This window comes from Pseudoalteromonas phenolica (genome assembly GCF_005876835.1).
Taxonomy (GTDB): domain Bacteria; phylum Pseudomonadota; class Gammaproteobacteria; order Enterobacterales; family Alteromonadaceae; genus Pseudoalteromonas; species Pseudoalteromonas phenolica_B.
This window is the reverse complement of record NZ_PPSW01000030.1, coordinates 57672-115342: the sequence shown is the minus strand read 5'-3', so window position 1 is coordinate 115342 and position 57671 is coordinate 57672. Positions and strand designations below refer to the sequence as shown.

Below are 57671 nucleotides of genomic sequence, written 5' to 3'. Positions count from 1 at the left end.
GCGAGCCAGCTGTACGTGGTTCATCACCCAGTGATAATATTTTCGAAGTGGACTTTATGCCTGCAGGCTACATATTCCATGACTTTGGTAGCTCTATCTTTAATCGTCATATTATTCAAGATTTCCAGCTTTATTCAGCAGGCTATGGCGCAGGTTACAGCAACGCCACTGGCGCCGTGTTTGACGTAACATTACGCAACCCTAAATATCAACCTATAACCACTACCCTAGATTTTTCGATGTTTAATGCCGGTGTATTTGTTGAAGGTCAAGCCACAGAGAATACCGCATTTTACTTTTCAGCCCGCAAAAGTACTTTGCCGCTATTTTTCTCGGAAGGAGAAGAACTTGAAGATGATGATGGCGAATTAACAGGAGTGATCATAAACGATGCACCGGACGATCACGATTATCAAGGGAAATGGCTTTGGGATATCAATGCCAATAATACTCTAACGTTTAATTTCACTGGTGCAGAAGACTCAGCCGCTGCAGGCTTTAATGAACGTGCTGAACTTGCACAAAAGACACCTGAATTTCAGGGCGATGCACGATTTATCCGCGAGTTCACAAGCCAAAATATCTTATGGGATCACTACAACAAAAATTATCACTTTAGAGTAGGACTAGGGGTGCTAGACCATTCTGGTCGACTTGAATATGGCAAACGTGCAACTTTAACGAATGGCTACTTTGAAGAAGAGTCAGAAAAGCAAACCACCCTAAAAGCGCAGTTGAATTACCGTTTAAATAACCAACACAGACTCGTGACCGACATTGGTTTTTACGACAACGAAACCACTTATATATATGACTCATTCCAATATCTGTGCACTGAGCTTGACCCTGATTGTGACCTTAAAAAAGGAGAACGTATTTCAGGTAAACAAACTGCTGGCGCTGATAGTGCTTTTGTAGGTGTCACCCATGTTTGGCAAATCAACGACAAGCTACAAACAGAAACTGGCGTGCAATTCCAACATAACAAACTCACCGATGAAAACTTTGTGCAGCCTCGCCTTGCTTTAAACTACTATTTGTCAGATTCAAGTACCATCACAGCCAAGTTTGGACAATATAATCGTCAGCAAGACATTGATTATATTTTGCCTGAAGTCGGCAATCCGAATTTAAAATCACAATCGGCAAATCATACAACGCTAGGGTTCGCACAAGAACTTGAAAATGAATGGTCATGGTCTGTTGAAGCCTATTACAAAACCATGGACGACTTACCACTTGCCATTGCGGAAGACGCACCTGATGCGCAAAACCTATATGCCAATGATGTGGAAGGCCGAGCCTATGGTGTTGACTTTCTGATCAATAAAAACAAAACCGATAACTGGTATGGGTGGTTAGCATTCAGTTATGCCAAGAGTGAACGTACGGATTTAAGAAATAATGTCACGCGTGACTACTACGCAGATACCCCATTTGTATTCAATGCGGTATTTAACTACGAAATCAATGAACTTTGGCAAGGCGGCTTTAATTTTACGGCACGCAGCGGCCAAGCTTACACACCAATTGTTGGCGTGAGAGAAAACCCAGACTTCGATAATCGCTTTTTACCTGTCTATGGCGAACCATTCTCAGAGCGTCACGATCTGTATCACAGGCTCGACATACGTTTTGAACGTAAAACACGTGTATTTGGTCTAGATGGTAAGCTTATTCTGGAACTAATGAACGCATACGGCCAAGACAATGTCAGCAGCATCGACCTTGATTACAAAAAAGTGAAGTCAGTAAATGACTTATATATAGAAGAAGAAAGCGATGACTTTGAAATGCGCCCATCTATTGGGTTTAGCGTGACTTTCTAATATCACTTTTTAAATTAGTTTTCGACCCATCTAGGGTTTGCCATATCTTGGTAAGCCCTCTATTTGGGAATCATCATTTTTATTGATGATTTCGATTCAATTAATCAACTTTTACTTCTTATAAATTCCTCTAAACTTAGTTGCAGTTAAACAAAATCATCAACGAGGAATTCAATATGTTTACAGTTATTTTTGGTCGTGAAGGGTGCCCTTTCTGTGTTCGTGCAAAAGAACTTGCTGAGCGTTTAAAAACAGAGCGTGAAGATTTTAACTATCGCTACGTAGACATCATCAAAGAAGGTGTGAGTAAAGCAGATTTAGAAAAGTCAGCAGGGAAACCTTGTCCGACTGTGCCACAGATTTTCTTAGATCAAACGCATATTGGTGGATTTACCGATTTTGAAGCCTATGCAAAAGCAAATTTAGGTTTGTATAGTAATTAAACAAGGCTTCTTTGCAGAAAAGTAAAAAGCCCTAAAAGCCTTGAAATTGTTACTTTGCTGTAAATTTACACAAAACACACTGATTAAATTTCGTACAACATCAGTCACATATAAATTAGTTCTAATTTATACAAGCAATTGCTGGGCTTTTCCTATACAATGCGCGCCTCTTTAAATTCGTTGAGGCGCATTAATGTCAGAACCAGTCACGTTTGAATCTTTAGATCTTTCACCTGCAATTTTAAAAGCAGTCGAAGAGCAAGGATATAAGACACCATCTGAGATCCAAGCTCAATGTATACCGTTATTGCTAGAAAGAAAGGACGTACTGGGACTAGCGCAGACGGGTACAGGTAAAACAGCAGCATTTGCATTACCACTATTAAACAATATTGACCCGGCTACGAAGCAGCCACAAATTTTGGTGTTAACACCAACACGCGAACTTGCTATTCAGGTAGCAGAAGCATTTGAACAATATGCTAAATACACTAAAGGCGTTGAAGTACTAGCGCTTTACGGTGGTCAAAGCTACGGCATTCAGCTTAGTGCTTTACGCCGCGGTGCACAAATTATTGTTGCGACACCGGGTCGTCTTATCGACCACATCAACCGTAAAACGATTGATTTATCGCAACTGAAAGCACTTGTGCTAGATGAAGCTGACGAAATGCTTCGCATGGGCTTCATTGAAGATGTTGAAAACATCATGGAAAAAACGCCTGAAAACAAGCAAACTTGTTTGTTCTCAGCAACTATGCCTAAGCAAATTCAGTCTATCTGTAACAAGTACTTAGACAACCCAGAGCAAGTGCATATTTCTGCACGTAACTCGACAGTATCAACTGTTGAGCAAGTGTTCTGGCGCTCTACTGTTCATAAAAACAAAGCTATCGTTCGCTTCTTAGAGGCTGAAGATTACGATGGCGCAATCGTATTCGTACGTACTCGTAATGATACTGTTCAACTTGCTGAACTACTTGAGCGTGAAGGCTTCTCAGCAGCACCATTAAATGGTGACATGAACCAGCAGGCACGTGAACGCACAGTTGACCGTTTAAAAAGCGGCTTAGTAGACATCGTAATCGCAACAGACGTTGCAGCGCGTGGTCTTGATGTAGAGCGCTTAAGCCTAGTTATCAACTACGATATCCCGCAAGACAGCGAAGCATACGTTCACCGTATTGGTCGTACGGGTCGTGCTGGTCGTACTGGTAAAGCAATCCTATTCGTGAAAGGCAATGAGCGTTACTTACTACGTAACATCATGCGTCACACTAAGTCTGAAATTGCTGAAGTCGAATTACCAGATGCGAAAACTGTTGAACAAAAACGCATCGCAGCATTACAAGCTAAGCTTACTAATGCACTAGAGCACAAAGACATTACTTTCTTTAATGAAGTTGCTGTAGATCTTGCTCAAAAGCTTGAACTAAGCCCTGAAGACTTAGCGGGTGCGCTACTAGCACTTGCACAAGAATCTTCACCGTTAAAAGTTGAAGAAATTAAGCGCGAACGTCGTGAACGTGATGACCGTAAAGGTCGTGATGGTCGTGATGGTCAGCGCAATGAACGTGGTGGTGAACGTCGTGGTCGTGAGCGTGGTGAACGCGGTGACCGTGGCAATCGCAACAGCAGCCAAACACCAATGGATACATACCGTATTGATGTTGGTCGTGATCACGGTGTGCAAGTTAAGAACATCGTTGGTGCAATTGCGAATGAAGCGGATATCTCAAGCAAGTTCATCGGTGACATTCGTTTATTCAACGAGCACAGTACCGTTCAGCTTCCGAAAGATATGCCAGCTGACGTACTTGGCCATTTCAAGAACGTATTCATCTGTAAGCGTCCTATGAACATGGTTAAGAGCACACACCCAGCTGATCAAGCTGGTGGTGGTCAAGAGCGTGGCTTCCGTGGCGAACGTAACGATCGTGGTAACCGTGGTGAAGGTAAGCGTAGCTTCCGTGATAACCGTGGTGGCGACCGTAAGCCTCGTCGTGATGGAGAGCGTGGTGAACGCAAAGAGCGTCGTCCAGTAAGCTTCACTGCTTAATAGCACAGATATAAAAAAACCCGCACATGTTGCGGGTTTTTTATTTCCCAAACCAGCCCTTTAACTCAGCAATCTATTTTGAGTATTCTCAAGAATTGGTCCTAAGCTAACTCATTAAAAGTGAAAGGAAAAATTAGCACCAAAAGCACTCTCTGTATGACTGTTGCCATACCACTTAGCATTACCATGCACAAACTCCAACATCACCGACGACCAAGTATTGAATTGATATTCAAACCCAACATTCACACCATAGTTTGTGCCATCTGTCTGAAAATCATTTAAAAAGCAGCGTTGTGAGTTACTATCCCAATCGCAGCCTAACTCAAAATTAAATTTATAGTTTTCACCTGTCGCCTCACCGCGCTGATAAAACACACCACCATAAATAAGTTTATCTGCCGCAACACGATAGCCGGTGACCCAAGCTAAATCTAAATAATCATAGCGCTGTGACCACCTGCGATCTTTTTTTCTGCCTGACTGCTCAGGTGACTTCACATAACCAATAGAGACAGCCTGAGAAACATTACCCACTTTCAATTGCTCTTTCGGTGCACCATAGAATTGATACTTTAATGCAACCTTAGTATCCGTAGAATAAAGGTAAGAAACCTCAACACCTTTGCCTAGCGTGACGGCAACATCGGCCCTCAGTGAATGATTATTGCTTTCACTTAAACCATCTTCAGAAACAATGTTCTTACCTTCGAACCCTAAACTTGCGCGCACGTTAAATGCCTCAGAATGAACTTCAGGACTATCGAATCTTGATAAACCAGGCTCAACTGTCGGCGTTGACTCACAACCTGTTATGCCTACAACAGCAACCAAAACTCCAATTTTCTTTATCACCCACACTTCCTTAATTGAATTTTCCTAAATAAGAAACATGGATATTACCATATGAAAAGCTGATAAAAAGACCATTTTTAAAGCAAAATTACTTGAGAACATTTAGTTTTTCTAGCAATTTTTCTACTTCAAACTCAGCACCACAGATCAAACCACTTGCTCGATTATGTTGCCAAGGTTGCCCTATTTTAAAAACTCCCAACTTTTCAGCTGCACTTATATCGAACTCATTACTGTCTTGATATAACTTCGGAATATCAATAAAGCTAAAGTCATCTTTATAGCCAATCGCGCTAATCATGATGTCTGGTGCGAGCTTTTCTCCATTATCAAAAGTAACACAATCATCACCAACTGAAACAACTCTAGATTTTAAATCAACTCCCAAAGCTATAAGTGCTTCGTTATTAATATCCGTATCAGGGAAAGGGTCTCTACTTTTTAAAAACTGAGCGATGTTGAAGTTTTTAGGAAGCTTTAAAAGACCAGACCATTTCAGCAATGAAAAAGTTTTAATTCCCAGAATATGCTCTGGAAACAGATTGCGCTTTTTACCTTGCGCCAAGTAAACCTTGTTTTTATCACTCAGCTTTTTCGCAATTTGTCGACCTGAAGCACCATCACCCACAACTAAGATTTGCTGGTTTTTGAAGTTCATACTCTGTAATTGCTCTAAACCTAGCTGTAAAAACTCAGTATCTCCATTAAAGAGTTTTACAGGCACATTAAAGGCGCCGGTGGCTAAAACAATTTGCTTCGCTTTAATCACTCCATGCTCGGTAAAAACAGAAAACCCATTTATTCCATCATGAGTTACCCTTAATACATGACAGTTTGTTTTAATTGCCAGCTGATGATGCAAGGCAAACTCTGATAAATAATCAGCAAACTCATCTTTAGTTAAATAATCTCCTTGAGAGTGAGGGATATAAAAACCAGGGAGCCGATTTAACTTATTAGGGGTGAATAGGGTTAAGCCCTGATAACGTTTCCTCCACTGGTCGCCAACATGCTTGTGTTTATCAAGGATCAAATAATCAATGTTTAAGACTTTTAAACGGCTTCCAAGCACCAGACCCATATGGCCTGCACCGATAATTAACACACTCGTTTGTAAATTCATAACCACTCCAGAATAAGAAGTGATTATCTTAAGAGGTCTACATCGTTAAAGATTGAATAAACTGGCTATCGATTAACTAAGCTGTGAAAAGACTATCTATGAAGATTTTGACTTCGAGGCAGTTAACTTAGAGAGTCTCTTATAGGTTTCATGATAACCCTGAGAGAGATCACTAAAGTTTATTCTTGGCATAAGCTGAGTCAATTTATCAAGCTCATTGAGTTGTTCATATACTTCAGCGGTTCGTATAAGTATTACCGCTAAAAACCTAGGATTATTTTGCACTAATAATAACTCTTCTGTCCGTTTAAAATGCTCAAGCGCCAACTCATGTTTATTCATCAATTGATAAGTTCTGGCAACATTAGAGTAAGCCACTACTTTTTTTGCATCATGCTCTGTGTTTTTAATCCAATCTAAAGCGAGCTTGTAAAATTTCGCAGCACGCTCATAGTTTTGCCAAGTAAAGAAGATATGTCCTTTGTTAGTATGTAATTCAAGGTGAAATACAGGATCGCCTCGTTTACCAAACTTGTTTTCGGCCAATAACAATAATTGATACGCTTTTTGCCTATCACCAAACACATATTCAAGATTAGCAATTTCTACCATACGCATAGGATCTTCAAAAATATGATAAATTTTTTCTAGTTTAGAAATTGCTTTTTGCGCATATTGCCTAGCTTGTTCTTTCTTACCAAAATAAGCCAATGTTTTTGAGTAGTAATAATTAAGCTGTAGCTCGAAAACATCAGGCATATTTTCAATTGCAAAAAGCGGAATAATCATTTGTTCTAATTTCTTAAATTCACGCTTGTCGTAATAATAATCTAGCTTATAAGAGATAAGCTTAAACCAAGCTTTAGAATAAAGGGGTACAGCGTCACTCTGCTTTTTCAGCAAAGCTAAACAAGCTTGCTCCTCTTTTTGTAGGCAATAAGACTCGTGATCACTAAAGTGCTCTGAAGCATTTGCAGTAATGGAGGTAAAAAAGAGAAAAAGTAACAACAAAACAATCATAAATTTAGCATATCAGCTAACACAACAGCATTAGTCTAGACTAAGCAAACTATAAAAATGATAAGAAAAAACTATTAAATTCCCTTCTCATTTACACGTCATTACAATAAACAAACCCAAAAGAACTAGCCTAAAAAAATAAACCAACCCTTTATAACCAGCCCAAAAGTCAAATTCATCAATTAAGCCAAAGTTAATTTGCTAGCCAACAATTTCATTTATTGCCAATAAGAAAAGTAAACAACTGTAAACAAGCACCTGCTTTTATTCCAAAAAAGTGCTTAAATAGCCGCCCTCTAAATACAGAGGCTATTGTTAATAAAAGGAAAATAACAATGTTTAATTATTCTAAAGTTGCGTTAGGTATCGCAGCATGTTTCGCACTGTCTGGTTGTCTAGAAGTTGAAGATAACAATAACAACAATAACGATGCGCTAGTAAAACAACTAGAGCAACAAAATCAAATCTTACAAAATCAACTAGACTACAATAAACAACAGTCTGAGGCTTGGAAAACAGCCATCACGCTAGTAGGCTCAGTAGAGCTTGCAACTGAAGGAGATACACTTCCTAGTGATTTATCTGTTACTTTTTACCACAACGGCCAATGGCACGATGCAGTTTCTCTTGCTGCAGACGGTTCGTTTGAAGTATCTGAACTTCCAGCAAACACTGACTTTATTGCAAAGGTAAGCAGTGCGTCAAATGCGATTGTTAAGCGTCATTTTTTCTTCAGAACACCATATAAAACAGATAAATTTGTCCAAAATCTAGTCGCTTTTGAAGTAGGTCTGCCAAAGACTATTGAGTTCACTGTTTTAGATGAAAAAACCAACTTACCTTTCACAGATCTGCACCTAGAAGCTGATCTAGATGCAGATAGCAACGCTTTAAATGCCCTTAAACAAGTTGCTGGAGACAACTTATCAAAGGCAACTCTCAATTCTGAAACAGGTATGTATGAACTAGTGGTGCCTAAAGGCATTACCCTATTTTTACAGCAAGACCGTGATCTAGATAACGATGGCACGAATGACGTAACTTCTTTTGATGCTAGGTACAGCAATCAGTTAGAAAATAACCAATTGTTTTATTTAGATAAGCAAAAGGCTGAAGAGTTTGAGCTAGTGCTTAATTTTATCAATGCAAATGGTGAAGCGATAAAGCCTGAGCATGTCTTTGCAACGAACAATGATTTTGGTTCATCTGACTTTACCTATGATGACACATTAAAAACTCACTCTGTTGATGCTAACTATCTTGGTTCACTAAGAGTTTATATACCAGAGTTCAGAATCAATGACACTCAGTATAAGTCAAGAAGTCTAACTGTTCGTAACTACAATGAGCAAACAGAATCTTATCAAGTTGAAGGCGCTTTAAACAGCTGGCGTGACCATAACATTGCTGTTGAAAACAATGTACTTAGCGTTGTTGTTGTACTTGAGGAAAATACAGAACAGAATCTTTCTCTTCAAGTTGTAACGAGAACTGAAGAGCTAAATCAAGAGCAAGCATTCACTTACTTCTTTAATGCCCCTATTGCTATCAATGAAGAAACGGTAGTCACAGTAGAAAAAGAAAATGCACTAATCGCTACTCCTGGAAATGCATCTAAGGATGATTCAATCGAGCCAGGTACAACTTACTTTGAATATAAGAATGTTGAAGTTGAGTCAAGCAGCATTCTGAGCTTCAATGACACAGCATTAACTTTAAAGCCAAATGCAAAATTAGAAGAAGGGTATAGCTATCGCTTCAATATAGAAAAAATCGTTAACAAGAAGACTGATGAGTTAGAAGAAATTAACTACTCTAATACGGTAACTATCGAAAACACCGAAGCATTCACTGACAATGCGTTTGTTGCTGATAACTTAAACTACCGTAAAGAGGGTGAGTTAATTATAAGTAAAAATACTGCAAATGTAGCTGCTGGTAGCAACAGCGATGTTCGCGGTCAAGTATGTATCTTAGTTCCATCTAAGTTCGGCGTTAGGTTCTACGACGTGACCCCTAAGAAAGCGGTTGTAAATGGCGTTGAAACAAAGATTAACAATTCTTGGTCTAACGGCCATTCGGCACAAAATTTTTATCAACTAGCAGACAATGAGAATGTTTCAGGTTCATATCCAATCCGTTCTAGCGCTCAGAAAAATGGCACCTACTCAACAACTTGTTTAGAGATGTATGATGCGAATTATAATTCCATCTCATCTATGGAAGATAATACTCCTGCCAACGAAAATAGCGTAACTGTAGAGATCGAGTATTTCATCGACGCAAATGGTGAAAGAGAATACAAAACAGTTGAGAAGAAACTTTACATCGACTAATTGACTCTTTTATTTAGAATTTAAGCCGCGTAAATCGCGGCTTTTTTAATGGTACTATCTACTTTTTAAAATAATACAACTGCCCTTAGCTGAAGAGTCAACAGCTAAGCTCAAGCCATTCACCCCACATAAGCGCTCAACCAAAGACAAACCAATGCCAAAGCCGCTGCTGTTCTTCGCTTTTACACCTTGTTGCTTAGCGTGTTGAAAATCAAAGCCACAACCACTGTCTTTTATTTCAAACACACCGTTTCGAGCACGAATTTTTATCCCGCCTTGCTCGGTATAACGCACTGCATTTTGCACCAAATTTTCAATGATGATCTGCACGCTTTGCGCGTCTGCATTTAATGTTGACCCCGGCTCTATCTCACACTCAATTTCAAGTTGCTTAGCACTGATCTGCTCAGCGTAATTTAAAATACTTTGCTCAATGAGCGGCTCAATAAGTACAGGCTGTTTGCTGAGCTGTGTTTCGCCCCGTGCAACGAGTAATAGATTCTCTACTGTCTTTTGCATATTCTCAGCTGCATGATGAATACGCTTAAATACACCCCGCTGTTGCGCTGTCAATTGCTTGTCAGCTTGTAATAATTCGCATGCCCCTAAAATACTGGTGATCGGGGTTCTCAGCTCATGACTGGCATCGCGGGTAAATTGCAATTCACGCTCGACAAATTCTGACACTTCAATAAGGGCTTTTTCTAAGCTATTTGCAAACGCACCGAGTTCATTATTTGCAAACGGTGCAGCAAAGCCTTTTGGAAGGTGCTCAGGATCGCATGAATTAAGTAACTCACTGAGCTCGGTTAAGGGTTTTAAAGCGCGTTTTGAGAAGAAATAAGCCAATAAGGCACTCAACAACAACATGATTGCCGCCATAATACCTAACACAATAAGTGCTGGCTGCGTAAAGCCTCTCACAACCAATAACTGACTCACTTCTGACACCAATAAAGCATCATCAAACTTTAATCGCTCAATATGATAGTGCAGGCCATTATCTCCAAAGATCTCTTTCTCTTTTGGATACTGCTCAAGAGAGCGCTGGATCTTTTCGGGCAGTGCTCCTTGATTCTTATAAACCCTAAAATATCTTTTGCTGGGTGAACCGTACTGCCCTGTTGCCTCGTGGCTTTGCTCTAGACGCTGTCGCTCTTCCATAACTTCACGGTGAATAAATACATCTTCTACGGTGAACATAAAAATAAAGCTCATACCAACAAACAGACCTGAATTGATCAGGGTAAATAGCCCAAAATAGGCAACAAAGCGGCTTTTTATGGTGCGAAACATTAACTTTCTACCTTAAAAGCAAAGCCAACACCGTGTAAAGTCGCCAACATATCATAAGCAAACGGTTTATCGAGTTGCTTCCGAATTTGATAAATATGCGAGCGAAGCGCGTCTGATTCTGGCGGCTCAGCCCCCCATACTTTTGTCATTAGGTCGCTTCGACTTAAAGGTTTGGGATGAGATTCAGCAATGGCTAATAAGATTTGATAATGTAAGTTCGATAATGGGATAACACTTTGCGCACGTTCAACAGTTTGAGTCTGGCGGTTAATCTTCAGCTCGCCAATTTCGAGTACATGTTCTGTCGCAACCCGATGGCGTATTGATAAAACCTCAATGCGTACCAATAGCTCTGCCAGTGCGAAAGGTTTTGTCAGATAATCATCAGCACCTTGCTTAAAGCCACTGAGCTTATCATCTAGCGTGTCGCGTGCGGTTAGCATAATAATGGGAATATGGCGGGTACTTTGTGTCCTTAACTGCTGACAAACCTGTAAGCCGTCGAGGCCGGGTAACATGACATCTAATACGATGACATCAAAATAATTATTCAGCGCCAGTTCGAGCCCTTGCGTGCCACTATAAGCAAAATCAACTTCATGACCTTGTGCCATCAAGTAATCCCCTATATTGGCAGCAATATCGGCTTCATCCTCGACCACTAAAATTGATAATGCAGATGTCATATCTAATCCATTCTTATTCTTTTCAACCTAATGCAATACCTCGAGTATGCCATGTCACACCGTGAAGGTAATGTGAAATTCACTTTCACATCGCTTTCACACCTAAGCCTCTAAGCTCATTGCATCTCATTAAAGGAGCAATTGATATGGTTAAGAAAATACTTTTAAGTTTACTGGCTGTGGTTTTAGTTCTTGTCGCAGCCGGATACTGGGCGTACAACCTAATAGACAGAGACGCTTTTAAGCATGATTTCAAAAATACTCAAAGAGCAGACCTGCCTTACATTACAGAGAATGTGCCTGAGCACAGAGGCAAAATATTAGCGGTGGTTACCAGCCACAGTGAACTTGGTAATACAGGCAAAACCGTAGGCTATGAATTGACTGAGTTGTCACGAGCATATTATGTGTTTGAAGCCAATGGCTTTAGTGTCGATATCGCCAGCCCGCAGGGAGGAAAGCCACCGCAAGTGCTGGATGGCGACGATATGAATCAATACGACTATGCGTTTTTAAACGATGCAGCGGCAAGTAAAAAGCTTGAGCACACCTTTAAGCTAAGTGAAGTAAACCCAGATGACTATCAAGCAGTGTATTTTGTCGGCGGTAAAGGCACCATGTTCGACTTTATTGATAACCCTGATATCACTCGTCTTGTTGAGCATTTTTACAATAATAACAAGGCCATTGCCGCAGTTTGCCATGGACCTGCAGCCCTGATTGGTGCTAAGAACGCCCAAGGCGATTATATTGTTGCCAATAAAGCCATCACTGCCTTTACCAATGATGAAGAATTACTGCTTATTCCAAATGCCCCAGAAGTCTTTGGCCAGTTGCTACAAGATACACTGACCGAGCAAGGCGCAAAATTCAGTGAAGGCGCAATGTACCTTGATAATGTTGAAGTCGATGGCAACTTAATTACAGGGCAAAACCCTTGGTCTGTATGGACCATGGCAGAAGCCACGATTAAGCAGTTAGGCTACACGCCAAAAGCACGTGAGATCACACCTGAAGAACACGCCGTAACCATAATGAACACTTATCACCTGCAAGGCTCTGAACAAGCCCTTGCCGTTGCAAAGTCTTTATTAGAAAAACAACAGCCTTACATGCGTAACCTAGTGTTTATTCACTCACTGATGGCATTTATGCAGTTTGATGTGATTGAAGGAGTAAGCCTATTAGTCTTCGTACAGCAGTTGAAGAACTTAACCTGAACTCAGATTAACTAAAGTTTTTTGGCCGTACAGACTGCTTTTTAATGCAATAGTTTGTACACTTGCAGCATCAAAATAATCGATAAAAGAGAATTCTCATGACAATTGAGCGCAAGCACACAAAACAACGTATGAGCCGTATTGTGGTTCACAACAACACTGTTTATCTATGCGGCCAAGTGTGTGCTGATGCCACACAAGGTATTAAAGAGCAAACGCAAACCATGCTAGACAAGGTTGATGCCCTACTTCTAGAAGCAGGCTCTGATCGCGAACATATGTTAAGTGCTACGGTATACATTAAAGACATGCAATATTTCGCCGAAATGAATGAAGTGTGGGATGCATGGGTACCTGAAGGCCATGCTCCTGCTCGCGCATGTGTTGAAGCTGCAATGGCACGTCCTGAGTTACTTGTTGAAGTCTCAGTGGTTGCTGCGGTTAAAAACACTTAACCTGTTAATCATTCAAATGAGCAAAAATCTTTGTTTTTGCTCATTTATCGTTTCTAAATTCTCTTAAATCACAATATTTGACGGACGTTTCAGCTGTTCAAACACCTCATCAACACGTTTGACGCCCAAATCGAATTCAGCACGACTACTTGGTCCGCCGATGGTAAAGCGTAAACCATTTAAAGTATTATCTGATGGCTGTTTAGGGTTTTCAAACACATCGAGTGTACGCACTTCGACTTTGTTGGCTTTTAACTGCCCTGCCAAAGCATGCATATTCAATTCACTTGCTAACGGAATAAATACATTGAGCCCAGCAAATACCGCCGTCATTTGATGCTTTTCGAAAACCGCTTTGAGCGCAGCGATACGATAGCGAATTTCTTCTGCCAGTTTATCTTGGTTATATGCAAACTCTTTGCTTTTTAACGATCGCATCAAAAGTTCGAAGTTCATCATAGACACCGCCCAGCATTGACTGTGAATTTGTTTTAATAACGTTTGCTGCCACAGCACAGGCGCTAACACATAGCCGGCTCGCAAGCCGCCTGCAAAATACTTCGAAAAACTCGCAATATAAAACACTCTATCAGGTGCTTGCTGCCAAAGTGGTAAACGCCAATTACCCGGCAAGCAGTAATTCACATCATCTTCTAAAATAAAAAAATTGTAGCGGCGACTCAGTGCTAGCAGTTGCTGTAACTTCTCATCGCTATATCTTACATTCGTCGGGTTTTGGCAGTTTGGGGTAATGTAAATGGCTTTCACCGAATGAGTTTTACACGCTTGCTCGAGTGCTTCTAAATCTAAGCCGTTCTCTTTTACAGCAATACCCAAGGTATTTAAATTAAGCGCGTCACAGGCATGATAAAAACCGGGATAACAAAGGCTTTCATGCACCACAAAATCATTGGGCTGACACACAGACGCCAAACTTGCGTAGATACCCTGCTGCGCACCTTGGCAAAAAATCACCTCATGTTGCTCACATTCAAGTCCTTTTTGCTGTAGCCAACTCTTAAAAAAACGTTGATGATGTGGCAAACCGTTGAGTTTATAAGTCATTAGCTGCTCTAACTCTACTGGCTCATTAGCAAGAGATTGCATGGCTTTAGCCAGTACTTGCTGCTGCCCCATCATGGGCTGCATGCTTGAAGCAAAATCTGTTTCAGAGGCAAATTCACTTACTTGCTCTTTGACCGCAACAAAAGTACCCGCCCCTAACCGAGCAGTCACCACCGCCCTTTGCTCCAACAAAGCATAGGCCCGTGTCACCGTACCATGGGTGATCGATAGAAAATCAGCGAGCTGTCGTTGTGGCGGTAATTTTTCACCAAAGACCAGTGCTTCTTCAGTGATCGCCTGTTCAATTAACTCAGCCAAAGCGCGGTACTTGGGGTGAGCTTGTGAAAGTGTATTAAACCTATCTAGATCTGGCTGCCAAATTGTATTCATAACAATAAAATCATTGCTGCTTTTTAAGCATTATGACAATTAATAAGGCAAGTACAAAATAATTAATTGTATCAATACAATTCTTAGGAGTGTTTTACCATGAGTGCCGAGTTGCTTACTTTAATACCCGCCCTTATTTTATTTTGTTTCGCCGCTGCTTTTACGCCGGGGCCTAACAACATTCTACTGACTTATTCTGGCGCTAACTTTGGTGTTAAACGTTCACTTAATCATGTCATTGGTATTCGCGTAGGCATGACCGCAATCCATATCATTATGCTGTTTGGTTTAGGAAGTTTGTTCTTAGCTCTGCCTGTACTTCATGCCGCTTTGCAAGTTTTGGCATCGCTGTATATCGTTTATCTTGCGGTAAAAATTGCTCGCACCAGCACACTTAAAAAACAAGATTCGCTGCTTGTCGAGCCGATGAGTATTAAACAAGCGGCACTGTTTCAAATCGTTAATCCTAAATCACTCACCATGATCATCTCAGTCTGTAGTGCACTGACCTTACCTGGTGACTTGTATTGGCACTCAGCCATTATGGGCTTAATCATTTTTAATATTGTCGGGATCTGCTGTGCATTATTTTGGGTGACGACAGGTAAGTACATTAGCAAGTACTTACAATCACCTCAGAGTCTAAAGCGATTTAACCTGATCATGGCGGTTTTATTACTTGGCTGTTTACCCCTAATCTTTATTTCATAGGAGGCGATGATGCAATTAGTTCACCAATTGACCCCATTACAATTTAAAGAAATGTTTTGTTATTTGTCGGAGCGTAGTTATTGGAGTAAAGGCATAGACGAAGCGCGGCTAAAAAAGGCGCTCGAGCATTCTCTATGCTTTGCGTTAGTTGATGGCAAACAACTACTGGCTTTTTGCCGTGTAGTCACAGATCACGCTACCTTTGCCAATTTGTTGGATGTGTTTGTACTTGAGCCCTATCGCGGTCAAGGATTAGGTAAGAAGCTGATCGATGCGGTGATGACTCACCCTGAGCTGCAAGGGTTAAGACGTTTTACGTTAGCCACCAAAGACGCCCATAGCCTATATCAGCAGTTTGGCTTTAGCGAGCTAGCAAACCCAGAAATTGCCATGGAGAAGTATGTAACAAACATCTATAGCCACTCACTTTAAATCATAAAATGAGTGGCTTAGTATAAGTAGTTATTGCACTTTAAAACTGCCGACAAGGGTGTATAGACCTTTACTCGAATTTGCGAGCTGAGTTTGGCAGCTTGCAATCTCAGTACTGCCCTTTATTTGTTGCTCGACGGTTTGCTCTAATGAATGTAACACCTGATCGAGCTCTGCACTGGTTTGCGCCTGAGCGCTCACCTGTTCAGTGATCTCACCATTGGCGCTAACACATAAACCCACCTGCTGGGATATATCTGCAAAAGCAGAGTTCAATTTATCAGAGTGTGATTCAAAAGCATGCAACTGCTCGGTTGCATGCTGCATCATAGTCGATGCGGTTTCTGAGCTAGTTTGCAATTGTTCAATAATGGCTTGAATTTGATTGGTCGATGACTCACTGCGCGCAGCCAATTGTCTTACTTCATCAGCAACCACGGCAAAACCACGACCATTTTCGCCCGCTCTGGCCGCCTCAATCGCTGCATTTAATGCCAGTAAATTAGTTTGCTCTGCCACCGATTTAATCACGTTTAGCACTTCACTGATGTTATCCGACTCGTCTCTCAATTGACGCATCACACTATTGGCTTGCGAGAATTGCTCAGCAACAACAGCCAACTCTTGTTGATTATCTTTGATCATCAACTGCCCTTGTGCAGCCATGTCATTGGCAGCACTGACCGCCTGCTGGGCATTATTAGCTTGCGACTGAATACTTTGTGCTGATGTAGCGAGTTCACTCACTGCGCTGGCTGTAGTTTGCATGCTCTGTAACATAGTACGATTCATTTTGTCTGACTCTTGCGTTAAACCATCAACATAGTTGATAGCCGCATCTAACTCTTGAGTCGAGACCACTATTTGCTGCACCATCTCTTGTAAATGTTCAATGATTTGATTCACCGCCAAACCGACTCGAGCCGTTTCATCTTGCCCTTTCACTTCAATACGCTTGGTTAAGTCACCGTTGCCTGCAGCTATTTGCTCTAAGGCAAGTTGCACTAAAGTCAAAGGCTGACACAGTTTTTTGGTGATCACGCCGACTAACACACTTAGTATCACCATCAATAAAACTGACAGAACAATTAACTGATAAACCGCTTGATTAACAGGTTCATTCACCACTTGCTTTGGTACCAATAATGCCAAGTGCCAACCTAAGTCAAACGCATCACTTTGTACTTTTAAAGTCGCGGCATAGTATTCGGTATCATTGTAAAGTAGTGTCTGCAAAGTATCTAAACGGGTATTGAAAAGATTTCTAAAGCCAGAATTAAGCGTGCTGTTATCAAATTCCGCTATAGATTGACTCAGCTTAAAGTTATGATCCCCAGAGAAGTGGATCAAGCGCCCTTCAGCATCGGCTAATAGCGCAACCCCTTCACCTTGAAAGTTAAGCTTATCAATAAATTGACTAATGCTCGGCAGTAAAATATCCGCCCCGCCGACGCCTAAAAACTCCCCCTGATGCAATACAGGAAAATTGATTGCCGCATAATTCTGTTTAAATTCAGGATGTAATAATACTTCTGAGATCACGGTGTTTTGAGTACGCTTTATATCTTCCCACCAAGGGCGACCAAATACCGAATAACCGTCTTTAGTGTATATGCCTTTTTCAAACATATATTCGCCAGTGAATGTAGAGCCAAAGAAAATCGATAACACCTCTTTGTCTGCCGAAGACTGCGCTGTCAATGCCGCGTTTAAATGCACTACATTGCTGTCTAGCTCTCCTTGCATTTGCCTTGCTTTGATTGCAGCAAGATTACTAGGGGCGCGAAATAAAGTGTGCAATGCGGTGATTTTGTTTTCAAAGAATTGTTCTATTTGCTCAGCACTGGCCTGCATTTGCGTATTAATTTGAGACTGCACCTGTGCACTTCTTTGCTCAGCTAAATAATTAGCAAGCGCAATCGTAACGAGCAAAAAGATCGCAAATATAGTGATAAAAATAGCAATAACGAGCTTTCGACTTATCGAAGTAGCAGAATTAAATGACAGCATAATGACAAAAGATAATAACCTGTTAAAAATTGTATAATATATACATTTAAAATAATTAAAACAGGCTAAAAAAGGAACATATGATATCTATCTATTTTTAAATAAGATCTTTTTGAAAAAATTGCTTTTCAGATGATTTGAAGTGTATGCAAAGAATAGAAAGTGAGCAGGCCTGTGTTACTTTTAACGAAACTGATAGCCTGCTCTAATACGCTCTACCTAACTATGCTAATACCTCAGCTCGCTTAGCCTGCTTCTTTGCGAAGCTTGCCAAATACGCTTTTCGCCATAAGGCTTCAAGCGGGCCTTGCTTGAATTGGCGAAGATACCAATTGGCAAAAGCAAGCTGGAAAAGGATCATTCCCACAGCCATTGCTAAATAATCGGTCATCGACGCAGTTAAGTGAACCTCAGGGAAAACCCAACGAAGTAGAATTGCTAAAACGACCGATTGCATAATGTAAAGCGTAAACGCCATACGCCCTGGCGCTTTGAAGACTTCTATCCAACGGTGGTTGTTTTTAAGTAAGTAGATCACACCATGAATATAAAGAATTGACATAAAAATAGCTGAGATGCTCGCCAGCAAAGAGCTCACTTCACTGCCTACACTAAAGTAGCTCAAACGCATAAAAATATCTAAACCAGTTAAAGCAGCTGCAGCCAATGCAAAGGTTTTAAATTGTCTTGCTGTTAAACCTCGCTTGAAAAAGCCGCTGCGATAGAAATAAATACCCAAAAGCATTAAACCAGCGACTTGCCAAAACACCCATAATGGAGAGCTAATCACTAAGAATGCTGCAAATATGGCTTGTATTGTCACTTGATAACCATAATTACCCATCCAGCTGTTATATTCTTCCAAGAACGCCTCAGAACCACGCACCATCTCAGGCTCTAAACCTAAACCTGCGGCTAAAGAGGCCAATATACTAAATAGTACATTTATAACGGTCCCGATAATCAACCACTTCTTAGCTTTACGAAACAGATCACGGGTAGGTAATGTGAGCTTTTTAATGATAAACAATGCACACACTGCATACAGAAATAAAATGTCACCACCAAAAATAAATACGCCGTGAATAATGCCGAAAATCATCAGCCAATTAAGACGAGACTTTAAGAAATCTTGATAATTAAACCCTTTCTTTTCACAGCTTTTCATTTGAATGGCGAGACCTGCACCAAATAAGATACAGAACAGTGTTCTAAAGCGTCCATCAGCAAAAATAGCATTGAAGGTATCGACCCAAATGTCGCTTTGAGGTGTGATGTCAAAAGGCACATAGCCCATACTCATAATGCCATGAAAGTAAATATTCATAAGCAATATGCCTAATATGGCAATGCCACGTAAAACATCAATAGATTGAATTCGCATGTTTTCCCTTACAAATTAGATATACCTAGTACCATCATATCGCTTAGCGCCTAAAATGGCACAGCTAAGTTGTAAAGATTTGTCAAAGATATAGAAACAAAAAAACGCCCGAATCTTAATGATCCGGGCGTTTTCTAACTTTTCTATATATGCCTTTTAACTTTCTTGTTTATCATTACTCTTGTTATCAAGAATAGCGACTAAAAATGCCGGTAAAAAGCTAATGCTGAGTAAGGTCGACACCAAAATACCGCTTAATACTATGATACCCACACCACGATATAGCTCAGTACCTTCACCCGGGATCAACACCAAAGGCGCTAAGCCAAAGATAGTGGTCGCCGTAGACATTAAGATGGGCTTAATACGCTTTTCGACTGCTTTTCTAACTGCATCAACCACAGGTAGGCCATTATCGACAATAAAACGACGCGTTTGGTCGACAATTAAAATCGGGTTGTTCACCACGGTTCCAAGCAAAATTAAGAAGCCTAACATGGTGATCATATCAAACGGTTGATGAAAGGCTTGCATACCTAAACTCGCAAGCCCTGAGTTTAAGCCATTCACCATCACAAGACCCAGTAAACCACCCGCCATACCTAGCGGCACAGTCGCTAAAATGAATAGCGGATAACGCCAATGGGTGAAAATAGCCACTAAGAGTAAATAGCTCAGCACCAATGCAATCATAAAGTTGCCAGATAAAGATGCTTTGGTTGCTTCGAGCTGATCGGCTGCACCGCTAATACTTACTTTAATGCCTTGAGCTATTTTGCCCTGCTGCCAAAGTGTTGGCAGTAGCTCGGTGCGTACCTTTTCTTCTGCGACTTCTAAAGCAACTTCTCTAGGCGGAATAATGTAAACCGTCACAGTTCGGTTACCGTCAACACGCCTTACAGAGTTACTGTTTTTGCTTTCAACCAAGTCAGCCAGTGCATTCAGCGGTAAAACTTCATCTTGTGGCGTCACAATTGGCATGCTTTCAAGCTGCTCTAGTGTTTGTTTAGCACCTGCGCCACTGAATAAGAAAATATCCACTTTGTCGTCGTTTAAAATAAACTCATCAACAAATGCACCATCACTCATGGCTGCTACGGCATAACCGAAATCTCGGCTACTGATCCCAAGCTCCGCCAAACGGTGCCAGCGAGGCTGTATTTCTATCAATGGTTGATCAAGGGTTAACGAGCCCGGGTTAGAATTGATCTGTGGGTTATCAAACACTTGATTTGCTTGCTCATAGACAGCTTCTGCAGCGCGATACAAATCTTCAATGTCATTACCTGCAATGTCTACCGCGACGGCACGCGTACCACCATCATTACTAGAAATAATCGAACCGCGCGCCGAGAATGCCCGCATGCCTTCATAGCTTCTAAACTTAGTGGTGATGGCATCCATCATTTCATTGATATGAGCAGGATCGACTGGCGCACTTAAAAACCAAATGCGACCAATTGATACCGACATCGAATAGTAAGCAAGTGGTGGCATATCTGTTTCACCATTAGCAAAAGCGGCACCATCTGCCTTTACGTAATCAGCAAAATAGGTTCTTAGCTCACTGCCAATGCGCTCCATTTCAGAAAGGTTGTAATTGGGTGGGGCTATCATCATAGAGAAGGCTTTCGGCTCTTCCCCTTCAGGTAGATATTCAGCTGCTGGCATCAAGGTATAAGCAGCTCCTAAAATCACCACAATGAATGACGCAGAGGCAATGCGCGCTCGTTGTTTTGATTGAGTAAAGAATCTCGCACATTTTAGCCAAACTTGACCGTAAACCTTGCTTTGCTTATTACTTTCACTGGTGACTTCATTCTTATCAAGACGCGCAAGAGCCACCGGAACCACAAAAATGGCCACCAGCATGGAGGCGATAATTGCCCCACAAATCGCAATGGCAATGTCTGAATACAGCTGCCCGGCTTCTTGTTGCACAAATAAGATTGGCGCAAATACCAGTACGGTTGTCGCAGTCGAGGCCAATACTGCGGGCCATACTTCTTTTACACCGCTAATGGCGGCTTGGCGCTTTCCTTGGCCTTGTTTTTTGGCTTGGAATATCGATTCAAGCACGACGATGGTGTTATCGACCGTCATACCAATGGCAAAGGCCACACCCGCTAAAGAGATCACATTAATGGTGCGACCAAAACTCATTAAAGCTAAAAACGCAGCAATGGTACAAATCGGAATACCCAACACACCAATTAAGGTAGCGCGTCCCGAACGCAAGAAGAAATACATGACTAAGGTTGCCAGCAAGCCACCGAGAATAAGGTTGAACCATACGTTCTCAAGAGAGCTTCGGACATACTGCACGTCATCACTCATGAGCGTCAGGCTCAAGCCGTTTTGTTTAAGTAACTGCTGATTTAATTCTTCAACGATTGGCAGCATGTCGTCTTTAATCGCCAATACATTGGAACCACTTTCACGGCGCACCGACAAGCTGAGTGTACGCTCACCCACATTATAAGACAGACTCCGTGTTTCAAAGTGATCTAGAGTTACCGTTGCCACATCTTTGAGGTAAATATTGGCGTTGTTTTCACTGCGAATAATCAGGTTTTCAAGTTCTGTAAGTTGCTCAAAGCGCCCAACTACGCGCAATAAATATCGGCTAGTGCCACTTTCAATATCACCTGCTGAGGCATCTCGGTTACGATTACGAATGGCATTACGAAGTTCACTTAAACTGATACCACGTTGAGCAAGTTGCTCAGCATCGACCTTTATTTGAATTTGTCTTTGTGCACCACCGCCCACTCTCACTTCAGACACACCAGAAACGCTTTCCATGCGCGGTCGAATAAAGTCTTCAGCAAAGTCTCTTAATAAGTCGACATCCAGATTAAGCGGATTGCCCGGCAATGGCTTGAGTACAAAATACATAAACGCATTGCCCGAGAAAGAACTCGAAAATAACCTTGGTTGGTCAACATTTTCGGGGTAACTGGGCATCTGACTTAAAGCATTGTTTACCCGAATAAGCGCATCATTGGCATCAACCCCAAACGGAAATTCCAGCTCAATTTCAGCACTGCCCATTCGCGCATAAGACACCATACGTTTTAAATTTGGTAAGCTTCTTAGATAGCGCTCTTGCTCAATTAAGATTTCTTTCTCAACATCTTGAGGGGTTGCGCCCGCCCAGCCTGTTTGCACAGTAATAGTACGCACTTCTAAATCAGGGATCATCTGCACGGGAATATTTAACGCGCCCACCAACCCCAGAATACAGCTAATTAATACAACTACGGTGACAAGTACCCCGCGTTTGACTGCACCTTCAATCATAGGGCGTTACCTGCAACGCTTTTCACCGACACTTTTGCACCGCTTTGCAATAACTCTACCCCGGCTTTGATATATTGCTGTGAGGCTGATGCCCCTTTTACTGCCACTCGTTCAGCGTGCTGCTGCGTCACTTCAACAAATACGCGCTCAGCAGTATTGTTATTGATTGCAAAAATACTATAACCACCATCAGGGTGGCGCTTTAAAGCTGACTTAGGTAACCACACCTGCGCATTTTCAGCAGCGGGTAATTGAATGGTCACTTGAGCCGAGCTGCCCATTACAAGACCACTGTTTTCAGGCACCGTCACAAATACCTTAAAAGTACGATTTGCCTTGTTTACTGAGGCAATAACACGCTCAACTTGGCTATTAATGACTGCGTTTTTATTTTGCTGACTGTGGATATTTACTTGGATTGTGCTTGCTTGTGAAAACTCAGCAAAATATTGCTGAGGCGCGGCAAGCTCAATACGTAATTTATCACTTGAGATGAGGCTAAATACTTTGTCTTGCGTGCCAATCCATTCACCCACATCCACCATGCGATCGGTCACCACACCCGCAAATGGCGCTTTGATATGGTGACGAGTTAATAACTCTTGTTGTAGTGCAAGCTTGGCTTTGGCATTTTTTAGCTCGGCGTGTGCTTTACTGATATTAGCTTGGCGCTCAGCCAGTAAAGTTTGTGCAACTAATTGGCGCTTCGATAATGCTTTTAACTCCTGATGTAAACGCTGTGCTTCTTTTAATGCCACCTCAGCAATATTAAGCTCGGCACTGGCTTGCTCAAATTGCAACTGCGCCAAGGTATCATCTAATGAAAGTAGCAGTTGACCTTGTGTGACCACATCACCCGCTTCAACATGAATGCTAGCCACAACACCTGATTGTTGACTCGCCAATTGCGCATTATGCACTGCACTGACCGACCCTGTAAATGTTAACCCAGCATCTACTGCTCGCTCGGGATAAACCACATCTACTTCAATAGACTCAGCTTTTACTGAATCACTATAAAAACCGACTGCCACCATGGTTACAAACCAAAGCACCGACAACTGCACACAACGCATAGCAAACCTCAAATGATAATTATTAGCAGTAATGTAATTCATTCTTATCCAATACTCAGCAATTTTGCGATAAGACTCTATTTATTATCTATTAACCTACAACCAGTTATGTCAAATTAATGTCTAAACGACTGAGCTTTGATTTAATACTATTAAAGGGTTAACACTAGACGATGGATCACTTTAAAGCACATGCATATTTAATCTCAAAGCCCGAGACTACCGTTAGCCAGCCTTTCGGTGAGGGAGTCGATGTTTATAAAGTGAAAGGAAAAATGTTCGCAACTTTGGCGCTGGGAAAAATGGGCAAAGGCACTGAAGAAACCCCACATTGGTGGATGAATTTAGGGCGTGTTTACCTTTGAGGTATGAATTTTGTTCAAATCAAAGGCTTTCAATACGCGAAATGAGCTGCGCAGCATAATGGGTTATGTAAGTGGCGAATGACAAAGTAGTGGAAGCCTTTGGTTGAACTCTTCGAGCAGCGCGAGTTGGATATTTATTCGGCGTTATCGGCTGACTTACATAGAATAACTATGCTACGCAGCCTCTGCCTTGCCTAAATACCCAACTCACTGCTGCAAAAACACACAGCAAAGGTAAACACGCCCTTGAGTGCGATCCTGATGAAGCACACATTTTGAGGGATATTTTCGATGCCGTGATCCCCGGCTATCACATGAATAAACGACTTTGGAACACAATTATACTCGATAGCTCTATTCCACAAGGCGAAATAGAGCGCATGATAGATAACTCGTTTATGTTAGTGGTCGAGAAAATGCCAAAGAAAGCGCAAACTTCAATTTTATTGCAACTGTCGCTTTGATTAAAACGCATGTTCCATTATGGTAACAAGCTCCATACACTTTAAAGTGCTTATTGTGCAGTATCTAACATCAAACTACATTATTGACAGCAAAGCATTAAACGTTAAAACCTGCAAAGGTGAAACGTTGATAATACGCCCTAAAACTTGTCAGCTTTTACTTTTATTAATTCGTAATTCAGGTCAACCGGTAAATAAGCAAACTATTTTAGATGAGGTATGGGGCGACTCAGTTGTTGCTGAGCAAGTTGTTTTCCAGTCAATCAATGAACTTCGACAGCTCTTTCAAAATGAAGATGTAATTAAGACCATTCCAAAACAAGGCTATGTTTGGCTACCTGCTGTGACTAAAAAGGCCCCAAAGCAATCCTCAGCCAATAGAAAAGTGGTTTTCTTAACGGTTGCCTTATGTGCTTTTCTTTCCTCTTTGTTCTTTGCGCTCTCCTCATTAAATCAAACACCCAATGAACAGAGCAAGGTGCAAGGCTCTGTTGTTATCTTACCAACACACAATCAAATTGAAGGGAACGATCACAGCTGGATTCGTTTAGGGTTAATGGACCAGGTCATACAGCGTTTACCCAATAATCAAGAGCATGGTGTATTACAGACCGATTATGTGCTGGAAGTGCTAGAGCGAGCAGGGGCGCCTTTGAACAATGTTCAACCAGAGCATATCAAACAGATATTTACCGTATCTGGTGCTGAATTGGTTGTCTCTTCAAAACTGTCTGGCTCACCTCACGACTATCAACTAAGTTATATCCTGCACTATAGAAATACTCAACAAAAAGGTGTGTTGTTTGGTCGTAACATTCAAGGTGTGATTGATGAATTTAGCGATAAACTGGCAGAACAACTAGGCGAAGAAAGCTCCCTACAAGCCAACAACTATCATGCCGATTTTAATCATGAGATGTTGGGGGTTGCCATTGACCTAAAGCTTGAAGACAACCACCTAGCAGCAAAACCTTTGCTTGAGAGTATTATTGCACATGATCCTGAGAATCTGACTGCCCAACGGCTCTTAATCAACACACTCTTTGAGTTAAAAGATTACCCTGCAGTAAAAAAACACCTTATGTTGGCTATTCCACTCGCTCAAAAGCTTAATGACAAAAATGAATTAAGTCGCTTGCATTATCTCAATGCCATTCACGCCATTATTGAGGGTGATGACGAATTAGCTAAACCAAGAGTTGAGCAAGCTTTGCAAGTAGCCCAAAGCAATAATGATTGGCTATTTATGGCCTATTCGAAAGATTTGTTGGCACGAATTGCACAACACCAAGGTGAATACGAATTAGCTAAAACGTATTACCTTGAAGCAAAAAAACATCACCAAGTTTTACGCTGCCCGGTTGGTGAAAGCAGTGTTTGGGCCAGTCTTGCTTTACTTGCTAAGGAACAAAACAAACTCGATGAGTTCAACACCGCATTAAACACAGCCAAGCAAATAGCTAAAAGTCGAGCGTTAACAAAGCAGCTCAAATATTTAAACACTCTAAATTATTAACAATAAAATCAATAACCTTAGATAATTTTAGAAAGCTTTAGTGGCTTTTATTACCCCCCTTAAGCGATAAGGGGGTAATTCAAAAGGAGTCACTATGTCATTTTTTAATGCCCGAGTATTTATCGGCACTCTACTGTTTTTAGCCTTCATTGTTATGTTGGTTACCTCTGTATTGTTATACAGCCAACAACATGATGTTGTCGTTGCGCTTATTCACACTTTAATTGGTGCGGCCATGATTTTGGTCGTCGTATGGCACTTGTTTAAAAATTCAAAACCCCTGTTCGCCTATTTAAACCCATTAAAGAAACATATGGGCAAAGTCAGCTTAGCTATGCCGCTGGCCGCTTTATTGATAGGTTATTTGTTGGCATCACCATTTTTCTTTCTACCACCTGCAATGCAGGTTTACACTTGGGGCCAAACCCTAAAAGCCGCAGATAAAGCCGACCAAGATAAAGAGCTAAAATATATCGAGCGTGTAATTACCCCAGCAGAAGCCAGCGGACAAACGATTACCTTAGAGTTGAAAAAAGGCCCTTACTTTATGTGGCCACAATATGCATTTTGGTTAGAAACCTTGGAAGGTGAGTTTGTTCAGCCGCTCTATGTCACAGAGAAAATCGCCACCAATAATTTCACCAACAAAGTTTCTAAAGTAGACCCTGAACAAGTATTCAATGAGCATTTACTGATCGGCGAAAATGCAATTGGTAGAGAGGCATTAACCGGTGGTGAAGATGCAAAATCAAAAGATACCCGCATGCGCCCAGAATCGCTGCCTGTGTTTTTACATCAACTTGGTGTGCAAGCCAGTAATGGCTTCTACCTGCCAACCGATAATAAACTGGTTGTCGACGGCTTTAGTGGTGCAACTATGACAGACAATTTCATTTACTCAATTCAGCTACCGACCTCTCTTACTGGCCAATACCGTATACGTTTTGAGATAAACCATTCATTCGATTACAACACTTACTACAGTAGTGACCGATTCCCAGACGATCCCGTGTATTCTGGAGATGGTTTTACAGCTCAGCCATCACTAATTTATCAAGCCATCGTCGATTTTGACCAGCCAAATAAACTACAGCAAATGCAGCTTATCGGTCACGGTCACCATTCAGGTAAAGATGGCGATGTTCGTGCTGATCTCAGTAACTTCACCACCGCACTAGAATTAGTTGACAGGATCTTAATCTCTCATTCCCTATAGCAAAAAAGCGCAGCCAACTGGCTGCGCTATCCGTTTTAAATGAAAAGTTTGATTAATTGAAGTGTTAAAAAATAAATGCCAAATAACTTATCATAAATACATTACTGCTGTGCTTTTAAAGCGCGCATATCTGTGATTAATTCTTCCAGCTTTTTAAATTGTCTACCGTAAATGATGTCTAAGTCTAAACGGTATAAAGCTTCTGAATATCGCACGACCAACAAAAACAGTACTGTGATAACCGCCCAAACATAACCTGGAATATCTAAAAATACATACTCTGTCGGATAATGCTTCAAAAGCAAAGCCATCACTTTACCACCTGCATTACTCGCTAGCCCTTGTGTTACCATACCGATATAAAACAGCGGATAAAAAAATCGGTAGTATTTCGAATATGTATCCATTGAATTTTTAAGCCAAGTATCAAAGCTTTCTAAATACTCTAGACTGCTCTGTCCTTTCGATAAGTTATGCGATTTAATGAGCTCTTTTCTCGCTATCAGCACAAGCGGTGCTAGCAATACACAGATATACAAGCCTAGCCAAGGTGCACCGATTAAACTCATCACCACCAACATGACTAAAGCACCAATCACAATGGCTTTAATATTCACTGCAAACATATTTTGCAGTTTATCTACAATATTCTGCGACTTCCTATTATATAAGTCGTTCACTTTTGGTGCTGATAGCTCACCTTCACTCACAAAACCTTGTTTCCACATTGCTTCAATAGACTTACTCATGTGTTCACTCCTGCGCTTGTATAAACTTGTTTAATCTTTCTTTAATACGCGTAATGCGCACCCCAATACTGTTTGTGTTTGCACCAATAATTTCGCCAATTTCAGCGTACGATTTCTCTTCTAAATAAAGCAGGATCACTGCTCTATCTATCTCTGACAAATGCTTAATGGCGTTATAAAGCAGGTTAATATCATCAGAGCCAAATGCCTTGGCGTCGTCATGTACTTCATCAGGTAAAGCATCAGACACAAACTGCTGCTCGCCTTTTTTACGCTGTTTTAAATGGGTCAAACAAACATTTAAAGCCACCTTATAAATCCATGTTGACCATTTAGACTCAGCATTAAAATTGTCTCTACTTCGCCAAATTTGTAGGCACACCTCTTGATAGTAGTCTTCAAAATCTTCTTGGCTATGGGTGTATGCCCGACAAATTTTGATGATGATCCCCGCAAAAGGCAGTATTGATTGCTGATAAAAATCGCTTCCCATTCACCTCGTTCCATTTTGTATTTTTCTAGTTAGTAGATATCAGATGGAATTTATTACAGCTTATGGGAATTTTTTTTTCGAAGGAAAGGTTTTGTCGAACTAATAAGTCGCCAAGCCACCTTAATCTAACAAATGGCTTGGCTATAACAGAACTAGAGTGATAATAATGTCGGTGAATTAGTCTGCGCTTGCTGTAAGCGCTGTTTGTAATCTTTTAATTCAGGAAAACGCTCAACTAAATCAAAGCTCAACATTCTATCCCACCCTAATATCACCGCGAGGTAATAATCAGCCAATGTTGGTAAGCTGCCCGATAAGAATGACTGTTGCTGAAGTTGCTGTTCAATCAAAGTGAATAATTTAACTAATTCCTCTTCGGCATTGGCTTTCACCACCTTATGTTCATTGGCAATACGCTCTGGCTGAAACACACGCGAAAAATGCCCATGCACCGTTGAGGCCACAAAGTTTAACCATTTGAGTGCGTCAGCGCCCTCAGTGGTTGCTAAGTCTGGCATCAAAGCAGCCTCAGGGTGTTTTTGCGATAGGTGGATTAATATCGCTTCACCTTGCGTCAAAATATACTCTTTAGTTTTTAATACAGGCACTTTGCCGAGTGGGTTAATTGCTAAGAAATGTTCACTAAATTGTTCATTTTGAAACAGGTCGATAATTTCAACTTTATGCGCCTCACCAATAATCTCTAAAGTAATTAACACGGCTGTAGAACACGTAATTGGGCAATGATAGAGGGTATACATAATTCATCCTTTTAATAAGTCGTTTAGCTTTAGGTTTATTTAGGATTAATTTACGACTTTTTTTGAGGAAAAAAATTACTACTTCTTGCATATCTTTTGTGCAAAAATGCACAGATGAACTTAGATGACGATTATCAATATATTCTTGCACTGGCTACTCACGGCAGTTTGTCAGCCGCAGCTAAGCAGCTCAATGTAACCCACACAACGGTTGCCAGGCGAATTCAAGCATTTGAAACCCGTTTCAATGTCGCCCTATTTGAGCGTGTCCCAAAAGGTTACCAGTTAACTAAAATTGGCCGAGAAGTGCTGCCTGACATTGAAAGTTTGAAAAGCTTGCAAGGTCATATTGAACGACGACTCGATGGTCAAAACCAAAGCTTACAAGGAGAGGTAAACATCGCCTTGACCCCCGAACTGGCGCATGATTATGTGCTGCCTTTACTTGATGAATTTTATCACTGCTTTCCACATATTCAGCTCAATTTAATGATGGGCACCAGTCAAAAAGATCTCAATGCCAGAGAAGCGGATATCGCGCTCAGGTTTACACCTGAGCCAACCCAAGCTGATTTAGTTGGCAAAAAACTGTTTGCATCTAATTGGGGCGTCTATGCCAGCAAAAGCTACTTAAAGCAGTCAAAAGAAGTCGATAACCTATTACTATGGCAATTGGAGTTCGATCAAGATTGGTATCAAGGCCACTTTGACAAAACTCAAATCATCGCTCGATTTGATAACTTAGCAGCATTGATAAGTGCAACAGATCAAGGTCTAGGTATTGCCAAATTACCTTGTGGCTTAGCTGACCAACCTAAATACAAAAACCTCAGACGCCTCAATATCACGCCATCCCCTTCAATATGGAGTTTATGGCTGCTTTATCACTATGATTTAAAAGAAACCGCCAAAATCATGGCAATTAAATCTTTTTTAATTGAACAATTTTCACAATTTGAACGAAGATTTTCAGGCGAAACAAGTCGTTATTATTAACGGCTTGAGCGATTAAAATTCTCCGCTCCAAACTAAAAGTCAATCCGTTCGCCTTGCCAGACCCAGAAATTGGTCAATACTTAGGAATACTATTGCGCTATCCGACCCAAAGTTATGTGGCTAATCTCAAAAAAGACAATCCTCTTCGCTTCTCTTTTCTTTCTCATATCTTGCAAAAACGACCCACCACAAACGTTACGTATCGCCATAAACCCTTGGCCGGGTTATGAAGTACTTCATCTAGCAAAAGAAAAAGGTTTTTTTGAACAAACAGGGCTTAATATTGAGCTTGTTAGAGTTGCCTCTTTAGCCGATACGCAAAGAGTTTATTTGAATAACAAGGTAGATGGCCTCACCAGCACCTTAATTGAAGCTATTCAGATTCAATCTTTTGCAGTAAGGCCGCTTACCATTGCGTTAATTACTGATTACTCGTTAGGTGGAGATGCAATTATTGCTCACAAATCAATTACAGGTATTACAGATTTAAAAGGGAAAACTGTTGGTACTGAGGTCTCTTCACTCGGTATTTACGTGCTACAAAGGGGGCTACAAAAACATAACCTAAGTTTAGATGACGTCACAATTAAAAATGTTGAGCAGATGTCTGGTATCAAGGAAATGAACAAAGGAGATATTTCCGCGTTTGTTACCTACCCTCCCATTTCAACAGAGTTATTAAAGAATCCTGATTACCATGTCGTTTTTGACAGTGCCAAGATCCCACAAGAAGTGGTTGATATTGTCAGCATCTCACAAAGTTACCTAAAACAGCACCCTGAAACATTAGAAAAGCTCTGGCAAGTTTGGCAGTTGTCTTATGAATTTATTCAAACTCATCCAGATGAAGCTATGACAAAAATGGCTAAATTAGAAGGCTTAGAGGTTGCTGATTTCTCTGATGCCTTCAATAACCTTGAGATGCAAACAGGTGATACACAAGCAGAGTTAATTTCTCATGACTTTCTTAAAAGTGTCACAGAGCAAGTCTGCGGGACTTTATGGCGCATTAAATCAATCGATAAGCCATGTGGTTTTGTGCCAAGCATGTTTCATAAGCCACTAGAACAAAGTAAATGATTAAAAACTCGCTTTATCTTAAATCGACCATTCCTTTGCTTTTGCTTGGTATAAGCTCCTTTTTGCTTTTCACACGCTTTATTGCTGACGAATATCGATTACAACACGAGCGCTTTATTGATTCTTTGGTGGATAACGTGATCACCAGCATGAGTATCTCTGCAGAAGTCGACGCCTCTAGAGAAAATTTACAGCGCGTGCTTGCTGCGTTATCGAGCAATAGCGCCATTCAAGATATTATGATCATTGCCCCTGAGTCTCTTGATATTGTGGCATCTAAAAGGCTTTTTATTCAAAAAAGAAGCTTACTTGACTCAGAAACACTAGGAAAAAAAGAACTAGACGAGTTATTGCATTATAAGTCACAGTTAAGTGACAAAGTTAGGGTGATTTATCACCATGATGAAAACTGGTATGCATTGTCTTGGTTATACCTCGTTGACCCCGAAATAAGGAGATTACGCGCTTATTACTTTTGGATACATATAGATTCCACTCAACATGAAGAAAAGCTGAACCAACAATTAGGCAGCTTCACGTATAACTTTTTAATCATTATTTCTATTATGGTTGGCCTGTCATTTTGGCTACTCAATTACTTTGTAACCAGCCCCCTCACTAAAATTGGTGCTACCATTCGAAAAGGTCTACCAATCCCTAAAGATATAATCAAACAACAAGGTGGGGATGTCATTGCCAGGGTTGCAATATCTTATAATAAAGCCATTAAGCAATCGCAAGAAAGAGCTGAGCAATTAGAAAAAACGCGTCACTACATTGATGGGATTACACAGCATGTTCCCGTACTCCTGACCTATGTCGATCGCGAACAAAAATACCGTTTTGCGAATAAACTCTACTGCCAGTTATTTAAGTTAAATGAACACGAAATCGTAGGAAACACCGTCAAATCGATTCTGCCCGTTGATATTTTTGACCGAATTCAAGATCACCTATTTAATGCTTTACAAGGCAATGAAACTGCATTTGAAATTGATGTCACAATAGGCGGCGTTAGAAAGTACCTGATCACCACCTACACTCCTGATTTTGCACTTAACGGAGATGTTGAGGGGGTATTTGCCTGTATTGAAGATGTCACTGAGCTCAAAAACTCAGAAGAGCAATTAGCTAAATACGCCTCAGATATGGAGTTTAATAACTGGGCACTTGAAGAAGCCAAAGAACAAGCCGAAAATGCTTCAAAAGCCAAAGCTGACTTTTTAGCGACTATGAGTCATGAAATAAGAACGCCCATGAACGGTGTACTTGGTATGTTAGATTCTTTAAAAAATACTCCATTAGACAACGAACAAACTGAACAAGTTGATATCGCCAGCCGAAGTGCGCTTTCTTTAATGCGAATTATTAACGATATCTTAGACTTTTCTAAAATTGAATCTGGCAAATTAGAAATTGATATCAATGAATTTGATGTCGTGAAATTAATCAAAGAGACTGCAACTTCATTTGCAAAGCAAACCCACGAAAAGAATATCGCACTTATTTTAGATATTGATGAGATCACTCTGCCTAAGATCTCTTCTGATTCTGTCAGAATAAAGCAAATACTCACTAATTTAATCGGGAATGCTGTCAAATTTACAGAATCTGGTGAAATTATTGTCAAAGCACAGTATGTATATTCAAAAGATCATCACGCACCAGAAATAAAGCTCCAAGTATCAGATACAGGGATAGGCATACCTGAGGATAAATGTGATTTAATTTTTGAGCATTTTTCACAGGCTGATACATCAACAACACGACAGTTTGGTGGCACAGGTTTAGGGTTAAGCATAGTTGGTAAGCTCTGCGAGTTATTAGGTGGAGAAATAGTCGTAAAAAGTAAATTAGGGTTAGGTAGTACTTTTATCGTCACCTTACCACTCTCAAGTAAACACTCTGAGAATCAGCAATTACAGCACTCTATATTCCATGGTTTCACTGCAAAACATCTCCACTTTGTGGGCATTAATTCGAGCTTCTTAAATGCGTGTGAGCGAACTTTAAGTAAGTTTGATATTGCCATGCATAAACATAAAAACATTACTTTGCTTGAAGAAGATATTAAAAAGCTCAAGGAAGAGCAATTATCTTCCCACTTTTATGTACTAAATTGGTCAACAGAAGATAGCCGCCATATAGACCGTTTTGTCTCTTCACACATCGCTAATACCGTCACCTTATTGCCTTTTAATACCTCGATTGATGGGCACTTTAAACACGCTGATGTGCAACAAGTTAAATACTGTAAAACCCCCTGCACTCTTCTCGATATCGTGCATAGGCTGGAGCAAACCGAGGATAGCTATGTTACTCAAAGCTCTACGACTCAAACTAAAGATCAAACAACCCTGTTTAAGCATGTTCTCGTAGTGGAAGATATGCCAATTAACCAAATTGTCGTTACACAAATGCTAAACGGTGCCGTTGAACAACTTGATTTTGCAAATAATGGTCTAGAAGCGTTAACAAAATTAAAGGAGCATGAAGATAACTACTACGAGTTAGTCTTGATGGACTGCTTAATGCCCGTGATGGATGGCTACGAGGCAACACGAAGAATTAGAAAACGCGAGGCAGGTGAGAATAATCAATATATTCCAATCATAGCCATGACAGCTAACGCCATGAACGGCGACAAAGAAAAATGCTTTGACGCGGGCATGGATGAATATATTAGTAAGCCACTGATCAAAGAGGATCTTATTGAGTTATTACAAAGATTTGCTATTTAACGTTTCATCAAGCAATGACTGAAGCGTGTGTTTACATCACACTCCTTAATGGTAGTTAATTAAAAAAACCTTTTTAAATAAAACTTTATTTAATCACCTCATATTTTTTCAATGAAATTGATGCCCAAAAAGCCAAATGGCCACTGCTTTTTGATAGATTGACAACGCTTATTTTGATTTATGCTTTTTTTAGGTGGTAAGAAACAAGTTGCGATACAATCGCTAAACTATTTTGTTTTGTTCATCCTAATTATTAGCCATTTAACTGCATTATCAGCAAGCTAGATAATATAAAAAGCAAAACTCACCTGAGTCATATATGTCAAAAATAAAATTTATTCCCTACCAACTTGTACCAGCAAGTTTTAACCCTTGGCGAGTAATCTATTTAGACGTTGCGCATGCAGTGATTGCAGAGTTAGCGCATCCAGATTTTCAGTTTCTTCACTTTGGTTCCAGCTCTTTCGAAGTCGCCGGCAAAGGCATTATTGATATTTCTATCTTGTATAAACCAGGTCAACTAACTGAAGCGGTCGAGCATTTAAAAAGTATTGGATTTAGAGATCAACACAGTAATAAACCATTTCCTGAAAATCGCCCTCGCAAAGACATTGCCGTTATTTTTAAAAATGAAACCTTTCAAGTTCATGCACATGTTATTGAATTGGGCAGCGAGGAGCATTTAAAGCAAGTTAACTTTAAAACGCACATGCTCAACAACCCAGATGCGCGTGCCCAGTACGAAGCGACAAAACAGCGGGTTATTGCTGATGGGCTGACTGTGCAAGATGACTACGGCAAAGCAAAATCTCCTTTTGTGAAAAGTGTTTTACAAGAGATGGCAAAACCATAATGTATTAATACGATTCACATTGTTATTATTTTCGGTATAACGCTTTTCTCGCGTTCAAAACACATAGGGATTCATTTGTGAAAACACTCAAACTTTGCGCTGTTACTGCTTTTTTATGCTCTGCATTTAGCGTATCAGCTCAATCAAGCACACCAATCAAAGTCATCGAAAACAATAATGCGCAATTCAAATCAGATTCTATGCTGAGTCGCCACGAAGGCTATACGCTCGTTAATTATATTGTTAAAGCCGACGGCTCATTAGGTGAAGTAACCGTTTTATTCGACTCTGAAGTAAAGCCGACGACTGAAAAGGCCAAGAAATACTTAAGTAATCTAGAGTTCGAAGCGGCTACCTACCAAGGAAAAGCCCATGATGCGGCACGCTTTTTCTCTTATACCTACTCAACAGCGCCGACTACAAACTCAAACAATAACCGTGCTTCTAAGGGGTTTGTTAGCGATTATGATGTCATTGATAAACTGATTAAAACTCAGCAACTAGAGAAAGTATACGAACACTTTGAAGAACTGCTTAGTCACACTAAAAACCTCAATGAGCAAGCGCTTTTTGCTTGGCTAAAATCTCAATACTTTTATGCATTACAAGACTGGCATAACTATGAAAAACAGCTACAACGCGCTTATTTTTTGCGTAAGCATTTGCCAAAAGAGTTTGCCGTACCTTGTATTCAGAACTTGATGCAGCTGTATCTTTATCAACAAGATTTCTTAAATGCCAAACGCGCTTTACTGGCACTCAAGCATGTGCCAGGCGTAAATATCTCAGAGCAAGCACAACAAAAAGCAATGGCCGACATTGCTGGACTTTACCAACAAACCCCGTCGATTACACAAAGTGTTAAGCTAGATAAAAACACGCCAAAGAGTGTTGGCATTTCTCGTAGTGAAGTGGCATTAAAAGGTGAAGGTCAGGCCCAACTTAGATGCGATGCTTATCTTGAGCCTCGTATAACACTACCGACAAATATTACAGCTAAACCAAGTTATGGTCGCTGTAACCTTATTTTAAGCAATAGCCAAAATTCAGATGTGACCATTACGCAAACAGGTAAGGCTGTTGTTCGTTTCTAAACTTTGAAAAGTTTTAGTTTTGAACAATATAGATTGTAGTTAACAGTATAAAAATTATCAGAGAGCCCCTATTCATGTGGCTCTTTTTTGTTCCGATAAAACAAAGTAGAATCGCAGGGCTATTTTGCAAGGAGCATGAATTTCAATGAAAACAATCACTTTAAGCGCTTTATTCTTGTTACTCCTGCTAGGCTGTGTAAGACAAACCGATAATCTGCAAGAATCACTTACGTTACAAATGCAAAGTAATGCCGAGACACACGGTTTATTGGCACAAGCGGTATTAGTTAAGCACAATAATAATCTGGTATTTGCTCACGCTATGGGTGCTACGGATATATCTCGTGCTAATCCTGTGACAAAAGGCAGCATTTTTCCGATTTTCTCACTCAGCAAACTGTTCGCTAGCACTTTGCTATTTCAGCTTGTAGAACAAAACAAAGTTAATTTAGACGCACCTATCGGCCAGTATCTTGAGCACCTACCTAAAGTTTGGCGACCTATACCAGTAGCCCATTTTTTAAACCACAGTACTGGGTTACCTGAATATTTTGACTATGATGACAAGCAAGTCTTTGCGCCAAACAGTATTGATGCTGCCATTCAATCACTGAGCAATACGCCATTGCAATTTAAGCCAAATAGCGCCATTCGTTATAATCAAACAAATTATTTAGTGATTAAATTACTGCTAGAGAAAATCACTAAACAGTCTTATTCAACACTAGTTCAAACGCGAATTTTAACGCCACTGGAAATGCATAATACATTTATCAAGAGAATGAATACGACGTTTCAATCTGTGACGGCTTATTTACCAAATAGCGGTGATGAGTTACAGGTAAATCCATATACATTCCCTACCTATGCGAATGTACATTCTGACGCTTATTCAAATATTCAAGACCTTAGTGTCTTTCTTTCTGCATTAATCAATGGCGAGCTGGTTGATAAAACATTGCTTGAAAGTTTATGGCAACCTGCACTGTTAGAGGGTGGTTCAAAAAATTATTTCGCCTCAGGCTGGGAATATGAAGAAGTTGGCAATTGGCAAGCAGTTGGTCATGATGGCGGAGGCGTGCTGAGAGTAAAATTGCTCTTCAAAGAAAACATGACCGACAGCATCATTGTTATCTACTTAACCAATGGTAATTTGGATGGCGCTTGGAGCCGCACACTTGTCAACACAATTGAAAGTAAAGTGCTTCCAGATCGTTACTCTAAATTTGCATCATGGTTAGGTGACCTGTTTGATTAAACAAAATCTATAAATGTTCTCTAAATTTTTTCTAGTGGTGTGATTGCCTGCACCTCAAGGGAAAACTTACCCGCTTGCTTTTCACTGATCATAAAGCCAAGAGATCTGACATCATTAAAATTGAGTTGATAGTCAGCGTAAAAAGTACGGCCACGGTACATGAGCGTAAAGTCGTCCTCTGTGACAACAAGTGTTTGTGTTTTATTTACTGAGGTTTGAAATTTATAAACAAAGGCTGGGCCGTCAAGATATTGGTCAACTCTTAGCCTAAGCTGGTACTGCTTTCCATCGCCTTTTACCACAACACTTAACTGTTCAGCGCTTTTATTTTCTAAATTAAATGGCGTACGAACAGAAGCAAAACCGCCATTATTGCGCAAAGACAGATCGCCTTTAAATTCTACAGAGTGTGCACCAACAACTAAACGACTTTCAGAAAGGCCACCCATGACGGTGTCATTAACCACAAACCAATCAAGTAAAGTCAGTTTAGTTTCTGCCAATACTGAAGACGACGCCATTAAAGTTACTCCGCACATAATTGATTTTAAAAGCATAAAAGTTAGCTCTCTTTTTGGACTTAAAAGCTTATACGACATAAGCGCCCGTTCAGATTGCCTATATTACGTAAACGCCTGATCCTAGTGCCTGTTATGTTTGCTTACATATAAGTGAACCCAAATACGTGTATGTCCCGATAAACCTGTTAAAATCACGCAAAAAATTATAACAAGGAAATCTAGTGAAGAAGTTAGCATTACTTTTCTCTTTAGCGACATTAGCAGGCTGCTCTGTTAGCAATCAGGTTGAAACCCTTATTCCAGAAAACGCGGTAGTCAAAAACAAGACCTCTGAAGGCTATACCGACCGTTTCAAAAATATTTACGATGATTTTAAAGATTATCCAATCACCTGTGATAAAGATTGCTACCCGCCGAGTCCTATTATTGAATGTAGTGCTGAAATGCAAAATTGCGCTTTCACTGGCAGCAACCCAAAAATAGACATTAACGCCGGATTCTCAGTTCAGTGGCTCGGTCATGCTAGCTTCAAAATTAATACCGATAATGGTCAGCAGTTTTTGTTCGATCCGGTTTCTGAAGACTTTGACTGGCCCGTCAATTGGGCGTTTAGCCTAGTTTCTGATATTAGTCGCACACCCAATGCAACACTCACGCAAAGTGAACTAGCTGAAACTGATGCCATCATGTACTCACATATTCATTATGATCATTTTAAAAAAGACGACCTTTCACACATAGGTCAAAATAGTAAGTTTTTAACGCCGCTTGGTTTTGCAGATCACTTTCCTAATAACGGTTATAAAATCACAGAGATGGCTTGGTATTCGAGTAAGCAAGTGGGTGAAGTGAATATTCACTTTGTTCCGGCTAATCACTTCAGCAGCCGTATTATGGTGCCTTTTATTCATGAAGATAATGACGCCACGCTCTGGGGCGGTTGGGTGTTAGAGCACCAAGGTAAGAAGTTATTTTTTGCCGGAGATACTGGTTACTCACCGCACTTCAAAGACATTGCTAATAAATACGGGGATATGGATGTGTGTTTAATTCCTATTGCCTCTTACCATAGTGAAGAGCACCCTAAATGGTATCGAAAAGTGCACACCACACCAGAAGATGCGCTAATCGCAGCTGCCGACTTAAATTGTAAAGTGATGATCCCATGGGGTTATGGTAATTCTTCATGGCAAATGGGTGATAAAACATCGCACTCAGCACTATTTCGTCTAATGCACATGTATAAGAAGATGAATTCAAACATTCCGCTGCATGTGTTAAATGAAGGTGAATCAGTTAAGTTATAAATACAGAGAAAGCCCTATTTGGGGCTTTCTATTCTTGTTACAAGCTTTCAGCTAGTCAAACTCACTAGCTAAACTATTTAACCAGACCAACTAATCAAGCAAGTTATCTTCTAAACGCTCTAACAGCTCAGCTTCACTGGTTTTGCGATTTACCATGGTGCTCGCCGATTGAATATGGAGCTTCCTTAAAATCGCTTGTGTCGCAGTCTTGTTAGCTTGCGCCAAACGCTCAGCCAATAAATGTGCTTTAGCTTGGTTATAATTTGGCGCATGCACAATAAATTGACCTGTATGCCAAGCAATAATCAACTGATCATCTTCAAGTTCTTGATTCAATAGGTACAGTAATTCAATTACGATATGCTCTACAGTAATAAAGCCCAACTTGTTGCGGATCTCGTCAAGCCCAAATACTGATATTAAAATAAAGCCATGTTGTGGTTCTTCCTCTTGTGCTATCTGCTCTAACAAAGCAAATAAGGCACGACGGTTTGCGATGTGGGTGACAGGCTCTGTCAAAGACTGTTCTTCTAAGTATTTACTCAAAAGCTTAACATCATGCCAACGGCGATAGCTGAAATAAGCAAACGCAAGTACGCCGAAAAGTAGCGTCGGCACTAACTCATCTAATTCATAGTGCTCGTATTGCCTTGAAGATTGGTAAATCCATTCCAAAAAATCAAACTGCTGAGAAACAACAAAACCAAGCAATAAAATAATAGTAATAACAACAACATCAAACTTAGCCCTGCGGCTCAAGTTTGCTTTTAATTCACTCAACAATATTTGTATTCTTTTTACCTACTTTAACTACAAGAAATTGTAACATAGAGTGATTTTTTTCTTTTAGTCAAAAATAATCTAATTACTATAGATTTAAACTAAATAATGAAACTCATATTTTCGAAACTAATTATGCAATTTTGTTTAGTAAAAACTTGAGTAAATAGATGCAATTAGAAGATAAGAAGCGAAATAATTTAGCACTATAAATAATCTCGCTTTGTTTAAAAGTGTGCTTTTTTCATTCAAATTTAAGTTCTTAGCCTACTAATGCATTAAAAGGCGCTGCATTTTTTTGCCAAGCTCAACATGCGTATGCAGACCATTAAACTGCTTAGACAAAGCTTCAGGTCCTAGAACAAACACGCCTACTGGTGTATGCGTGTGTGTGCCCGTTGACCAGACAATATTTTGCTTACTCGACAATGCTCTGCCAATTAAGTTGAGCGGGCGCTCAGTTAAATACACATAAAACGGCGCAAAGTCATTTATTTTACTGGCTGTTTTCAAGCCCAGCGACTTATGTCCCCGCTGGTAAAATGCGTTCTTGTGCTCAGCTAAAATTTGCATAGCGTCATCTTTGTTAATTTCAAACTCGCTATACTTATTTACTGTTTTTACGAGCTTTTCTGGTGTGGGTTTGAACCCATTACCTTTGGCTTCATACCAAATATCGGAGTAACTTTTTTGCTGAGCATATAACTTATCTAAAATACTCAACCCGCCGAAATTAAAGTTTGGCTTATAAACATCCTTTTGATGATTATTTAGCTGCTCGGCTTTTGGTAAGTCTGCACCGCTATAGCTAAAACCAAAGCCACCCGTTTCGTGATCTGCGGTTACTATGACTATTGTGTCGTCTCGGCCTTTTGCCCACTCCAGCACTGCATTGACTGCGTTATCGAATTTAATCATTTCGTGCAGTAACGTGCCTGCATCATTGTTATGTCCAGCCCAATCAATCTGACCACCTTCAACCATTAAGAAAAACCCTTTGTCGTTTTTCGACAAGGTATTAATGGCGGTTTGTGTGATATCACTTAAACTTGGTTGATTGCTTACACGACCATAAGAGGTATCGACACCATTGGCCATCGCACTATTGGCAAATAACCCCAATAGCTTTGTACCTTGCGCTTGCTGTAGTTGCGACTTATTAAACGCAAGTTCATAGCCTTTACTGCTTGCTTCAGCCAATAAGTTTTTATCGTCTCGACGTTTTGATTTCAGCGAAAGTGCACTGGCTTTTAAATTTGCTTCAAAGCCCTCAGGGTTGTCGGGCAAGGCATAATTTTTTGGCACAAAATGACGCAAGCCACCCGATAACATGACATCAACCACCCCAGATTGGATCATCTGCTCAGCAATCTCATTTTCCATTGAACGATGAATAAGGTGCGCCGCGAATGCCGCAGGCGTTGCATGGGTTAAACGGGTGTCAGACACCAGCCCCGTCGATTTACCCAGCCCCTTAGCTTTTTCTAAAATCGTCGGCACTTTATGCCCTGCGCGGTTTAGCCCTATCATTTCACTGCCCGAAGCAACGCCAGTTGCCAACTGAGTTGCTGAGCAAGCTGAGTCCACCACCAGCTTATCTGCTGGCCCATGCAGTGACAGCCCTGTGACGCCCAGGTTTGCCAATTTAGCAATAGCGCTATTGTCACCTCGGTAAATAGAGTTAGGTGCGCGAGTCGCATACTCTTCTAACAACCCCACTTGTTGCGGACCCATACCATCACCAATCATCAGGATAATATTTTTAATTTTTTGCGAGTTATTTGTATCTGGCTGGGCTGTATTTTCTGAGTTTTTTAGTAACGAACATGCCGATAAACTCGAGATGAATATAAGGGCACAACTTAGTGCCCAAACTGGTTTTCTAACTAACATATCACCGTTTTCCTTGGTGTTATTTAAACTGTAACGCTGACAGCGGCATGCTTTGCTTGTGGGTCACATCGCCGTTAATGTCTTTTAACCCAAACTCAATATTTGGATCTGCTTGCTGCCAATCTATTTCAATAAAACCATAATTTATATCCGATGTGGATTCGCCCACTCTGTGCTTATTGGGGCTCACATCTTTCCATTTTTGTGTAAGTCCCGAGCTGGTTACTTCCCATAGTGGATAGTTTTGTTTAGCTTGGTACTTTGACAACTCCCCCCAGTGAGTGTCGCCACTTATCATGATCACACCACCAATTTTATGCTTTTCAATAAAGTCGAATAGTCGCTGTCTGTCTGCCGGAAAGTTCGCCCAGCTTTCCCAACCAGTAAAGTCAGGAATAAGCTGTAGGCTTGAAGCAATCACTTTCACTTTCGCAGGCTTTAATAGCTCTTGCTCAAGCCATTGCCACTGCGCTTCGCCCAACATAGAAGTAGTTTTATCAGCAGGGCGATAAGGCCCGACATTATTAAAGAAGCTATTTAACCAATAACGAAATTCGCCAATTGAACTGAGCGCAGGACGATTCCAACGTAAGTCAGGCATGATCACCTGCACGCGCTGTGACTCTTCACCATACATATAAGACGTATAAATACCTGAATCTCTGGTGCGGCGTGGGCTGTCTTTCGGCTCCTGCCAAAAATCTAGCATAATTTTTCGAGACGCTTCTTTAAACGGGTACTCTTTGCCCGCATCGTTTTCGCCGTAATCATGGTCATCCCACATGGCTATCACAGGCGTACTTGCGCGTAGCTGAGCAAAGCCCGGTTTAATGCCTAACTTATGGTACTTTGATTTAAGCACCGTCATGTTCTCAGTGTCACCGTAAACATTGTCGCCTAAAAACACGAATAAGTCTGCTTGCTCTTTGTTAATGGCATTGAAGATCGGAATATCTTTATCTTGGTGGCTGCAAGAGCCAAATAGAATTTTATCGACTTGATCAGCTGCTTGAGCTTGAGTGACTAATCCAACTATTGATATAAGGCTTACTGTTAAAAATGTTCTCAGTTTCATTGAGTTACTCGCATGATTTAAAGCAAAAAGAGCCTTTATCGCATTCAAAATGAAATAAGGCTCTGTGTTGTTAACTAATTTTTGTTATTAAAAAATGGAGTAGCACGTCCTGTACTACTCAGTTTGGAGATTAAAAGCGTGTTTGGAAGTTCAGCGCTGCAGTACGAGGTGCGCCAATCCAGCCGCCCCACCCACCAGCTACGCCACCCATGTAGCTCTTATCGAATAGGTTATTGACCGTAAAGCGAATTGATGCACCTTTTAGGGCACTGTCGAAGTTTTCTAAATCAACGCCTACGTATAAGTCACTTACCGCGTACCCATCGATGCGCTGAGTATTGGCAGAATCCATCCAACGCTCACCTAGCCATTTTGTCGAAATACCCGCTGAGTAAGCTTCTGACTGCCAATCTAGCGATAACACCGCCATATCTTCAACTGAGCCAAATACCGTATTTCCAGCTTCAATACCCACTGTTCCGTCTGTATATTCTGAGCTGTTGCTGGTGTAAGACATGTACACAGATAACTCTTGGTTTGGATAGTAAGTTAGTGAAGCTTCGACACCCGATGACTCGATACCACCGGTATTGATATAACTGCCGTTTGTGCCAACCAAGTAGTCATTACCCGACTCTGAACCTGGCGCAATAAAGGTTAAGCGGTTTTGGAAATCGATACTGTAGAGGGTGATACTGGCATTGAAGTCTTGATTGTCGTAACGCACACCAAAGTCCATGTTCTCAGCGGTTTCAGCTTCTACGTTATCCAGTGCTGATGCATCTGCTTCTAACACTTGGTCTTTAATCGCCGCAAAGTTTTCAGCATAACCTGCGAAAACTTCTAAGCCATCAACTGGGGTGTACCACACTGCACCCGCTGACAGTAAAACATCTGAATCTGAGTTCACCGCTTTCGTGGTGCCTGTATAAGTGTCTTTACTATCTAAATCAACAAGATATTTTTTAAGACCTGCACGTACTGTCACACTTTCCATCTCGAATGAATCTTCAAGATAAAGCATGGTGGTTTCTACAGGGTAAGTACGATCATACTGGATCCAATAAGGTGTATGGTCAAACTCATAGCTGCTCTTAGAGTCAATGATTTTGTGCCAATCACGGTATTCTGAACGCTCATAGTCTTCATACCAAATACCAGCACGAACCACATTGGTGTTATTGCCAATTTGCTTTTCCCACGTCAGATCTGCATTAATACCGAATCTATCTTTTTGATAGTGTGTATTGCGGTAAGAACCTACGGGACGTGCACCGTCTTCATAACAGTTAGGATCGTATTCAGCATCAGCACCACCGTAAGGGAAGCCAATTGAGCTTTCACAGCCAGCAATAGGCGTCAGTGACTTGCCACTTGCGTCAACAAAATAGATTTTACCTAGCGAGCTGCCACCTTGTGCCGTATTGCCCGAAACCAGTTCGCTGTGGCCTTTTGAGCCATCATTTGTAACATCGACAAGGTAAGGTGGTACCCAGTCGCCACGACCTTCGTTTTTATGGAAGTAAGCGTTTGCCTTAACTTCAACTTCGCCGATCATGGTATCCACTTCGATATAACCAAATAGGTTTTCACGCAGTGTTGACCAACCTTGACGATACACTTGGTCAATGTAAGGTACGCCCGTCCATTCACCTAATAAGCCATCTGATTCTGGGTTTTGTTTGAAGCTCTCTAGTGAAACACGCTGATAGTTATCTTCGTGAACGTCGTCGTAAGATAGGTAAGCGGTAATTTCTAGATTGCTGTCCATGCCTTTTACAAATTTAGCGGCAAAGTGGTCACGCTTGTTTTCCGCTGTGCCTGTGATCCAGTCACTGTTACTTGAGTTTGAGTAGCTGAACCAGCCATATGTGTCATCTAATACTTCACCTGTTTCAAGTCGCATATAATATTTTTGCGCATCGAAGTTACCTAGTGACAAGCTCGCAATGACCGCCTTTTCTGTGCCAGGGTCAATTGTAGTGAAGTTAAGCGTACCACCTAGTGCCTCATTTGAGCGAGATGCCACGTCAGCAGTACCTTGAGATACTTCTACGGCCATTAGGTTTTCGGTATCAATATAACGGTTTGCTTTAGCACCACCGCCATAGTTGGAGTTACCGTTAGCAATACCATCAATGGTAATACCTACTTGCTGCTCATCTAAACTTAATTGGAAGCCACGAATTGATACTGTTGTTGACCAATCATCAGATCCAAATGTATCACCTTCGTTGATTAATACACCCGGTAGGTTATCAATCATCGCCATCGCACTAGTCATAGCCGATTGCTGTTTAAACATTTCGTCTGACGTTGCGTTGTTTGCGTATGACACGCTTTTACCAACAACTGTGATCTCTTCAATTTCTTGGTCTTTCTTTGCTTTGTCATCTTCTGCGTAAACAGGAGCTGATAGAGCGCTCGCTACTGCAATAGCAAGTAACGATGGTTTAGTGATGCCAGTAGAGTATAAAGTTTTCATTATGATTCCCGAAAGTAATTGGTACATACCAAAGTAATGAACGGCGAAAATACTATCGGTGAATTATTACAGGGACTTGACAGAAATATGTATTATTTAAAAAACTGGTACGGACCAAAAAATCTATTTTCAAGTGAGCGCTTGTTCAGCTTTAACTGATGTGATACCTATAAATAAACCAAGTGAATTTGCGAATTAAAACCTTAAATGAGTACCCAAAGTTTTGCCTACGCCCAAGTGCGTGAAGCACTAACCAAACAAATAACAGAGCAGCAATTAACAGGCAGTTTGCCTTCAGAAAGAGAGCTCTGTGCGACGTTTGATATTGCCCGTTCAACACTTAGACAGGCGCTCGGGCAACTTGAGAATATGGGGCTTATTTACCGTAAAAACCGCAGTGGCTGGTATGTTTGCCCACGTAAATTAAAATACGACCCCATGCAGCATGCCTCATTCTTACAATACACCACGGCGCAAGGGTTTCAGCCTAGTACCGTGCTACTTGAGCAGAGAAAACAAAAGCCCTGTAAAGAAATAGCCACAGCGCTTGAACTCGATGGCAGAGCCAGTCTAACCAGCATTTTACGTGTCCGCTCTGTGGATGGTCGCGCTGTGGTTGTCGAAGACCTAAACTTCAGTAACAAGCATTTACCTGACATAGACAAGCATGATTTATCATTGTCTATCAGCATGTTACTTAAAAATACCTACCAACATCACAAGGTGCTTTACGATATCTCTGTGGAGTCTTGTTGCTTGTTCAATCCTATTGCACAGCACTTAGACACCTACGACGGTGCTCTGGGCTTAAAAGTCACTCGTATCGTTAGAGATCAACAAGGCACGGCCTTTGAGTTCGACCGAGAATTTTGGCGTCATGATGCCTTAATGATTGAAAACAAAGCCAAACTTCAATTTTAATTACCCTGAGTTAGTACACTCGATTTGTTCAACGCGACAGAAAAACTGTAAAACTACTGCAATAAAAAGCCTCTACACTGAGTATTTATTCTAATCCTTTTAATGAGGATTGGTATTGTTCTAACTAGTTTGGTTCGTACCAAACTGGCGAATTTTTAGAAGGTGTGTCATATGCTCAGTGAGCTTAGCGGCAAGATAAAACATAAACTCAGCAGTAATACCCTGTTGTTTTGCATCTACGCCATTATTGCAGCCTGTAGCACCTATGCGTTTATGTATGGTTTTCGCAAACCTGTCGCTGTTGGTTTATATGCCGACACCTCACTGTTAGGCCTATCACTTAAAACGCTTTATTTAACGGCACAAATTTTTGGTTATGCGCTCTCTAAATTCATTGGCATTAAAGTCATCTCTGAATTACAAAGTCACGGTAGAGCCAAAGCCATTCTCTCTTTAGTGATTATCGCTTGGCTTGCACTGCTCGGTTTTGCGCTTACCCCACAGCCTTACAATGCTGCTTTTATGCTCTTAAATGGCCTACCGCTCGGCATGGTATGGGGCATTGTATTTAGTTATTTAGAAGGGCGAAGAGTCACAGAAATATTAGCGGCAGGGCTATGCACCAGCTTTATTGTTGCCTCAGGGTTGGTAAAAACCGTAGGTAGCTACTTAATGATGGACTACGGCGTGACTGAGTTATGGATGCCATTTGCCACAGCCAGTCTTTTTTTGCCCCTATTAACATTATCTGTATGGATGCTTGATCAACTCCCTCCTCCTAATCAAGCTGATATCGCCCAACGCTGCGCCCGTGTTCCCATGACCAAAGAAAGCCGCAAAGAATTACTTCAGTTACTTGGTTTTGGCCTCACGCTATTAATCATAGGATATGTGCTGCTCACCGTACTGAGAGATTTACGCGATAGTTTCGCCGCCGATGTCTGGCTGGCAACAGGCCTTGATGGCGCTCCAGCACTTTTTACACTTACCGAATTACCGATTGCACTGGTGGTGCTAGTTATTGTGGCACTGCTCAAATTGATTAAAGACAACCACCTTGCAATGGTAGTTAATCATTTACTCATTTTTGCCGGGTTCACTATCACCCTATTAAGCTCGCTCGCCTATCAACAAGGAATGTTGGGCCCTATTTATTGGATGGTGTTAAATGGCATTGGCCTCTACCTCGCCTACGTCCCCTTCTCAACCACGCTGTTCGAACGTTTAATAGCAACATTTAACCGCCCTGCTAACGTTGGCTTTTTAACTTATCTTGCGGACTCGTTTGGCTATTTAGGCACAGTCGGCGTGATGGTGTACCAAAGCCTAGTGATTGCCCAAGTGAATTGGAATGACTTTTTGCGAGAGCTGAGTATTATCACCGGCGCTTTAGGAGCATTGTTAAGTGCTGCATCGCTTGGGTATTTTGTTTATAAAGAGTGGGAAAACAATAAATGGTTCAATTCAAAACAAGACATAAAAGTACAACACCCTGAATGATATGCATCATCAAACAGAATAACTGCAAATTAAAGATTCAAATTGTAAATAAAATTGCAAAATTCTATTTAATAAAGTTAAAATTCATTCCGAATATAGGGAAGTTGCATTTAAAATTATAAATTTTACGATTCCCTATGTCCTAAAATAAATAAAGGGATATCAAATTGATAACAAAAACTAATCTATCTAAACCATTTCTAGCAGTTTTAATCGCTAGTGCTTTATCAGGATGCGCAACAACCACCTCACAAGTTATAGAAACGCCTAAAGTTGCGTCCTATAACACACAATATACTGGCGTCAAAAGTAAGATAGCCGTTGGTAAATTCGTAAACCGTTCTAGTTTTCAAAATGGCATTTTCTCTTCTGGACAAGACCGACTAGGAAGCCAAGCTAAAACAACTTTAATGAGCCACTTACAGCAAACAAATCGTTTCTCTGTTTTAGATAGAGACAATATGGACATGCTACAAAGCGAGGCTCAAAGGTCTGGTACTCAACAAACAATCGCTGGCGCTAGATTTGTTGTCACAGGTGATATTACTGAGTTTGGTAGAAAAGCAATTGGTGACAAACAATTGTTTGGAATTCTAGGTAAAGGAAAATCTCAAATTGCCTATGCGAAAGTGACATTAAATATCGTAGACACTTCAACTTCTGAAATTGTTTACTCTGTTCAAGGTGCTGGCGAATATAGCCTATCACAACGTGAAGTCATAGGCTTTGGCAGCACAGCAAGCTATGACGCAACACTCAATGGCAAGGTATTGGATTTAGCTATTAGAGAAGTTGTCAATAAGCTTGTAAATGGCATCGAATCAGGTGCTTGGAAATTATAAAAGGTCAGAGAAAGTGAAAAAAATACTATTTGTTCTTGCTGTAACAGCAGTGCTTGCAGGTTGTAAAACTAAAGAGCCTCTTTATTATCACGGTCAATATAATGCTGTCGTATATAACTACTTTAAGTCAGATGACATGACGGTCTCAGAACAAGTTGAGGTACTTGAAGAGCTTATTAACACTGCAAAAGCTAAAAATAAGAATATTGCGCCAGGTGTTCATGCTCATTTGGGTATGCTTTACTTTGAATTAGGTAATGCAAATTTAGGTCTTGAACATTTTAATATCGAGACAGAATTATTCCCTGAATCAAAACAATATATCGATTTTTTAGTTAATTCAGCAAAAGGTAAGTCATGAAAAATTTTATCGCCATTGCATTCCTAATGCTTTTATTAAGTGGTTGTGTAAGTCCTCCAGCCCCTCATGATTATTCTGAATTCCGTAATTCAGATCCAAAATCAATTTTAGTCTTACCTCCAATAAATAACTCTCCGGAAGTTATTGCTCCGTATAGCATTTTATCTCAAATCTCTATGCCAATTGCTGAATCAGGTTACTACGTTTATCCAGTTGCTGTAGTCGAACAGACATTCAAGAATAACGGGATAACCGTTGCCAACGATGCTCAAGCACTACCTGCAAGCAAGCTTCATGAGATTTTTGGAGCTGATGCAGCCTTATATATTTCAATTGAGCAGTACGGTACATCTTATTCTGTTATAAGCAGTGAAACGCTTGTATCACTTAACGCTAAGCTTGTTGATTTAAAGACGGGCGTTACACTTTGGCAAGATACTGCATCTGCTTCTTCTGCTGAAAACAGGGGCAATAGTGGTGGTGGCTTAGCTGGTATGTTAGTAGAAGCTATCGTACATCAAGTAATTGAAAGTGCTACGGACGCTGGATTTGATATTTCTAGCATTGCAACACAGCGATTACTTTCTTCAGACATGCACAACGGCCTTTTACACGGACATCGCTCGCCAAAATATGGCCAACCAGCGACGAGTGAAAAAGCTAAGTAACCCTAAAAAACACCATCAATTTTGAAGCCCTCCACAAAATTCGAGCGCTTCAATTGATGGTATTTTTTATTGATAAACTGTTATCTTACTTAAGTTTACCTTGTGCTACCCCGTCAGTTAAACTATTAACAGCTTCTCTCATTGCTAAATCTAACACCTTACCATTGAGTGTCGCGTCATAACTGGCGGTACTACCAAATCCAATTACCTCACGGTTAGACAAGCTATATTCACCGGCTCCTTGCACCGAGTAGACAACTTCAGAAGTATTTACATCAACAACATTTAAACTCACTTTTGCATAAGCGATTTGAGACTTTCCTTTACCCAAAATACCAAATAACTGGCGGTCCCCTTCTTGTTTTCTACCAAACTCAGTAACGCCACCTGTAAGCACATAGCGTGCTCCTTTAATATTTTGCTTTGCATCAGCAAACTGCGCTTCTTGGCTTAAAGCCGATAAGTTGCTTCTATCTAACACACTGAATCTTCGTGATTGCTGTAAGTGGGTTTTTAAAATCGTTTTTGCTTGCGACCCTAAACGGTCTTCACCTGATGAAAAAATACCATTGTGGTAGGTTGAACGATTTTGAATATCACCAAGTGACACCTTTACTTTTTCACCCTGATATTGCTCTAAAGCCTGATTCACTGTTACTGGTTGAATGACTCGTGATGACTCTGTAGCTGTACAGCCAGATAAAACAGCCATAGTGAGTGAGGAAATTAAAATTAATTGTGTGCGTGTGTTCATGTCAAGTTTATCCCGTTTCTTATCCGACTGAGTTTAAATATGACATCGATTACATCCAGATTCTGTGAGAGAGATGTTGTGAAATGTTAGAAAGTGTTTGACTGCTTATTCAATCAAAATAAGTGACCCTATCTCTACCTAAGCGTTTGCTTTCATAAAGGGCTTGATCTGCCCGAGACACTGCAGTTTCAAAGTTCATATCCTGTTGCCATTTTGCTACACCAAAGCTGAGTGTCACCTTTAACTGTTCACGGCTGACTTTGTGTTGCTGCAAAAGTGCGGTGATCAAATCTATAAAACGTTGAACTGTATGCTGATCATTTTCATGCACAATTAATAAAAATTCTTCTCCCCCCCAACGGATCGCCAAATTCGGCTGTTCAAAACAATCAATAAATATGCCTGAGACGATACGTAAAACATCGTCACCTCTTTCATGGCCAAACCTGTCATTAATACGCTTGAAATGATCAATATCAGCCATAACAACAAACACAGCGTCTTTGTCATAACTTTCAAACCAGTTTGGACAACTTAAATGCTTTTGTGCAAAGCGTCGATTATGCAATCCTGTTAAGGCATCTTTACTTGCCATTATAGTCAATTCTTCCCGTGACTGAATACTCATCTCTCGTAACGAGGCCAGTGCAAAAATCATCGGTAGCCCGCTGATCAATACATTTGAGAAATGAATGTAAGGTAATAAGTTAGGGTATGGAAAATGGCTAATATTAGGAAATTCGAATGTGGCCAAGATGGCAAACGTCAACATCATTGTGACTGCAAAAGCGATTGAACGAAAAATAGGGATTGTCTGCTCTACTAGTAGAATACATGCGATGGCCCACAAATAGTAATGAAAGCCCAACTCAATACCAAAGGTGAGGCTTACAGCAACCGAATGCACTAACACTTCAAGGCAAATAAGTTGTAATCCTCCTGCCACTTTGCCATTTGATAACAAATTCAAACCAACAGCCCAACAAACAACGCTGAGAATGTTTAACCCCGATAACCAATAAGCTTCGATGTAAGCAAAAAAGAAGACTAATGCGGCATGCAAATAGAGACAATACCAAGCGACCCTACTTAATATGGCGACTTTTTTTTGCTCAATCGAAAAAAAATCCTGACTTTGTATACTCACTATCGCTTCTTTGTTGAGATTTTGTTCTTTTAAGTATAGGAAAGATTATTCCACTTATAACAACAAATACACCAATTTATCGATGCAACCCTAAAGTTGAGTTTTATTCATATTAAAATAGAAGCGAGTTGATGCTTTATTATCAAGGCTATATCTTGAACATTCATTTATTAAAAAGGACTAAAGTTAAAATGAAATATGTTTTACCAATCTCTGTTGTACTGTGTGTGTTCGCCTCTTTTGCTAGTCACGCCTTTTACCCCAATAAAGCAAAATATGCTGTCAGCCTCAGCTTTGATGATGCAAGGAAATCTCAAGTTGATATAGGCATTCCGATCCTAAATAAACATGATGTGAAAGCGACTTTCTATCTTATGCCATACCACATGCAGGGCAAAGAACAGCAATGGAAACAAGCAGCAGACGCTGGCCATGAAATCGCAAACCACACAGCGAGTCATCTATGCACAGGTAATTTTCGCTGGCTAAGAAAACAAAACAAAGGGCTTGAACAAAGTAGTTTAAGTTTTTTAAAACAAGATATTAAGCAAGCCCAGCAATATATTGAGACACATACTGGTGCAGCTCCCAAAGGATTCGCCTATCCATGTGGACAAACATTTGTTGGCCGAGGCACTGAGGTAAAGAGCTATGTACCTTTAATTGCTGAAACATTCAGTTATGGCCGAACATGGAATGATGAAACAGCCAATGATCCTTTCTATTACGACCCGGCGCAGATACGAGCCTTTAGTATGGACGGAAAAACCTTTGAGCAACTGAAAGCGCTTATTGAGCAAGCTAAATTTAACAATGCATGGATTGTACTCGCCGGCCATGAAGTAGGTAAAAAAGGGCCTTACACGGTTGATGAACATGCACTGCAACAATTAATTCAATTTTTGAAAGACCCTAAAAATGAATATTGGCTAGCTACGGTGAATGATGTACATGAATACATAAACAAAAAACATGAATAAGTTCGAATCAAAACAAATAATTAAAGTTGCAAAAATGAAAACAAACAAGAATAAAATATTTTTTATTTAGTTTTTTTTATATTAAAAACCCATTTTTTTATACTAAAAGGGTATTTAATGTTTTATCCCTAACACATTAGATTAGTGGTGCGTAACTAAAAAAGAACCACGCATTAAGGGATAAAACATGAAAAATAAAACTCTAACGCATAGCTTGCTAAGCATCGCTATAGCAAGCTCTTTGTATTCTGTACCTATGACAACTTCTGCAGAAGAACAAGCAAAAGATGAACTTGAAGTAATCACTGTTACATCACGTAAAAAAGTAGAAACAATTGTTGAGATACCTATGAGTGTATCAGCTGTTTCTGAAGTTGAAATGGCCAACAGAAACTATGTTGATGCCTCAGACTTATTTAGAACGCTTGCCGGTGCAGCAGCACCTCGGGGTCAACTTATTCTCCGCGGTTTAAGTGGTGGTAACTCAGCAGCGCCTGGCACTACAGCTACATTTACCGATGATATTCCATTCTCATTTACAAACCTAGCTGATGTAGAGCGTGTCGAAGTACTACGAGGCCCTCAAGGTACATTATATGGCTCAAATGCCATTGGCGGAACCGTTCGCGTTATTACTAAAAAACCAGTACTCGATGAATTCGAGCTGTTCGGTACCATGATAGGAAAAATGGAAAAGAACGTTGATGGCTATGATACCAGTATGTCACTGGGCATTAATGTTCCGCTAGTTGAACAGACCCTTGCTCTTCGTGTAAACGGTAACATCCAAAACGATCAACGCCCAATGTACAATGTAGCAACAGGTAACCAAAGCGAAAGCCAAGAAAACTTCCTTCGTTCACAGCTTTTGTGGCAAGTAGATGATAATACTGCGGTCACTTTTGGCTATGTACGCACAGAAAATTCATCTCAGGGAACAACTTTAGGCGATACCTCTAAGCCGGGCGGTTACTACAGCTTACGCTACATAGATAACCCAGATGCAAAATATGGCTATGACGTCGAGCATCAATGGAATGAATGTGACCCAGAATGGGGTCGAGTACGTTGTGTTCAAGGCGGAGATTTTGTAAAAGGCGCTGTAGATAAATATGCTGTTTACAGTATATTCGATGGCTACTCTCAAAACGAGAATGATCTATTCACTTTAAATGTCAGCGTAGATAACATTGCAGATATTGCCTCATTCACTTACGCAGGTTCTTATCGTGAAAACGAAGGAAGCTCTCTAGACGATTGGTCTCGTTTAGACGGCGCTGACATGTTTAAAACATGGATCGTCAATAAACGCGAAAGTAAACGCACAACTCATGAAATTCGCTTCCAAAACTATGACTTGAATAGTCCATTATCATGGACTGTGGGTATGTTTTATGACAAATATAGCACGCCTTCTATCCCTGATTATCAATGGCAATATCTAGAAAGTGGCGATGACATCTCTGCTGCTGCTAACTATTGGTGGTCTTGGTCTGGCTTAGATGTGCGTCAAATGGGTATCGATAAATTCGGCGATGGCAGCAAGATCTGGAACCTTCGAGAATACGGCTCATGGGATAGAGAGTTAGCGCTATTTGCCGATGCGAGCTATACCATAGAAACAAAAGATATGGGCGAATTTGAAGTTAATGCCGGTATCAGACGTTTTGACTTAGAAGATTATAGCCATTCTGAGAGTGAAGGTATTTGGTCAGAAGAAGTGACGCTCACTGGCGGTGAAGAAGATGGTAACCGCTTCAAGTTTAGCCTTTCATGGCGTCCTGAAGACAATTACTCAATCTACGGCTTATACTCTGAAGGTTACCGCCCAGGTGGTAATAACGGCCCACTTGCAGCTGCATGTCAGGCTGATCCAAAAGCTGGCGACAAAAAAGATCGTTACACGTCTGATTCTATTGATAACTATGAAATTGGTTATAAAGCCTCTCTATTTGATGGTCGCTTTAACTTCACGTCAGCGGCATACCATATAGATTGGACTGATATCAAAACAAGCATATATATGGATACATGTGGCTTTAGTTACACTGCAAATGCAGGTGAAGCACAGTCACAAGGTTTAGAATTTGAATCAACAGCAACGCTTACCGACACCCTACAACTAGTATTCAACGCCTCTTACACTAAATCTGAGCTAACTAAAGATAATGCTGCGATCAGTGGTAAGAAAGGTGACGAAATGACAATGGTGCCTAAATACAATGCTTATATCGCTTTAGATAAAGAGTTTGAATTAAACGGCAAGCCTGTATTCGTTCGCGCTGACATGAGTGCTTATGGTAAGTATAAAACTCACTTTAATACCAAAGAGGGTGACCAAGTTCCTGCTTACAAGATATTTAACCTATCTGCTCGCTACGAAGTGAATGAAAACGTGAAATTAAGCTTACACCTTAATAACGTATTCAATAAAGAAACTGAACTTTATAAGAGAGACCGTAGCCGCTCTAACAGTGCAACGGCGCAAAAATACATAGAGTTCTTACCTGAGCGTACCGTATCAGTGCGTTTAGACTATGTGTTCTTTTAAAGATAGTTTATAACTTTATTTCCCCTAAAGCCTGCCCTGCAGGCTTTTTTAATCTGGTAGCTTTTCTATTTCAGCCCATAAGCTTTCAGCCTCGGCGGTCAACATAGAGTAAGTTCTGATGTCACCATTACGCTGGGCATGCATTGCCTTCTCTAAAAGCGCGTCATACTCTTTACGCATTTTCTTTTTCGGATTTCTTTTAAATAAACCAAACATTGTCACCCTCCTAGATAAAAGCATAAATACGTTTCTAAGCATGATCAGATCAACTTTAATTCTCTGTATATAGTGCTTGCTTAAAACTGAACCAAACTCGAACAAACAACGTTCAATAATTACTGAAAGGCCTAAAATTTTAACCAGGTCATTTTATACCACTCCTTTTGGCTAAGTATGCTTCATTGAAAAGTGATGTTACTCATAGAGGTGATTGCGATGCATGATGATGAATTTGATATCTCAGCCTTAAAACAGCTAGGCAACCATGACAAAGATGAAATTCTCAGCCGGTTAAGAAAGAAGCAACGAGATCTAGATAGCGCCCATGAACTGGCACAAATTGAATCCCAACATGGCTTGGATTACTTGTTTGATGATTTAGACAACTTAGATTGAACCATTTTTGAGTGTAGACGTATTTACAGTTGGGTTTCTCATCTCCCTTCCTGTTGACTTTCCCTTGAGAGTGCAGACAAGGAAGCTTTTATTAGCGAGTCAATGGGTGGATCATTAAGGTGGTTCACCCATTTTTTATTGAACTTCATGAAAGAAAAGTTAACCACTTTAGCTATCGTAAGCAATATTTTTTCGTTCAAAAAAAGGCAAGTGGGCATCTTGCCTTTGTATCAATTACAAGGTGTTACATGACTGAAACCTGAGTAGGAGGCAACACTCATTCCTGTTTTTTAGCTACGAACTATATAAGTAACGGATTAAAATCTGACACTTGCACCTAAGTAATAACGTGTACCAAACTCATCAACGCTGTGAACTACATTACCAAAACCTGGGTGGCGAAGTACTAAGGCTTCATTGAGTAAGTTTACCGCTTCAAAAGATACGTCGACGTTATCAGTAACATGATAAACAACAGATGCATCTAACTGGTCATAAGCATCATTTATACTCCCTAAGCCACTATCATTATTTTGTCTTATCCAGTCATCGCGATAGTTATAAGCCAAACGCACACTGAACAAGTCACTTTCATAGAAACCAGATAAGTTAAGTGAGTTACGCGACACCTCTTCAATTGGTACTTCTTCTCCTAGAGAGTTCGTGCGAGAAGTATCTGTATAAGTATAATTAAACTGCACACCAAACCCGTTTTCAAAATCATATTGATATTGAAGCTCAATCCCTTTTACATCTGCCGTTCCAACATTTCGCGAACGCGTTACTAAACAAGCTTCACCACAACCAGCATAATTTTCTGCTACCGTAGTTTGCTCGATGTAATCACTGATATTCTTAACAAAGAAAGTCGCACCAAGCAACGACGCTGGGTTAAAGTACCATTCAACTCCCATATCATATTGGTCTGATTTATACGGGTCTAAATCTGGACTACCTACATTGGCTGTTTTAAAGCTTTCAGAAATGATATCTGCAAGTTTCATGTCATCATAATCAGGACGAGAGACTGTTGAACCTGCTGCAAATCGAAAGATCACATCATCAGAAATATCCATAGCAAGGTTTAAACTTGGCAAGTAGTTGGTGTAACTTTTCTTCACTTCACCAGCAATATCATTAATCGAGCCTTTCGATAAGATATCCGTTTCAACGATACGTAAGCCTAAATTACCTCTAAAACCCTCACCAGAAAAATTCGCTTTTACATACGCCGCTGAAATATCTTCTTCAATTAAGAAGTAATCTTTTACTGTTACAGCGCTCGGCTTATTTTGTTCTGCATAAGCCCAAATGCTGGTATTAGCAACGGGAAAACTTGATAAGCTGCCCGCACGCCCTTGTGCACTATGTAAGCCAGAAACAAAACCACCATTAAAATTGTCAAGGGTTAACCCTTCAGCCTGTGCAGCAGCCACATCTAAATCTTGATAATTACCTTGAGAAGAAAATGCTTGTGATTGGAATTTAACACCCGCATCAATTGAGGTAACAATGTCTGACTCTAACTGGAAGTTAAAATCGGCCTGCGCATAATCAATTGAGTTATCGCGTAAGTAGTTGATATAGGTGAACTCATGGAACAAGGCCAAATTACTATGTTTACTAAGATAACTAGGGTTAGTTGGCTGAAGCTCTAATGGTCCAGCAACATCAAATTTAAAGCTGGAGTTCGCCGTGTCGGTAATATCCCCCCACCAAGTACTCGTTTGACCTGTTCTACCTTCTGCGTTTGAACGGCCAATTACAAAATCCGCCTTCCAAGATTCAGCCACATATTCGGCTTTGAGATTGAGCGCATCAGTCTGCATATCGGGCTTACGTAATACCGCGTTATTAAATAACGGTGCATACCCCGGACCTGAGGCCAAAGAGGTTGCCGCAGTCACATAACCTAGCGAATTCTCAGTGACCGAATCAGCCTGCATTTGACCAAATCCAACCACCGCAAACATTGCTGAGTTAACATGATTA

Annotated in this window: 48 protein-coding genes and 1 pseudogene (2 of these 49 cut by a window edge); 27 read left to right on the top strand and 22 right to left on the bottom strand. The window is 40.6% G+C overall.

Annotation, left to right across the window (positions count from 1 at the left end; all coding sequences use genetic code 11):
- The 3 genes from C1E24_RS17595 to C1E24_RS17585 all read left to right on the top strand — a co-directional run.
- Positions 1-1829, top strand: partial view of a TonB-dependent receptor plug domain-containing protein gene (locus C1E24_RS17595; protein WP_138483723.1) — the 3' portion only. It extends 262 nt beyond the left edge of the window; only the last 1829 of its 2091 coding nucleotides appear in the window; the start codon falls outside the window, past its left edge; its stop codon occupies positions 1827-1829.
- A gap of 176 nt (positions 1830-2005) precedes the next feature.
- On the top strand, positions 2006-2272 hold the full coding sequence (locus C1E24_RS17590; RefSeq protein ID WP_138483721.1) for a GrxA family glutaredoxin: 267 nt from the start codon (positions 2006-2008) through the stop codon (positions 2270-2272).
- A 193-nt stretch (positions 2273-2465) separates the two neighbouring features.
- Positions 2466-4331, top strand: a complete 1866-nt coding sequence (locus tag C1E24_RS17585; RefSeq protein WP_138483719.1) for a DEAD/DEAH box helicase — start codon at positions 2466-2468, stop codon at positions 4329-4331.
- Positions 4332-4445: 114 nt separating this feature from the next.
- On the opposite strand, the gene C1E24_RS17580 is transcribed toward C1E24_RS17585, so the two are convergent.
- The 3 genes from C1E24_RS17580 to C1E24_RS17570 all read right to left on the bottom strand — a co-directional run bounded on the left by C1E24_RS17580 (position 4446) and on the right by C1E24_RS17570 (position 7329).
- Positions 4446-5186 (bottom strand): hypothetical protein, encoded by a 741-nt coding sequence (locus C1E24_RS17580; RefSeq protein ID WP_138483717.1) that lies wholly within the window; start codon positions 5184-5186, stop codon positions 4446-4448.
- An 88-nt stretch (positions 5187-5274) separates the two neighbouring features.
- Positions 5275-6309, bottom strand: a complete 1035-nt coding sequence (locus C1E24_RS17575) for an NAD(P)-binding domain-containing protein (RefSeq protein ID WP_138483715.1) — start codon at positions 6307-6309, stop codon at positions 5275-5277.
- Between the two features lie 96 nt (positions 6310-6405).
- A complete protein-coding gene (locus C1E24_RS17570; protein ID WP_138483713.1) occupies positions 6406-7329 on the bottom strand; it encodes a tetratricopeptide repeat protein in 924 nt (307 codons plus the stop codon).
- 335 nt (positions 7330-7664) lie between these two features.
- Between C1E24_RS17570 and C1E24_RS17565 the strand changes: the two genes are divergently transcribed.
- A complete protein-coding gene (locus tag C1E24_RS17565) occupies positions 7665-9665 on the top strand; it encodes a hypothetical protein (protein WP_138483711.1) in 2001 nt (666 codons plus the stop codon).
- 54 nt (positions 9666-9719) lie between these two features.
- Here the strand turns inward: C1E24_RS17565 and C1E24_RS17560 are convergent, their stop codons facing one another.
- Together C1E24_RS17560 and C1E24_RS17555 are read right to left on the bottom strand one after the other, a co-directional pair.
- On the bottom strand, positions 9720-10961 hold the full coding sequence (locus tag C1E24_RS17560; protein WP_138483710.1) for a sensor histidine kinase: 1242 nt from the start codon (positions 10959-10961) through the stop codon (positions 9720-9722).
- Positions 10961-11647, bottom strand: coding sequence for a response regulator transcription factor (locus C1E24_RS17555; RefSeq protein WP_138483708.1), 687 nt, complete (start codon positions 11645-11647; stop codon positions 10961-10963). Before C1E24_RS17555 ends, C1E24_RS17560 begins: the two co-directional genes overlap by 1 nt.
- A gap of 146 nt (positions 11648-11793) precedes the next feature.
- Between C1E24_RS17555 and C1E24_RS17550 the strand changes: the two genes are divergently transcribed.
- Positions 11794-12867 (top strand): type 1 glutamine amidotransferase domain-containing protein, encoded by a 1074-nt coding sequence (locus C1E24_RS17550; protein ID WP_138483706.1) that lies wholly within the window; start codon positions 11794-11796, stop codon positions 12865-12867.
- 98 nt (positions 12868-12965) lie between these two features.
- Positions 12966-13322, top strand: coding sequence for a RidA family protein (locus C1E24_RS17545; RefSeq protein ID WP_138483704.1), 357 nt, complete (start codon positions 12966-12968; stop codon positions 13320-13322).
- Between the two features lie 63 nt (positions 13323-13385).
- Here the strand turns inward: C1E24_RS17545 and C1E24_RS17540 are convergent, their stop codons facing one another.
- Positions 13386-14777, bottom strand: coding sequence for a PLP-dependent aminotransferase family protein (locus C1E24_RS17540; protein ID WP_138483702.1), 1392 nt, complete (start codon positions 14775-14777; stop codon positions 13386-13388).
- Positions 14778-14876: 99 nt separating this feature from the next.
- Between C1E24_RS17540 and C1E24_RS17535 the strand changes: the two genes are divergently transcribed.
- Both C1E24_RS17535 and C1E24_RS17530 read left to right on the top strand, forming a co-directional pair.
- On the top strand, positions 14877-15488 hold the full coding sequence (locus C1E24_RS17535) for a LysE family translocator (protein WP_138483700.1): 612 nt from the start codon (positions 14877-14879) through the stop codon (positions 15486-15488).
- Positions 15489-15494: 6 nt separating this feature from the next.
- Positions 15495-15920, top strand: coding sequence for a GNAT family N-acetyltransferase (locus C1E24_RS17530; RefSeq protein ID WP_240722045.1), 426 nt, complete (start codon positions 15495-15497; stop codon positions 15918-15920).
- 30 nt (positions 15921-15950) lie between these two features.
- On the opposite strand, the gene C1E24_RS17525 is transcribed toward C1E24_RS17530, so the two are convergent.
- From C1E24_RS17525 to C1E24_RS17510, 4 genes are all read right to left on the bottom strand, one after another.
- Positions 15951-17798, bottom strand: coding sequence for a methyl-accepting chemotaxis protein (locus C1E24_RS17525; RefSeq protein ID WP_171040927.1), 1848 nt, complete (start codon positions 17796-17798; stop codon positions 15951-15953).
- A gap of 355 nt (positions 17799-18153) precedes the next feature.
- Positions 18154-19314: a DUF418 domain-containing protein gene (locus tag C1E24_RS17520; protein ID WP_138483697.1), complete on the bottom strand. Its 1161-nt coding sequence runs from the start codon at positions 19312-19314 to the stop codon at positions 18154-18156.
- A gap of 156 nt (positions 19315-19470) precedes the next feature.
- Positions 19471-22617, bottom strand: coding sequence for an efflux RND transporter permease subunit (locus tag C1E24_RS17515; RefSeq protein WP_138483695.1), 3147 nt, complete (start codon positions 22615-22617; stop codon positions 19471-19473).
- Positions 22614-23735 carry an efflux RND transporter periplasmic adaptor subunit gene (locus tag C1E24_RS17510; RefSeq protein ID WP_138483693.1) on the bottom strand — a complete coding sequence of 374 codons (1122 nt, stop codon included), beginning with the start codon at positions 23733-23735 and terminating at the stop codon, positions 22614-22616. The genes C1E24_RS17515 and C1E24_RS17510 overlap by 4 nt, the downstream gene beginning before the upstream one ends.
- Before the next feature lie 131 nt (positions 23736-23866).
- On the opposite strand from C1E24_RS17510, the gene C1E24_RS17505 reads away from it, so the two are divergent.
- The 4 genes and pseudogenes from C1E24_RS17505 to C1E24_RS17490 all read left to right on the top strand — a co-directional run bounded on the left by C1E24_RS17505 (position 23867) and on the right by C1E24_RS17490 (position 27254).
- Complete coding sequence (locus tag C1E24_RS17505; protein ID WP_346765677.1) at positions 23867-24058, top strand: MmcQ/YjbR family DNA-binding protein; 192 nt, start codon at positions 23867-23869, stop codon at positions 24056-24058.
- 245 nt (positions 24059-24303) lie between these two features.
- Positions 24304-24522 (top strand): annotated as a pseudogene (locus tag C1E24_RS17500) (MmcQ/YjbR family DNA-binding protein); the annotation flags it as partial.
- A 55-nt stretch (positions 24523-24577) separates the two neighbouring features.
- Positions 24578-26038, top strand: coding sequence for a transcriptional regulator (locus tag C1E24_RS17495; protein ID WP_171040926.1), 1461 nt, complete (start codon positions 24578-24580; stop codon positions 26036-26038).
- Positions 26039-26132: 94 nt separating this feature from the next.
- Positions 26133-27254 (top strand): DUF4405 domain-containing protein, encoded by a 1122-nt coding sequence (locus C1E24_RS17490; protein ID WP_138483687.1) that lies wholly within the window; start codon positions 26133-26135, stop codon positions 27252-27254.
- 101 nt (positions 27255-27355) lie between these two features.
- Here the strand turns inward: C1E24_RS17490 and C1E24_RS17485 are convergent, their stop codons facing one another.
- From C1E24_RS17485 to C1E24_RS17475, 3 genes are all read right to left on the bottom strand, one after another.
- On the bottom strand, positions 27356-28003 hold the full coding sequence (locus tag C1E24_RS17485) for a hypothetical protein (RefSeq protein WP_138483685.1): 648 nt from the start codon (positions 28001-28003) through the stop codon (positions 27356-27358).
- A gap of 4 nt (positions 28004-28007) precedes the next feature.
- Entirely contained in the window at positions 28008-28496 is a 489-nt protein-coding gene (locus C1E24_RS17480) for an RNA polymerase sigma factor (RefSeq protein WP_138483683.1), read from the bottom strand.
- Positions 28497-28648: 152 nt separating this feature from the next.
- Positions 28649-29257, bottom strand: coding sequence for a glutathione S-transferase family protein (locus C1E24_RS17475; protein ID WP_138483681.1), 609 nt, complete (start codon positions 29255-29257; stop codon positions 28649-28651).
- A gap of 114 nt (positions 29258-29371) precedes the next feature.
- Between C1E24_RS17475 and C1E24_RS17470 the strand changes: the two genes are divergently transcribed.
- The 6 genes from C1E24_RS17470 to C1E24_RS17445 all read left to right on the top strand — a co-directional run bounded on the left by C1E24_RS17470 (position 29372) and on the right by C1E24_RS17445 (position 37279).
- A complete protein-coding gene (locus C1E24_RS17470) occupies positions 29372-30253 on the top strand; it encodes a LysR family transcriptional regulator (RefSeq protein ID WP_138483679.1) in 882 nt (293 codons plus the stop codon).
- Between the two features lie 114 nt (positions 30254-30367).
- Positions 30368-31333, top strand: a complete 966-nt coding sequence (locus C1E24_RS17465) for an ABC transporter substrate-binding protein (protein ID WP_138483677.1) — start codon at positions 30368-30370, stop codon at positions 31331-31333.
- A complete protein-coding gene (locus C1E24_RS17460) occupies positions 31330-34074 on the top strand; it encodes an ATP-binding protein (protein ID WP_138483676.1) in 2745 nt (914 codons plus the stop codon). Before C1E24_RS17465 ends, C1E24_RS17460 begins: the two co-directional genes overlap by 4 nt.
- Positions 34075-34393: 319 nt before the next feature.
- Complete coding sequence (locus tag C1E24_RS17455; RefSeq protein WP_138483674.1) at positions 34394-34927, top strand: GrpB family protein; 534 nt, start codon at positions 34394-34396, stop codon at positions 34925-34927.
- A gap of 77 nt (positions 34928-35004) precedes the next feature.
- On the top strand, positions 35005-36021 hold the full coding sequence (locus C1E24_RS17450; protein WP_138483673.1) for a hypothetical protein: 1017 nt from the start codon (positions 35005-35007) through the stop codon (positions 36019-36021).
- Positions 36022-36166: 145 nt separating this feature from the next.
- Positions 36167-37279 carry a serine hydrolase domain-containing protein gene (locus tag C1E24_RS17445; RefSeq protein WP_138483671.1) on the top strand — a complete coding sequence of 371 codons (1113 nt, stop codon included), beginning with the start codon at positions 36167-36169 and terminating at the stop codon, positions 37277-37279.
- 20 nt (positions 37280-37299) lie between these two features.
- Here C1E24_RS17445 and C1E24_RS17440 read toward each other — a convergent pair whose 3' ends face one another.
- The gene (locus C1E24_RS17440) at positions 37300-37800 is read right to left on the bottom strand and encodes a CIA30 family protein (RefSeq protein WP_240722044.1); all 501 of its coding nucleotides are present in this window, start codon (positions 37798-37800) and stop codon (positions 37300-37302) included.
- Between the two features lie 221 nt (positions 37801-38021).
- Between C1E24_RS17440 and C1E24_RS17435 the strand changes: the two genes are divergently transcribed.
- Positions 38022-39107: an MBL fold metallo-hydrolase gene (locus tag C1E24_RS17435; RefSeq protein WP_138483669.1), complete on the top strand. Its 1086-nt coding sequence runs from the start codon at positions 38022-38024 to the stop codon at positions 39105-39107.
- Positions 39108-39197: 90 nt separating this feature from the next.
- On the opposite strand, the gene C1E24_RS17430 is transcribed toward C1E24_RS17435, so the two are convergent.
- From C1E24_RS17430 to C1E24_RS17415, 4 genes are all read right to left on the bottom strand, one after another.
- Entirely contained in the window at positions 39198-39890 is a 693-nt protein-coding gene (locus C1E24_RS17430; protein WP_171040925.1) for a GGDEF domain-containing protein, read from the bottom strand.
- 267 nt (positions 39891-40157) lie between these two features.
- A complete protein-coding gene (locus C1E24_RS17425; protein WP_138483665.1) occupies positions 40158-41780 on the bottom strand; it encodes an alkaline phosphatase in 1623 nt (540 codons plus the stop codon).
- A gap of 19 nt (positions 41781-41799) precedes the next feature.
- Positions 41800-42855, bottom strand: a complete 1056-nt coding sequence (locus C1E24_RS17420; protein ID WP_138483663.1) for an alkaline phosphatase D family protein — start codon at positions 42853-42855, stop codon at positions 41800-41802.
- Between the two features lie 130 nt (positions 42856-42985).
- Positions 42986-45340 carry a TonB-dependent receptor domain-containing protein gene (locus C1E24_RS17415; protein WP_138483661.1) on the bottom strand — a complete coding sequence of 785 codons (2355 nt, stop codon included), beginning with the start codon at positions 45338-45340 and terminating at the stop codon, positions 42986-42988.
- Positions 45341-45547: 207 nt separating this feature from the next.
- Between C1E24_RS17415 and C1E24_RS17410 the strand changes: the two genes are divergently transcribed.
- The 5 genes from C1E24_RS17410 to C1E24_RS17390 all read left to right on the top strand — a co-directional run bounded on the left by C1E24_RS17410 (position 45548) and on the right by C1E24_RS17390 (position 49632).
- Positions 45548-46261 (top strand): UTRA domain-containing protein, encoded by a 714-nt coding sequence (locus tag C1E24_RS17410; protein ID WP_138483659.1) that lies wholly within the window; start codon positions 45548-45550, stop codon positions 46259-46261.
- 171 nt (positions 46262-46432) lie between these two features.
- The gene (locus tag C1E24_RS17405; protein ID WP_138483657.1) at positions 46433-47761 is read left to right on the top strand and encodes a DUF5690 family protein; all 1329 of its coding nucleotides are present in this window, start codon (positions 46433-46435) and stop codon (positions 47759-47761) included.
- A 167-nt stretch (positions 47762-47928) separates the two neighbouring features.
- A complete protein-coding gene (locus C1E24_RS17400; protein ID WP_240701015.1) occupies positions 47929-48603 on the top strand; it encodes a CsgG/HfaB family protein in 675 nt (224 codons plus the stop codon).
- A 13-nt stretch (positions 48604-48616) separates the two neighbouring features.
- Positions 48617-48964 (top strand): DUF4810 domain-containing protein, encoded by a 348-nt coding sequence (locus C1E24_RS17395; protein ID WP_171040924.1) that lies wholly within the window; start codon positions 48617-48619, stop codon positions 48962-48964.
- A gap of 26 nt (positions 48965-48990) precedes the next feature.
- Positions 48991-49632: a DUF799 domain-containing protein gene (locus C1E24_RS17390; protein WP_240722043.1), complete on the top strand. Its 642-nt coding sequence runs from the start codon at positions 48991-48993 to the stop codon at positions 49630-49632.
- Between the two features lie 85 nt (positions 49633-49717).
- Here the strand turns inward: C1E24_RS17390 and C1E24_RS17385 are convergent, their stop codons facing one another.
- Both C1E24_RS17385 and C1E24_RS17380 read right to left on the bottom strand, forming a co-directional pair.
- Positions 49718-50386 carry a CsgG/HfaB family protein gene (locus C1E24_RS17385; protein ID WP_138483651.1) on the bottom strand — a complete coding sequence of 223 codons (669 nt, stop codon included), beginning with the start codon at positions 50384-50386 and terminating at the stop codon, positions 49718-49720.
- Between the two features lie 109 nt (positions 50387-50495).
- A complete protein-coding gene (locus tag C1E24_RS17380; protein ID WP_138483649.1) occupies positions 50496-51533 on the bottom strand; it encodes a GGDEF domain-containing protein in 1038 nt (345 codons plus the stop codon).
- A gap of 191 nt (positions 51534-51724) precedes the next feature.
- Between C1E24_RS17380 and C1E24_RS17375 the strand changes: the two genes are divergently transcribed.
- Both C1E24_RS17375 and C1E24_RS17370 read left to right on the top strand, forming a co-directional pair.
- Positions 51725-52513, top strand: coding sequence for a polysaccharide deacetylase family protein (locus tag C1E24_RS17375; protein ID WP_138483647.1), 789 nt, complete (start codon positions 51725-51727; stop codon positions 52511-52513).
- A gap of 187 nt (positions 52514-52700) precedes the next feature.
- Positions 52701-55064 (top strand): TonB-dependent receptor, encoded by a 2364-nt coding sequence (locus C1E24_RS17370; RefSeq protein ID WP_138483645.1) that lies wholly within the window; start codon positions 52701-52703, stop codon positions 55062-55064.
- Positions 55065-55112: 48 nt separating this feature from the next.
- Here the strand turns inward: C1E24_RS17370 and C1E24_RS17365 are convergent, their stop codons facing one another.
- Positions 55113-55280 (bottom strand): DUF6435 family protein, encoded by a 168-nt coding sequence (locus tag C1E24_RS17365; RefSeq protein ID WP_138483643.1) that lies wholly within the window; start codon positions 55278-55280, stop codon positions 55113-55115.
- A 195-nt stretch (positions 55281-55475) separates the two neighbouring features.
- Between C1E24_RS17365 and C1E24_RS17360 the strand changes: the two genes are divergently transcribed.
- The gene (locus C1E24_RS17360) at positions 55476-55679 is read left to right on the top strand and encodes a hypothetical protein (RefSeq protein WP_138483640.1); all 204 of its coding nucleotides are present in this window, start codon (positions 55476-55478) and stop codon (positions 55677-55679) included.
- A 317-nt stretch (positions 55680-55996) separates the two neighbouring features.
- Here the strand turns inward: C1E24_RS17360 and C1E24_RS17355 are convergent, their stop codons facing one another.
- Positions 55997-57671 carry the 3' portion of a TonB-dependent receptor gene (locus C1E24_RS17355; RefSeq protein WP_138483638.1) on the bottom strand. Its footprint extends 905 nt past the window's final position, so 1675 of the gene's 2580 nt are visible here — the last part of the coding sequence; the start codon falls outside the window, past its right edge; the stop codon is at positions 55997-55999.

Excerpts from the sequence above, each read along its gene's own strand:
- C1E24_RS17470 (WP_138483679.1), top strand. The coding sequence starts at position 29,372 with ATGAACTTAGATGACGATTATCAATATATTCTTGCACTGGCTACTCAC.
- C1E24_RS17550 (WP_138483706.1), top strand. The coding sequence starts at position 11,794 with ATGGTTAAGAAAATACTTTTAAGTTTACTGGCTGTGGTTTTAGTTCTT.
- C1E24_RS17505 (WP_346765677.1), top strand. The coding sequence starts at position 23,867 with ATGGATCACTTTAAAGCACATGCATATTTAATCTCAAAGCCCGAGACT.
- C1E24_RS17560 (WP_138483710.1), bottom strand. The coding sequence starts at position 10,961 with ATGTTTCGCACCATAAAAAGCCGCTTTGTTGCCTATTTTGGGCTATTT.
- C1E24_RS17385 (WP_138483651.1), bottom strand. The coding sequence starts at position 50,386 with ATGAACACACGCACACAATTAATTTTAATTTCCTCACTCACTATGGCT.
- C1E24_RS17455 (WP_138483674.1), top strand. The coding sequence starts at position 34,394 with ATGTCAAAAATAAAATTTATTCCCTACCAACTTGTACCAGCAAGTTTT.
- C1E24_RS17460 (WP_138483676.1), top strand. The coding sequence starts at position 31,330 with ATGATTAAAAACTCGCTTTATCTTAAATCGACCATTCCTTTGCTTTTG.
- C1E24_RS17555 (WP_138483708.1), bottom strand. The coding sequence starts at position 11,647 with ATGACATCTGCATTATCAATTTTAGTGGTCGAGGATGAAGCCGATATT.
- C1E24_RS17445 (WP_138483671.1), top strand. The coding sequence starts at position 36,167 with ATGAAAACAATCACTTTAAGCGCTTTATTCTTGTTACTCCTGCTAGGC.
- C1E24_RS17585 (WP_138483719.1), top strand. The coding sequence starts at position 2,466 with ATGTCAGAACCAGTCACGTTTGAATCTTTAGATCTTTCACCTGCAATT.
- C1E24_RS17475 (WP_138483681.1), bottom strand. The coding sequence starts at position 29,257 with ATGTATACCCTCTATCATTGCCCAATTACGTGTTCTACAGCCGTGTTA.
- C1E24_RS17360 (WP_138483640.1), top strand. The coding sequence starts at position 55,476 with ATGTTACTCATAGAGGTGATTGCGATGCATGATGATGAATTTGATATC.
- C1E24_RS17420 (WP_138483663.1), bottom strand. The coding sequence starts at position 42,855 with ATGAAACTGAGAACATTTTTAACAGTAAGCCTTATATCAATAGTTGGA.
- C1E24_RS17575 (WP_138483715.1), bottom strand. The coding sequence starts at position 6,309 with ATGAATTTACAAACGAGTGTGTTAATTATCGGTGCAGGCCATATGGGT.
- C1E24_RS17545 (WP_138483704.1), top strand. The coding sequence starts at position 12,966 with ATGACAATTGAGCGCAAGCACACAAAACAACGTATGAGCCGTATTGTG.
- C1E24_RS17515 (WP_138483695.1), bottom strand. The coding sequence starts at position 22,617 with ATGATTGAAGGTGCAGTCAAACGCGGGGTACTTGTCACCGTAGTTGTA.
- C1E24_RS17570 (WP_138483713.1), bottom strand. The coding sequence starts at position 7,329 with ATGATTGTTTTGTTGTTACTTTTTCTCTTTTTTACCTCCATTACTGCA.
- C1E24_RS17375 (WP_138483647.1), top strand. The coding sequence starts at position 51,725 with ATGAAATATGTTTTACCAATCTCTGTTGTACTGTGTGTGTTCGCCTCT.
- C1E24_RS17485 (WP_138483685.1), bottom strand. The coding sequence starts at position 28,003 with ATGAGTAAGTCTATTGAAGCAATGTGGAAACAAGGTTTTGTGAGTGAA.
- C1E24_RS17520 (WP_138483697.1), bottom strand. The coding sequence starts at position 19,314 with ATGCGAATTCAATCTATTGATGTTTTACGTGGCATTGCCATATTAGGC.
- C1E24_RS17370 (WP_138483645.1), top strand. The coding sequence starts at position 52,701 with ATGAAAAATAAAACTCTAACGCATAGCTTGCTAAGCATCGCTATAGCA.
- C1E24_RS17440 (WP_240722044.1), bottom strand. The coding sequence starts at position 37,800 with ATGGCGTCGTCTTCAGTATTGGCAGAAACTAAACTGACTTTACTTGAT.
- C1E24_RS17490 (WP_138483687.1), top strand. The coding sequence starts at position 26,133 with ATGTCATTTTTTAATGCCCGAGTATTTATCGGCACTCTACTGTTTTTA.
- C1E24_RS17365 (WP_138483643.1), bottom strand. The coding sequence starts at position 55,280 with ATGTTTGGTTTATTTAAAAGAAATCCGAAAAAGAAAATGCGTAAAGAG.
- C1E24_RS17565 (WP_138483711.1), top strand. The coding sequence starts at position 7,665 with ATGTTTAATTATTCTAAAGTTGCGTTAGGTATCGCAGCATGTTTCGCA.
- C1E24_RS17480 (WP_138483683.1), bottom strand. The coding sequence starts at position 28,496 with ATGGGAAGCGATTTTTATCAGCAATCAATACTGCCTTTTGCGGGGATC.
- C1E24_RS17510 (WP_138483693.1), bottom strand. The coding sequence starts at position 23,735 with ATGAATTACATTACTGCTAATAATTATCATTTGAGGTTTGCTATGCGT.
- C1E24_RS17535 (WP_138483700.1), top strand. The coding sequence starts at position 14,877 with ATGAGTGCCGAGTTGCTTACTTTAATACCCGCCCTTATTTTATTTTGT.
- C1E24_RS17540 (WP_138483702.1), bottom strand. The coding sequence starts at position 14,777 with ATGAATACAATTTGGCAGCCAGATCTAGATAGGTTTAATACACTTTCA.
- C1E24_RS17425 (WP_138483665.1), bottom strand. The coding sequence starts at position 41,780 with ATGTTAGTTAGAAAACCAGTTTGGGCACTAAGTTGTGCCCTTATATTC.
- C1E24_RS17405 (WP_138483657.1), top strand. The coding sequence starts at position 46,433 with ATGCTCAGTGAGCTTAGCGGCAAGATAAAACATAAACTCAGCAGTAAT.
- C1E24_RS17530 (WP_240722045.1), top strand. The coding sequence starts at position 15,495 with ATGATGCAATTAGTTCACCAATTGACCCCATTACAATTTAAAGAAATG.
- C1E24_RS17590 (WP_138483721.1), top strand. The coding sequence starts at position 2,006 with ATGTTTACAGTTATTTTTGGTCGTGAAGGGTGCCCTTTCTGTGTTCGT.
- C1E24_RS17390 (WP_240722043.1), top strand. The coding sequence starts at position 48,991 with ATGCTTTTATTAAGTGGTTGTGTAAGTCCTCCAGCCCCTCATGATTAT.
- C1E24_RS17415 (WP_138483661.1), bottom strand. The coding sequence starts at position 45,340 with ATGAAAACTTTATACTCTACTGGCATCACTAAACCATCGTTACTTGCT.
- C1E24_RS17410 (WP_138483659.1), top strand. The coding sequence starts at position 45,548 with ATGAGTACCCAAAGTTTTGCCTACGCCCAAGTGCGTGAAGCACTAACC.
- C1E24_RS17465 (WP_138483677.1), top strand. The coding sequence starts at position 30,368 with ATGTGGCTAATCTCAAAAAAGACAATCCTCTTCGCTTCTCTTTTCTTT.